The sequence below is a fragment of the Cyanobium sp. Alchichica 3B3-8F6 genome (genome assembly GCF_024346435.1).
In the GTDB taxonomy this organism is placed as follows: Bacteria; Cyanobacteriota; Cyanobacteriia; order PCC-6307; family Cyanobiaceae; genus Cyanobium_A.
The window spans coordinates 1-54,809 of sequence record NZ_JAGQCZ010000014.1 but is presented as its reverse complement, the minus strand read 5'-3'; the positions used below and the strand labels follow the sequence as shown (position 1 = coordinate 54,809).

Annotated in this window: 58 protein-coding genes and 1 pseudogene (1 of these 59 running past the window's edge); 29 read left to right on the top strand and 30 right to left on the bottom strand. The window is 65.3% G+C overall.

The window, feature by feature from the left end:
• The 3 genes from KBY65_RS11475 to KBY65_RS11465 all read left to right on the top strand — a co-directional run.
• A protein-coding gene (locus KBY65_RS11475) for a ferredoxin:protochlorophyllide reductase (ATP-dependent) subunit B (protein WP_255001650.1) crosses the window boundary here: on the top strand, window positions 1-157 show its final stretch. 1,478 nt of this gene lie to the left of the window's left edge; 157 of the gene's 1,635 nt are visible here — the last part of the coding sequence; its start codon lies off the left edge, out of view; its stop codon occupies window positions 155-157.
• A 227-nt stretch (window positions 158-384) separates the two neighbouring features.
• Window positions 385-1,284 carry a ferredoxin:protochlorophyllide reductase (ATP-dependent) iron-sulfur ATP-binding protein gene (gene bchL / locus KBY65_RS11470; protein WP_254987629.1) on the top strand — a complete coding sequence of 300 codons (900 nt, stop codon included), beginning with the start codon at window positions 385-387 and terminating at the stop codon, window positions 1,282-1,284.
• Window positions 1,285-1,294: 10 nt separating this feature from the next.
• Window positions 1,295-2,059 carry an ion channel gene (locus KBY65_RS11465; protein WP_158217074.1) on the top strand — a complete coding sequence of 255 codons (765 nt, stop codon included), beginning with the start codon at window positions 1,295-1,297 and terminating at the stop codon, window positions 2,057-2,059.
• Here KBY65_RS11465 and KBY65_RS11460 read toward each other — a convergent pair.
• From KBY65_RS11460 to pyrC, 5 genes are all read right to left on the bottom strand, one after another.
• Entirely contained in the window at window positions 2,025-5,141 is a 3,117-nt protein-coding gene (locus KBY65_RS11460; RefSeq protein WP_255001649.1) for an efflux RND transporter permease subunit, read from the bottom strand. The genes KBY65_RS11465 and KBY65_RS11460 overlap by 35 nt on opposite strands.
• 40 nt (window positions 5,142-5,181) lie before the next feature.
• Complete coding sequence (locus KBY65_RS11455) at window positions 5,182-5,397, bottom strand: DUF3136 domain-containing protein (protein ID WP_094561403.1); 216 nt, start codon at window positions 5,395-5,397, stop codon at window positions 5,182-5,184.
• A gap of 42 nt (window positions 5,398-5,439) precedes the next feature.
• On the bottom strand, window positions 5,440-6,957 hold the full coding sequence (locus KBY65_RS11450; protein ID WP_094561404.1) for a bifunctional orotidine-5'-phosphate decarboxylase/orotate phosphoribosyltransferase: 1,518 nt from the start codon (window positions 6,955-6,957) through the stop codon (window positions 5,440-5,442).
• 89 nt (window positions 6,958-7,046) lie between these two features.
• Window positions 7,047-8,099 carry an acetate/propionate family kinase gene (locus KBY65_RS11445; protein WP_255001648.1) on the bottom strand — a complete coding sequence of 351 codons (1,053 nt, stop codon included), beginning with the start codon at window positions 8,097-8,099 and terminating at the stop codon, window positions 7,047-7,049.
• A 35-nt stretch (window positions 8,100-8,134) separates the two neighbouring features.
• Window positions 8,135-9,202 (bottom strand): dihydroorotase, encoded by a 1,068-nt coding sequence (pyrC, locus tag KBY65_RS11440; RefSeq protein WP_255001647.1) that lies wholly within the window; start codon window positions 9,200-9,202, stop codon window positions 8,135-8,137.
• Between the two features lie 120 nt (window positions 9,203-9,322).
• Here pyrC and KBY65_RS11435 point away from each other — a divergent pair, with 120 nt between their 5' ends.
• Complete coding sequence (locus KBY65_RS11435; RefSeq protein WP_254988805.1) at window positions 9,323-9,481, top strand: hypothetical protein; 159 nt, start codon at window positions 9,323-9,325, stop codon at window positions 9,479-9,481.
• Here KBY65_RS11435 and KBY65_RS11430 read toward each other — a convergent pair.
• Complete coding sequence (locus tag KBY65_RS11430; RefSeq protein ID WP_255001644.1) at window positions 9,478-10,506, bottom strand: helix-turn-helix domain-containing protein; 1,029 nt, start codon at window positions 10,504-10,506, stop codon at window positions 9,478-9,480. The two genes, KBY65_RS11435 and KBY65_RS11430, sit on opposite strands and share 4 nt — an antisense overlap.
• Window positions 10,507-10,622: 116 nt before the next feature.
• Window positions 10,623-10,841 (bottom strand): hypothetical protein, encoded by a 219-nt coding sequence (locus tag KBY65_RS11425; protein WP_094561407.1) that lies wholly within the window; start codon window positions 10,839-10,841, stop codon window positions 10,623-10,625.
• Window positions 10,842-11,044: 203 nt separating this feature from the next.
• Between KBY65_RS11425 and KBY65_RS11420 the strand changes: the two genes are divergently transcribed.
• The 7 genes from KBY65_RS11420 (at window position 11,045) to pstS (ending at window position 17,511) form a co-directional block, all read left to right on the top strand.
• Window positions 11,045-11,191, top strand: a complete 147-nt coding sequence (locus KBY65_RS11420) for a hypothetical protein (RefSeq protein ID WP_158217075.1) — start codon at window positions 11,045-11,047, stop codon at window positions 11,189-11,191.
• Window positions 11,164-12,264, top strand: a complete 1,101-nt coding sequence (corA, locus tag KBY65_RS11415) for a magnesium/cobalt transporter CorA (protein WP_255001643.1) — start codon at window positions 11,164-11,166, stop codon at window positions 12,262-12,264. The genes KBY65_RS11420 and corA overlap by 28 nt, the downstream gene beginning before the upstream one ends.
• An 83-nt stretch (window positions 12,265-12,347) precedes the next feature.
• Complete coding sequence (locus KBY65_RS11410) at window positions 12,348-13,367, top strand: PstS family phosphate ABC transporter substrate-binding protein (protein WP_255001642.1); 1,020 nt, start codon at window positions 12,348-12,350, stop codon at window positions 13,365-13,367.
• Between the two features lie 7 nt (window positions 13,368-13,374).
• Window positions 13,375-14,343, top strand: coding sequence for a CHAD domain-containing protein (locus KBY65_RS11405; RefSeq protein ID WP_255001641.1), 969 nt, complete (start codon window positions 13,375-13,377; stop codon window positions 14,341-14,343).
• A 60-nt stretch (window positions 14,344-14,403) separates the two neighbouring features.
• Window positions 14,404-14,559, top strand: a complete 156-nt coding sequence (locus KBY65_RS11400; protein ID WP_255001639.1) for a hypothetical protein — start codon at window positions 14,404-14,406, stop codon at window positions 14,557-14,559.
• A 149-nt stretch (window positions 14,560-14,708) separates the two neighbouring features.
• Window positions 14,709-16,274, top strand: a complete 1,566-nt coding sequence (locus tag KBY65_RS11395) for an iron uptake porin (protein WP_255001638.1) — start codon at window positions 14,709-14,711, stop codon at window positions 16,272-16,274.
• 229 nt (window positions 16,275-16,503) lie between these two features.
• Complete coding sequence (pstS, locus tag KBY65_RS11390) at window positions 16,504-17,511, top strand: phosphate ABC transporter substrate-binding protein PstS (RefSeq protein WP_094561412.1); 1,008 nt, start codon at window positions 16,504-16,506, stop codon at window positions 17,509-17,511.
• Window positions 17,512-17,585: 74 nt separating this feature from the next.
• Here the strand turns inward: pstS and KBY65_RS11385 are convergent, their stop codons facing one another.
• From KBY65_RS11385 to KBY65_RS11370, 4 genes are all read right to left on the bottom strand, one after another.
• Window positions 17,586-18,824: a cation:proton antiporter gene (locus KBY65_RS11385; protein ID WP_255001637.1), complete on the bottom strand. Its 1,239-nt coding sequence runs from the start codon at window positions 18,822-18,824 to the stop codon at window positions 17,586-17,588.
• Window positions 18,825-18,864: 40 nt separating this feature from the next.
• On the bottom strand, window positions 18,865-20,121 hold the full coding sequence (arsJ, locus tag KBY65_RS11380; RefSeq protein WP_094559962.1) for an organoarsenical effux MFS transporter ArsJ: 1,257 nt from the start codon (window positions 20,119-20,121) through the stop codon (window positions 18,865-18,867).
• A 9-nt stretch (window positions 20,122-20,130) separates the two neighbouring features.
• Window positions 20,131-21,192, bottom strand: coding sequence for an ArsJ-associated glyceraldehyde-3-phosphate dehydrogenase (locus KBY65_RS11375; protein WP_255001636.1), 1,062 nt, complete (start codon window positions 21,190-21,192; stop codon window positions 20,131-20,133).
• Window positions 21,193-21,286: 94 nt separating this feature from the next.
• Window positions 21,287-22,453 carry a Fic family protein gene (locus KBY65_RS11370; RefSeq protein ID WP_255001635.1) on the bottom strand — a complete coding sequence of 389 codons (1,167 nt, stop codon included), beginning with the start codon at window positions 22,451-22,453 and terminating at the stop codon, window positions 21,287-21,289.
• A gap of 172 nt (window positions 22,454-22,625) precedes the next feature.
• Between KBY65_RS11370 and KBY65_RS11365 the strand changes: the two genes are divergently transcribed.
• The 7 genes from KBY65_RS11365 to KBY65_RS11335 all read left to right on the top strand — a co-directional run bounded on the left by KBY65_RS11365 (window position 22,626) and on the right by KBY65_RS11335 (window position 27,599).
• A complete protein-coding gene (locus KBY65_RS11365) occupies window positions 22,626-22,946 on the top strand; it encodes an ArsR/SmtB family transcription factor (protein WP_255001634.1) in 321 nt (106 codons plus the stop codon).
• A gap of 6 nt (window positions 22,947-22,952) precedes the next feature.
• Window positions 22,953-24,062, top strand: a complete 1,110-nt coding sequence (gene arsB / locus KBY65_RS11360; RefSeq protein WP_315860074.1) for an ACR3 family arsenite efflux transporter — start codon at window positions 22,953-22,955, stop codon at window positions 24,060-24,062.
• A 77-nt stretch (window positions 24,063-24,139) separates the two neighbouring features.
• Complete coding sequence (locus KBY65_RS11355; protein ID WP_094559957.1) at window positions 24,140-24,787, top strand: Crp/Fnr family transcriptional regulator; 648 nt, start codon at window positions 24,140-24,142, stop codon at window positions 24,785-24,787.
• Window positions 24,788-24,813: 26 nt separating this feature from the next.
• Window positions 24,814-25,479 (top strand): winged helix-turn-helix domain-containing protein, encoded by a 666-nt coding sequence (locus KBY65_RS13960; RefSeq protein WP_255001633.1) that lies wholly within the window; start codon window positions 24,814-24,816, stop codon window positions 25,477-25,479.
• Between the two features lie 58 nt (window positions 25,480-25,537).
• Entirely contained in the window at window positions 25,538-26,230 is a 693-nt protein-coding gene (locus tag KBY65_RS11345; protein WP_094559987.1) for a response regulator transcription factor, read from the top strand.
• 16 nt (window positions 26,231-26,246) lie between these two features.
• Window positions 26,247-27,317 carry a sensor histidine kinase gene (locus KBY65_RS11340; RefSeq protein WP_094559955.1) on the top strand — a complete coding sequence of 357 codons (1,071 nt, stop codon included), beginning with the start codon at window positions 26,247-26,249 and terminating at the stop codon, window positions 27,315-27,317.
• Window positions 27,318-27,380: 63 nt separating this feature from the next.
• A complete protein-coding gene (locus KBY65_RS11335; protein ID WP_143592856.1) occupies window positions 27,381-27,599 on the top strand; it encodes a hypothetical protein in 219 nt (72 codons plus the stop codon).
• Here KBY65_RS11335 and KBY65_RS11330 read toward each other — a convergent pair whose 3' ends face one another.
• Window positions 27,600-29,231, bottom strand: a complete 1,632-nt coding sequence (locus KBY65_RS11330; protein ID WP_255001631.1) for a SulP family inorganic anion transporter — start codon at window positions 29,229-29,231, stop codon at window positions 27,600-27,602.
• On the bottom strand, window positions 29,228-30,748 hold the full coding sequence (locus KBY65_RS11325; RefSeq protein ID WP_255001630.1) for a SulP family inorganic anion transporter: 1,521 nt from the start codon (window positions 30,746-30,748) through the stop codon (window positions 29,228-29,230). The genes KBY65_RS11330 and KBY65_RS11325 overlap by 4 nt, the downstream gene beginning before the upstream one ends.
• A 267-nt stretch (window positions 30,749-31,015) precedes the next feature.
• On the opposite strand from KBY65_RS11325, the gene KBY65_RS11320 reads away from it, so the two are divergent.
• Entirely contained in the window at window positions 31,016-31,693 is a 678-nt protein-coding gene (locus KBY65_RS11320; RefSeq protein WP_255001629.1) for a Coq4 family protein, read from the top strand.
• Here KBY65_RS11320 and KBY65_RS11315 read toward each other — a convergent pair.
• Complete coding sequence (locus KBY65_RS11315) at window positions 31,690-33,381, bottom strand: SulP family inorganic anion transporter (protein ID WP_254988789.1); 1,692 nt, start codon at window positions 33,379-33,381, stop codon at window positions 31,690-31,692. The two genes, KBY65_RS11320 and KBY65_RS11315, sit on opposite strands and share 4 nt — an antisense overlap.
• Window positions 33,382-33,544: 163 nt before the next feature.
• On the opposite strand from KBY65_RS11315, the gene cysK reads away from it, so the two are divergent.
• Window positions 33,545-34,525: a cysteine synthase A gene (gene cysK, locus KBY65_RS11310; protein WP_094559950.1), complete on the top strand. Its 981-nt coding sequence runs from the start codon at window positions 33,545-33,547 to the stop codon at window positions 34,523-34,525.
• A 41-nt stretch (window positions 34,526-34,566) separates the two neighbouring features.
• Complete coding sequence (locus tag KBY65_RS11305) at window positions 34,567-35,061, top strand: CAAD domain-containing protein (RefSeq protein ID WP_254988788.1); 495 nt, start codon at window positions 34,567-34,569, stop codon at window positions 35,059-35,061.
• 128 nt (window positions 35,062-35,189) lie between these two features.
• Here KBY65_RS11305 and gorA read toward each other — a convergent pair whose 3' ends face one another.
• The 6 genes from gorA to KBY65_RS11275 all read right to left on the bottom strand — a co-directional run bounded on the left by gorA (window position 35,190) and on the right by KBY65_RS11275 (window position 42,011).
• Entirely contained in the window at window positions 35,190-36,554 is a 1,365-nt protein-coding gene (gorA, locus tag KBY65_RS11300; RefSeq protein WP_255001628.1) for a glutathione-disulfide reductase, read from the bottom strand.
• Between the two features lie 48 nt (window positions 36,555-36,602).
• Entirely contained in the window at window positions 36,603-37,421 is an 819-nt protein-coding gene (locus KBY65_RS11295) for a sulfite exporter TauE/SafE family protein (protein WP_094559947.1), read from the bottom strand.
• Window positions 37,421-37,936: a rhodanese-like domain-containing protein gene (locus KBY65_RS11290; RefSeq protein ID WP_255001627.1), complete on the bottom strand. Its 516-nt coding sequence runs from the start codon at window positions 37,934-37,936 to the stop codon at window positions 37,421-37,423. Before KBY65_RS11290 ends, KBY65_RS11295 begins: the two co-directional genes overlap by 1 nt.
• 42 nt (window positions 37,937-37,978) lie before the next feature.
• The gene (locus KBY65_RS11285) at window positions 37,979-39,097 is read right to left on the bottom strand and encodes a rhodanese-like domain-containing protein (RefSeq protein ID WP_255001626.1); all 1,119 of its coding nucleotides are present in this window, start codon (window positions 39,095-39,097) and stop codon (window positions 37,979-37,981) included.
• 42 nt (window positions 39,098-39,139) lie between these two features.
• Window positions 39,140-41,395, bottom strand: a complete 2,256-nt coding sequence (gene katG, locus KBY65_RS11280) for a catalase/peroxidase HPI (RefSeq protein WP_255001625.1) — start codon at window positions 41,393-41,395, stop codon at window positions 39,140-39,142.
• A gap of 88 nt (window positions 41,396-41,483) precedes the next feature.
• Window positions 41,484-42,011: a ferritin gene (locus tag KBY65_RS11275; RefSeq protein ID WP_255001653.1), complete on the bottom strand. Its 528-nt coding sequence runs from the start codon at window positions 42,009-42,011 to the stop codon at window positions 41,484-41,486.
• 185 nt (window positions 42,012-42,196) lie between these two features.
• On the opposite strand from KBY65_RS11275, the gene KBY65_RS11270 reads away from it, so the two are divergent.
• On the top strand, window positions 42,197-42,364 hold the full coding sequence (locus KBY65_RS11270; protein WP_255001624.1) for a hypothetical protein: 168 nt from the start codon (window positions 42,197-42,199) through the stop codon (window positions 42,362-42,364).
• On the opposite strand, the pseudogene KBY65_RS11265 reads toward KBY65_RS11270, so the two are convergent.
• The 5 genes and pseudogenes from KBY65_RS11265 to KBY65_RS11245 all read right to left on the bottom strand — a co-directional run.
• Window positions 42,364-42,747: pseudogene (locus KBY65_RS11265) on the bottom strand (pyridoxine 5'-phosphate oxidase C-terminal domain-containing protein); the annotation flags it as partial. The gene KBY65_RS11270 and the pseudogene KBY65_RS11265 sit on opposite strands and share 1 nt — an antisense overlap.
• Before the next feature lie 25 nt (window positions 42,748-42,772).
• Window positions 42,773-42,940 (bottom strand): hypothetical protein, encoded by a 168-nt coding sequence (locus KBY65_RS11260; protein WP_233128533.1) that lies wholly within the window; start codon window positions 42,938-42,940, stop codon window positions 42,773-42,775.
• A gap of 17 nt (window positions 42,941-42,957) precedes the next feature.
• Window positions 42,958-43,158, bottom strand: a complete 201-nt coding sequence (locus tag KBY65_RS11255; protein ID WP_233128532.1) for a hypothetical protein — start codon at window positions 43,156-43,158, stop codon at window positions 42,958-42,960.
• Window positions 43,155-43,871, bottom strand: coding sequence for a DUF389 domain-containing protein (locus tag KBY65_RS11250; RefSeq protein WP_233128531.1), 717 nt, complete (start codon window positions 43,869-43,871; stop codon window positions 43,155-43,157). The genes KBY65_RS11255 and KBY65_RS11250 overlap by 4 nt, the downstream gene beginning before the upstream one ends.
• Window positions 43,872-43,962: 91 nt before the next feature.
• Window positions 43,963-45,396, bottom strand: coding sequence for an ammonium transporter (locus KBY65_RS11245; RefSeq protein ID WP_094559943.1), 1,434 nt, complete (start codon window positions 45,394-45,396; stop codon window positions 43,963-43,965).
• Between the two features lie 307 nt (window positions 45,397-45,703).
• On the opposite strand from KBY65_RS11245, the gene KBY65_RS11240 reads away from it, so the two are divergent.
• Window positions 45,704-46,045, top strand: a complete 342-nt coding sequence (locus KBY65_RS11240) for a P-II family nitrogen regulator (protein ID WP_094559942.1) — start codon at window positions 45,704-45,706, stop codon at window positions 46,043-46,045.
• An 89-nt stretch (window positions 46,046-46,134) separates the two neighbouring features.
• Here the strand turns inward: KBY65_RS11240 and KBY65_RS11235 are convergent, their stop codons facing one another.
• Window positions 46,135-46,653: a phycocyanin subunit beta gene (locus KBY65_RS11235; RefSeq protein WP_255001622.1), complete on the bottom strand. Its 519-nt coding sequence runs from the start codon at window positions 46,651-46,653 to the stop codon at window positions 46,135-46,137.
• Between the two features lie 90 nt (window positions 46,654-46,743).
• On the opposite strand from KBY65_RS11235, the gene KBY65_RS11230 reads away from it, so the two are divergent.
• The 4 genes from KBY65_RS11230 to KBY65_RS11215 are packed head-to-tail and all read left to right on the top strand — an operon-like array spanning window position 46,744 to window position 49,591.
• The gene (locus KBY65_RS11230; protein WP_409996642.1) at window positions 46,744-48,021 is read left to right on the top strand and encodes a glutathione S-transferase family protein; all 1,278 of its coding nucleotides are present in this window, start codon (window positions 46,744-46,746) and stop codon (window positions 48,019-48,021) included.
• 7 nt (window positions 48,022-48,028) lie between these two features.
• A complete protein-coding gene (locus tag KBY65_RS11225) occupies window positions 48,029-48,610 on the top strand; it encodes a DUF2808 domain-containing protein (protein WP_233128530.1) in 582 nt (193 codons plus the stop codon).
• Between the two features lie 17 nt (window positions 48,611-48,627).
• Window positions 48,628-49,296, top strand: a complete 669-nt coding sequence (locus KBY65_RS11220) for a M23 family metallopeptidase (RefSeq protein ID WP_094559940.1) — start codon at window positions 48,628-48,630, stop codon at window positions 49,294-49,296.
• 16 nt (window positions 49,297-49,312) lie between these two features.
• Entirely contained in the window at window positions 49,313-49,591 is a 279-nt protein-coding gene (locus KBY65_RS11215) for a DUF427 domain-containing protein (RefSeq protein ID WP_254988887.1), read from the top strand.
• Between the two features lie 29 nt (window positions 49,592-49,620).
• Here KBY65_RS11215 and KBY65_RS11210 read toward each other — a convergent pair whose 3' ends face one another.
• From KBY65_RS11210 to KBY65_RS11195, 4 genes are all read right to left on the bottom strand, one after another.
• Window positions 49,621-50,088, bottom strand: coding sequence for an SgcJ/EcaC family oxidoreductase (locus KBY65_RS11210; RefSeq protein ID WP_255001619.1), 468 nt, complete (start codon window positions 50,086-50,088; stop codon window positions 49,621-49,623).
• A 35-nt stretch (window positions 50,089-50,123) separates the two neighbouring features.
• Window positions 50,124-50,375, bottom strand: coding sequence for a hypothetical protein (locus KBY65_RS11205; RefSeq protein WP_094559937.1), 252 nt, complete (start codon window positions 50,373-50,375; stop codon window positions 50,124-50,126).
• A gap of 104 nt (window positions 50,376-50,479) precedes the next feature.
• Window positions 50,480-52,663, bottom strand: a complete 2,184-nt coding sequence (locus KBY65_RS11200; RefSeq protein ID WP_255001618.1) for a glutamine synthetase III — start codon at window positions 52,661-52,663, stop codon at window positions 50,480-50,482.
• 102 nt (window positions 52,664-52,765) lie between these two features.
• The gene (locus KBY65_RS11195) at window positions 52,766-53,161 is read right to left on the bottom strand and encodes a Hepatitis C virus core protein (protein WP_198953849.1); all 396 of its coding nucleotides are present in this window, start codon (window positions 53,159-53,161) and stop codon (window positions 52,766-52,768) included.
• 67 nt (window positions 53,162-53,228) lie between these two features.
• Between KBY65_RS11195 and arsS the strand changes: the two genes are divergently transcribed.
• Both arsS and KBY65_RS11185 read left to right on the top strand, forming a co-directional pair.
• Window positions 53,229-54,188 (top strand): arsenosugar biosynthesis radical SAM (seleno)protein ArsS, encoded by a 960-nt coding sequence (gene arsS, locus KBY65_RS11190; protein ID WP_094559935.1) that lies wholly within the window; start codon window positions 53,229-53,231, stop codon window positions 54,186-54,188.
• Window positions 54,189-54,470: 282 nt separating this feature from the next.
• A complete protein-coding gene (locus tag KBY65_RS11185; protein ID WP_255001617.1) occupies window positions 54,471-54,695 on the top strand; it encodes a hypothetical protein in 225 nt (74 codons plus the stop codon).
• The last annotated feature ends 114 nt before the right edge of the window (window positions 54,696-54,809 follow it).

Genomic DNA, 54,809 nt, shown 5'->3' with positions numbered 1-54,809 from the left:
GGTGTGGAGCCCAGACGGTGAGGCGGAGCTGGCCAAGATCCCCTTCTTTGTGCGGGGCAAGGTGCGCAAGAACACCGAGGCCTATGCCCGCGACCGGGGGCTGGAGGTGATCGACAGCGAAGCTCTTTATGAAGCGAAGGCCCACTTCAGCTCCTGAATCATTTCGAATCGAGGCAATCTCCGGCTCAATCTCTGCCGTGAACTCAGCCTGGGGGCGGCTTGCCCGGATTTAGGTACTTTCACCCATGCGCATGTGTGTGGATCCGCATGAATCTGGCTGGGATGTTTCGCTTTGCGCGCCTGGCCCTCGGTGGGCATCCCGCCAGCGTTTGGATGGCTGAAGCCTGTTCCTTGCGTTGGGGTTGACCTGGCGCTTTCCCCTATATGACAACCACCCTGACGCCTCCCCAGCTCTCACGCCCCGATGGTGAGGGCAGTGTTCAGGTGCATCAAGACGCCTCGATGGCGATCGAAGAGGGAGCCCTGGTCCTTGCCGTGTATGGCAAGGGCGGCATCGGCAAATCCACCACGTCGTCCAACCTGTCGGCGGCCTTCTCGAAGCTGGGCAAGCGGGTGCTGCAGATCGGTTGCGATCCCAAGCACGACAGCACCTTCACGCTCACCAAGAAGATGGTGCCCACCGTGATCGATATTCTTGAAACCGTTGATTTTCATACTGAAGAATTGCGGCCCGAAGACTTCGTGTTTGAGGGCTACAACGGTGTGATGTGTGTGGAGTCTGGCGGCCCACCAGCAGGCACGGGCTGTGGCGGTTACGTCACCGGCCAGACGGTGAAACTGCTCAAAGAGCATCACCTGCTCGAAGACACCGACGTGGTGATCTTTGATGTGTTGGGAGATGTGGTGTGCGGCGGCTTTGCTGCGCCGCTGCAGCATGCCCACTACTGCCTGATCGTGACGGCCAACGATTTCGACTCCATCTTCGCGATGAACCGGATCATGCAGGCCATCAATGCCAAGGCCAAGAATTACAAGGTGCGCCTTGGCGGTGTGATCGCTAACCGCTCCGAGGAGACCGACGAAATCGACAAGTTCAATGCCCGCACAGGCCTGCGCACCATGGCCCACTTCAAGACTGTGGATGCGATTCGCAAATCCCGTCTGAAGAAGTGCACCATCTTCGAGATGGAAAGCACACCGGAAGTGGAAGCGGTCCAGCAGGAGTATCTCAACCTCGCTCAGCGGATGCTCGACGATGTCGAACCCCTGGAGGCCGAATCGCTGAAGGATCGCGAGATCTTCGACCTGCTCGGTTTCGATTGAACCCAGGTCCGTGCCCATCTCGGAGCCCAATTCTCCCGAGCGCTGGCTGGCCCACTGGCGGGAGCCCTATCTGCTGCTGATTGAGGCCAGCTGGCCTCAGTTTCTGCTGCTGGTCACCGCGGCCTATGTGCTGATCCATCTGCTGTTTGCGGCCCTTTACCTGCTTGACCCGACGGGGATCGGGGGCCTGTCCGGCGGCATGGCTCTGCCGCTTCAGGCTTTTTTCTTCTCCGTGGAGACCATGGCCACGATCGGCTACGGGGTGATCTACCCCCTCAGCCACTGGGTGCATGTGGTGATGACCCTGGAAGCGCTGGCCGGGCTGATCCTGGTGGCCCTGATCACCGGCCTCTCCTTTGCCCGTTTCTCGCGGATGCCCCACTGCATCCGCTTCGCTGAGACGGTGCAGGTTGTCTCGGTGGAGGGCACTCCGGCCCTGCTGATCGGCCTGAACAGCAAGCGCCGCAACACGATCCTGGATGTCAGGGTTCAGGCTGTCTGGAAGCACGCCGGTGCCGGGGGGCTCACCGAGTACGAGCCGTTGCCGCTGCAGCTCCCCGATGGCCTGCCCCTGCAGGAGCAGCTCACCCTCGTCCACCGGTTGGATCCGCAGCGGCCGTTGCAGGGGCTAGAGGGCGCCTTGCTGATCAGCTTCAGCGGCGTGGACGCCACCCTGGAGCGCCCGTTCCATGCGGCCCATCTGTATGACGCCAGCCAGATTCTCTGGCGTGAGCTGCCCCCTACTCCCCTTGCCAGCCCTGCTCCCAGCCCTTGATCATCCGGTAGATCACTGGCACCACGAACAGGCTCAGCACGGTGGCCACCAGCAGTCCGAAGAACACCACTGTGCCGATGCTCACCCGGCTGCCGGAGCCGAAGCCGCTGGCCAGCAGCAGGGGCAGGAAGCCCGCCAGCGAGGAGACGGCTGTGAGCAGGATCGGCCGCAGGCGGGCGGTGGCCGCACCCCGGATCGCCGTGTCCAAATCGAGGCCTTCCGCCATGCGCTGGTTGGCGAATTCCACAATCAGGATGCCGTTCTTGGCGGCCAGGCTCACCAGGACCAGCAGGCCCATCTGGCCATACACGTCGAGCGGCAGGCCGCGCAGCATCAGGCCGCCGATGGCCCCCAGCATCGCCAGGGGCACCGTCACCAAGATGATGAAGGGATCGGCAACGTTGCCGTAGAGGGCCGCCAGCACCAGCACCATCACCACGATCGCCAGGGCGAACACGCGCATGTTGCCGCCGCCCGCCTTCGCTTCTTCCCGGGCCAGGCCCGCCCACTCCAGATCGGTGCCGCTGCCGCGTTGCCGCTGCACCTGCTCCAGGGTGGCCATGGCCTGGCCGCTGCTCACCCCCGGCCGGGGCAGGGCCCGGATGCTGATCGAGCGCACCAGCCGGGTGTGGTTGATCGAGGTGGGGCCGCTGCCCGGCTCGATGCGCACCAGCTGGGCCAGGGGAATCAGCAGCCCCTCGCGGTTTTTCACCTGCAGAGCCAACACATCCTCGGCGCTGCGCCGCGCCTGGCCATCCAGTTGCACGATCACCTTGCGCACCTGATCGCTCTCGAAGCTGTCGTTGACGTAGTCGCTGCCGAAGCTGGCGCCGAGGGTGTCGACCACGGTGCTCAGATCCACGCCGAGGGAGGCCATCTGCAGGCGGTCGGGCACCAGTTGCACCAGGGGGGCTCCGGCGCTGAAGCGGGTGGACACCCGCTCAAAGCGGTTGGTGGCTCGGACGTCGCGGATGAAGGTCTGGGCCTGCTGCTCAAAATCCGAGAGGCTGAGTTGGCCGTTGCTGCTGTCGAGCAGTTCGAGCTCCAGCCCCCCTTCGGCGCTGAAGCCCCGCACAGATGGGGCCTCGCTGAGTTGCACCACGGCACTGCTGATGCGGCGACGCAACTCGCCATCGAGCCGGCGTGCTACAGCCCGTGTAGAGGCCTCAGGACCCCGGCGTTGCTCGATTGGCGCCAGGCGCACGAAGAAGCTGCCTTTGTTGGGGCTGCTGTCGCCGAAGGAGCGCCCTGCATAGAAATTGGCGCGGGTGATCAGGGGCTCAGCGGCCACCACCTGGCGCACCTGGTCGAGCACCCGCTGGGTCTGCTGCAGCCCCAGGCCGTCGGCCAGGATCACGACCCCCCGCAGCTGACCGTTGTCTTCCTGGGGGATGAAGGCCTTGGGCACGGTCTGCAGGGCGCCGCCGGTGAGCAACAGACCCGCCAGCAGCAGGGCTACCACCAGGCGCCGGCGTGCCATTGCCCAGTTCAGCCAGCGGCCATAGGGGGTTTCCAGGCTTTCGAGCCAGCGGCGGGGTGGATCGATCCAGCGCAGCAACCAGGCCGGTTCCCGTTGCTGCGGGCCCAGCAGCCGACTGCCGGCCACCGGGGTGAAGCTGAGGGCGTTGAGGGTGGAGAAGGCGATGGCGCCGCTGATCGTGATCGCGATCGGGGCATAGAGCCGGCCGAGGCTGCCGCCAAGCCCCAGCACCGGGATGAACACCACCACCAGCACCAGTGAGGTGGCCACCACGGCGCCGCCCAGTTCGGCCATGGCTTCTCGGGCGGCCTGCAACGGCGGCTTGCCGGCCTCCAGCCGTCGGCCGATGTCCTCACTCACCACGATGGCGTCGTCGACTACCAGGCCTGTGGCCAGCACGAGACCAAACAAGGTGAGGGTGTTGAGCGATTGGCCCGCCAGTTTCAGCACGCTCAGCGAGCCGATCAGGGCCACGGGCACCGCTGCGGCGGTGATCAGGGCGAGCCGGCTGTTGCCCAATCCGAGCAGCAGCACCACAAACACCAGCACCACTGCATCGCGCAGGCTGTTGAGGGTGCCCTGGATGCTGCCGCGCACGAAGTCGGCCTCATCCACGATCAGCTGCTGATCAACCCCCGGCGGAAACTGGGGCGCCAGCTCCTCGAGGCCGGCATTCACCGCCTCGCTCACGGCAATCGCATTGCTGCCATCGCGCTGGTAGATCACCACGGCCACCGTGGGCCTGCCCTGGAGGTTGGTGGCGATGGTGTCGTAGGTCTCGCTGCCCAGGCTCACCCGGCCCACATCGCGCAGCAGGGTGACCCCCCCGTTGGCGCTGCGGGCCACCACCAGCTGTTCAAACTCCGCCGTGCTGCGCAGGCGTCCCTCCATCCGTAGGGGCAGGGTGATCTCCTGGCCGGTCGGGGCTGGTGCCTCTCCGGTCTGGCCCAGGGCCGCCAGCACGTTCTGCTGCTGGAGGGCCGTGCGCACCTCGGCAATCGTCAGGCCCCGCTCCTCCAGTCGCGCCGGGTCGAGCCAGAGGCGGAAGGCCAGGCTGTTGCCGCCGGAGAGGGTGACGTTCCCCACCCCAGGCACCCGCTGCAGCCGCTCCTTAACCACCTGGTCAAGCCAGCCGCTCAGGAAGGTGTCGCTGTAGAGGGTCGGATCGGCACTGAAGCTCAGCACCATCAGCAGGTCGTCGGAGCTGCGCCGCACCTGCACCCCGAAGCGGGCCACCTGCGCCGGCAGTTGGCGGGTCACCACTGCCGCTTCGTTCTGGGTGTTGATCTGGTTGAGTTCGGGGTCGCCGCCCTCAAAGCCCAGGGTGATGGAGCTGCCGTTGGCGGAGCTGGTGGAGCGGATGCTGTCGAGCCGCTCCAGTCCGTTGAATTGCTTCTCGAGCAGGGCGGTCACGCCCTGTTCCACCACCTCCGGCCTGGCGCCTGGATAGTTGGCCCGCACCGTCACCCGCCCGGGCGCAATCGGCGGCAGGTTTTCCACCTGCAGGGCGGGCAGGCTCACCAAGCCACCCAGCAGCACCAGCAGGCTCACCACCAGGGTGAGCACGGGCCGGCGCAGAAAGGGATCGGAGATCGATTTCATCGGCGCCGCAGCGAGCGTGCTGGCGAATCAGGCGAATGAATTAGCCCAGATCGCGTTTCAGCACCACACAGAGGTAATCGGGTGCTTTGTAGCGGCTCGGTAGGCAGATGTGCAGTTGCTCGAGGCGGCTCCAGCACACCGTGCGTTGAATGGCGGCCACGGTTTTGCCCTCCTTGAGCAGCAGCCGCAGCGCCTTGCAGTAGAGCGAATAATTGGCTTCGAGTTCCCCGATGGTGAGTCCCTGGCTACTGCTCATCTCACGGGTTGCGTCCAGGAGTGGCAAAGACGCTTTCTCACCTTACGGCGCGCTGGAACGGCCGTTGTCGCCGTGGCCCGAGCCCAGGACGGCCGCCTGGGCATCGCTCAGCCGGCCGGCACGATGCAGCACCCCGGTGATCTGCTCGATGGCCAGCACGGCATGGCAGCGATAACCGGCCGCCGCCAGGCGCTCCCGGGCTTGGCGATCGTGGTCGCCGCCGTGGTCGCCGCCGTGGTCGCCGCCGTGGTCGATGAACACCACCACGTCTTCCACCACCAGGCCCGAGCTCTCGAGCTTGGCGATGCCCTCCAGCACGCTGCCGCCGGTGATCAGGATGTCGTCGACCACCACCACCCGGTCGCCCTCTTCGAAATCCCCTTCGATCAGGCGGCGGGCCCCATGGGCTTTCACCTCCTTGCGGGGGTAGATCAGGGGCTTGTGCAGTTGCAGCGACAGGCCGGTGGCGGTGGGCAGGGAGCCATAGGGGATGCCGGCGATGCGGTCGAAGTCGAGCTCTTGCAACAGCCCGGCGTAGGCGTGCAACACCCGGTGAAACAGGTTGGGGTCGGAGATGATCTGGCGCAGGTCGACGTAGTAATTGAAAACGGCTCCTGAGGCCTGCACGTAGTCGCCAAACAACAGGCAGCCGATGTCGAACAGGTCGACGATCAGGCTTTCGAGCGGATCGCTGCTGTTGGGCAACCACAGTGCGCAGGTGCTGGACTCGCTTTGCGCGCGGCTCTCCAGCCAACGCTCCCGCCGGGCCGTGATCTGGTGTTTGAGGGCCTCGGCACGGGGGGCAATGTCGTCTTCGACCAGCAGGTTTTGGGGCAGGGGCAGCAGCAGCCCGTCACTGGCCGCGGTGAAGCCCGCTTCGAGCATGGCCTCGAGCTTTTCCTCCTCCCCCCAGAGGCTGCGCAGGATCAGGAAGCGCTCCGGGGCTTCGGCGCGCACCCGCGCCAGAATCTCCGGATCGCTGGTGCCCACTTCCAGCAGCAGCTGGTCGGGGGTGGCCCAGAGCTGGGTTTCGCGCACGATCCGCACATAAAGCGGCTCGGTTTCATTGGGGTGGTGCTGGATCACCCGAGCTGCCTGGTTGGAGCTGTGGCAGGTCATCACCACGGCCTTGCCCGGGTAGAGCAGGAAGGGGGCGGCGATGTCCTGTCCGGCCAGGGGCGACAGGGTGACCGCATCGGCCCCGAGCTCCTTGAACAAATAATGGGCCAGGGCGGAGGAGGAGTTGAGATCGCCGTGCTTGGCATCGACGATCAGGGGGAGATCGCGGGGCACCAGGTCGCGCACCTCAAGCAGCAGCTCCAGGCCTACCGGCCCGAGGGCCTGGTAGAAGCCGAGGCTGGGTTTGTAGGCGCACACGTGGGGTGCGGTGGCCTCGATCACCGCCTTGATCCAGTGGCGAGCCTGGCTGAGGAAGGAGCGTCCGGCCAGTCCGCGGCGGGCGGCCCAGCTCTGCAGCATCTCCGGGTTGGGGTCCAGCCCTGTCACCAGTAGCGACTGGCGATCGGCGATGGCGTCGGTGAGTTGAACGAAGAAGCCCATCGCCCGCAGGCTGCCTGGGCCTGTTGCTAAGCCAGCCGACAGCCCTGGCGCGGGCTGGTGACACAGCTCGTTGTAAACCCGGAGCCGGGTTAGGTGGCGGCAGCCACGCACAGGCGCGCCATCAGCCCTTCCTCATCGGCGGGCACCCGCAGCCAGCGCACGTCCCCCAACCAGCCCAGGGCCTCCTCCAGTTCGGTGGCTAGAGCTTGATCGTGCTCGCCGATGCCGCCGGTGAGGGCGATCGCATCCACGCCCCCGAGGCTGGCTGCCATGGCTCCGATCCCCTGCAGCAGGCGGTGGCGAAACACCGCGATCGCCAGCTGGGCTCCAGCGTGTTGCTCCGCGGCCCGCAGACGCAGTTCCCTCATGTCGCCGCTCAGCTCGGAGAGCCCCAGCAGGCCGCTGTGGTGGTTCAAAGTGTCATCGAGCTCGCTGGCGCTCACCCCCTGGCGCAATAGGTGCAGCAGCAGGCCGGGATCGACGCTGCCGCTGCGGCTGGCCATCACCAAGCCCTCCAGCGGCGTGAAGCCCATGGTGGTGTCGACACTGCGCGGCGGGCCATCGGGGGGGATGCGGATGGCACAGAGCGAGCAGCCGGCGCCGAGGTGGCAGCTGATCAGGCGGTGCACGGCAGGTTCGCGGGCCACCACCGTTTCGGCCACGTGCTGGTGGTTGAGGCCGTGAAAGCCGTAACGGCGCAGGCCCTGCTGGCGCCAGTGCGCCGGAATGGCATAGGTGGACGCGGCCTCGCCCAGGCTGGCGTGAAAGGCGGTGTCGAAGCAGGCCCATTGCTGGATGTCCTGGGGCGCCAGCCGGCCCTGCAGCCACTGGATGGCCTCCAGGGCCGGGCCGTTGTGGAGCGGGGCCAGGGGCACCAGGGTGGCCAGCTCCGTCAGCACCTCCGCTGTGAGCGGTGTGGGGGCGATGAAGCGGGAGCCACCGTGCACGAGCCGGTGCACCACCAGCTCCGGGGGCGGGCTGGCTTCGGCCAGCCATGGGGCTAGCCACGTCTCCAGCAGGGCGGGGAGATCCTGGCTCCAGCTGCTTTGCTGCTGCCAGAGCCGCCGCCCGCTGGCATCACAAAGCGCCAGCTTGACGCTGGAGCTGCCCGTGTTCACCACCAGGATGGAATGGGGTGTCATGGCGGAAGGGACGAGGTCTTCACAGCAAGCGCCGGTTAGGTGCCGGTGCGCAGCCGCCAGGCCAGGGTTTCGCCCGCGTGGAAGGGCACCAGATTCACCGCGCTGCCGGCGGCGTCGTTGCAGTGCAGCCGGCTGGGCACCTCATGCGGCTGCCGCTCCAGGGTGATCATGCCTGCGTTGAGCGGCAGCCCATAAAACCGAGGCCCGAATTCGGAGGTGAAGGCTTCGAGTTTGTCCAGGGCCTTCTCCTGCTCAAACACAGCTGCATAGCTCTCCAGTGCAAACGGGGCGTTGAAGATGCCGGCGCAGCCGCAGGCCGATTCCTTGGCCTCGCGGCTGTGGGGGGCTGAATCGGTGCCGAGGAAAAATTTGGGATTGCCGGAGGTGGCTGCCCCCCGCAGGGCGATGCGATGCAGTTCGCGCTTGGCCACCGGCAGGCAATAGAAGTCGGGTCGCAGGCCACCGGCAAACATCGCGTTCCGATTGATGTGCAGGTGGTGGGGCGTGATCGTGGCCGCCAGGTTGGCTGGGCCGCTGCGCACAAAGTCGACCGAATCCATGGTGGTGATGTGCTCGAGCACCACCTTCAGGCCCAGGTGGCGCTGCAGCAGCGGTTCCAGCACCCGCTCGATGAACACCGCCTCGCGATCAAAGATGTCGATCTCAGCGTCGGTGACTTCGCCGTGGATCAGCAGCGGCATGCCGATGCGCTCCATCACTGCCAGCACCGGCTCAATGCGGGCGAACGCTGTGACGCCGGAATCGGAGTTTGTGGTGGCGCCGGCCGGATAGAGCTTGGCGGCCGCCCACACGCCCTCGGCAAAACCGCGCTCGATCTCCTGTGGATCAATGGTGTCGGTGAGGTAGGCCGTCATCAACGGCGTGAAGCCGCTGCGATCGGGCAGGGCGGCCCGGATGCGCTCCCGGTAGGCACTGGCCGCCGCCACCGTGGTGACCGGCGGCCGAAGGTTGGGCATCACGATCGCCCGGGAGAATTGGGCGGCCGTGGCCGGCGCCACCGCCTGCAGCATCGCCCCGTCGCGCAGGTGCACATGCCAGTCGTCGGGCTGGCGGATGGTGAGCTGCTGCAGGGGCTGCGGCACGGCGAGCGCACAGGGATTACCACCACCCTGGCAGGCCTGAAAGATTCACTGCAATCGGCTGGCGGTAGGCCTCCCGGCCATCTCGATCTGAACCACGTGCCGTCGACGCCCGCTACGGCCATGTGCTCACGGCTGTGGCGGGCCGACCAGAAAGAAGCGGTGTTCCAGGTCAGCGAGGGTGAGGCCAGCCGCGAGGAGGTGATCCCCTACGACCTGCTGCACGTGACCCCGCCGATGGGGCCGCCCCTGTGGTGGTGGCCAACCTGCTGGCCCACCTAGCCGTGCAGGCGCCGCCCCTCACGCAGCACTTCAGAGGGGCGGATGCCGAAAACGCCGTGGAAGTCGCGACTGAACGCCGAGAGGTTGCGGAAACCGAGTTTGGACGAGATGCCGGCGACGGTGTCGCTGGCCGCGGGGTTGAGCAGGTGTTGGCGAGCCAGCTCCAGACGCTGGCGGCGGACCCACTGGATCGGCCCGCAGCCGAAGCGCTGGCTAAAGGCCAGCTGCAGGTTGCGCCGTGAGTAGCCGCTGCGCTGCTCCAGCTCGGTGAGGCTGATGGGGCTGTGCAGATTGGCCTGAATCCACTCCAGCAGCTCCTTGAAGATCAGCTGGCGCGACAGCCCTTCGCGCTGGTGGCGGGTTTGTTGGTCGGCGTCGGCGAGCTTGGAGCAGAGGGCCAGGGCCAGGATGCGATAGATGAGGTCGTCAATCTGAAGCGTCGCCAGGTCTCCTCGGTTCTCCAGTTCGGGTGCGTCCACCAGGGCAAAGGCCCGCCGCAGGGTGAGGAGCAGCTCGGCTTGCCGCTTCTCGGTCATGGCGAGCACTTGGGGCCGCTGCAGATCCGGGGCGAAGCGGCGGCCGGAGAGGCCGACACCTCCAATGGTGGCGGCTGTGTTCTGCAGCCTTTGTAGGTCTACATGCAGCACCAATCCGTTGTAGTGGTCGGTGGCGTAGCGGTATTCGAGGCCTGGATTGAAGTAAAGGGGCGCTTCGCCATGGATGCTGTAGCTGCGGCCGTCCACCTCGTAGTTCGCGGCCCCGGAATAGCAGATGTTGATGGCACCGATCCCGGGGTTTTCGCCGATCGCTCCGATGATCGGACAGGTGTACCCAGAGGTGAGGGTGAGCTCGCCAACGGTGGCCGTGCTGGCCCGATGCAGGAACGGACTGGACTCAGGGAGGCGGGGGGCAAACTCGAGCACGGGGAAGTGCTGGTTGAGTTTGTTGGCCAAACCCTGGGGGTCCCGATCCACAACCGCTTGGTGGTTGTGGAAGACCAGGGGTAGGTGGGCAACAGGATCCAAGCCAGCCTTTCAGCGGTGGTCAGATTTTAAGAGTGATCGACAGGACGGCCATTCGCCGAGGTCACTCGTCATACGCCGAGGTCCGGCATTGATACGCAATGCCGGGAGCTCTGGCCCTACTCCCCTTTCTGGGACTTCAGCAACGCGTCCTTGCTGTCCTTGAGTTCCTTCCAGATGTTGCGGATCTGGGCGTAGGCCTGCTCCTGGCTCACCTTGCCATTGCTCTGCAGCCCCACCACCAGTCCCACCCGCTCGGCGAAAGACTCAAGGTTTTGGTGAAACATCAAACGCTGGGGTGTCCAGTCCGGTCCGCGGTACGGCGAATGGGGCTCCATGGGTGAGCGCACACCGGTGGGCTCGGCATCCGACTCGGGAGGTGTGGGACGCGATCCCGCAGTGGCCACAGGGGTCCAGCGAACTTTTTCATCTTAGAAGCCAGGGTTTAAGAGGTGGTGAAGGCTTGGCCTTGTGTTGCCGGGAGCACTGGCGCGTTTCTGGTGGTGGCTGCACCATTTCACTCCCGAGGCAACGCCATGCCATGGATCATTCTTCCCAGGGTTGGTGGCCCCAGGTGTTGCTCTGCCTGCTGATCCAGGCCAGCATCGTGGGTGGCGGCCAGGTGCTGAACCGCTGGCTGGCCCCTGTTCCCACTCCGCCGTGCTGCGCCCCACCCCTGGTGCACTGAACTCCCATCTGCTGGAGGAGCGCCCCGCCAATCTGCCGGCCCATCTCTACGTTTCTGGGGGGCGCCACCGAAGCTGCTTCAGTGCCGTGCTGTTTGAGCCCGAAGGGCCACGGTTGCTGCAGCTCCAGTCGCCCCAAGAGCTCGAGCCGTTGCAGCGGCTCGGCTATCCCCTCTGGCTGCGGGTGATGGGCTTGGGCGATCCCCGGCTGGTTGAGGAAATGCTCGACACCCTGCAGGTGCCTCCCATGCTGCTGCCGCCGTTGCTCGAGGTTCCGCAGCGCTCGCGGGTGGATGGGCTCGGCGAAGCGGTGATCGTGGTGCTGCACCGGCTCAGTTTTGCCCGCGATCCCCTGCATCTGCTGAGTGCCCAGGTGGGGTTGCTGCTGATGCCCAACCTGCTGGTCACCTTTGAGGAGGCACCGGCGGGTGAGTCATTTCCGGAGCTCACCGCCTGGTTGGAATCGCAGGCGGGGGCTGTGGAACACCGCGACCTCGACGACATCCTCCATTTCCTGGTGGATGAATTGCTCGATGCTCTGTTTCCGATGCTGGAGCAGATCGCCAACCGCCTTGATGATCTGGAGGAGGCAGCTCTGCGGGACCCCAAACCGAAGCTGCTGGCCAGAGCTTTCGTGCATCGCAGCAACCTGCGCACGATTCGCAACCAGGTGTGGCCCCTGCGCCATCAAATCCGGGTGCTGCTGCGCCAGGGGCAACAGCTGCTGGGCCCTGATGCGCTGGGGGGCTTTCAGGAAATGGCTGATCTGGTGGAGCTGTTGTTTGAAAACTGTGAGTTGTTGCGCCATCAGTGCGATGCCATTACCCAGGCCTATGCCGCCAGCGTGGGCAATCGCATGAACCAGGTGATGAAAACCCTCACCATTCTCACCAGTATTTTTGCGCCGCTCACCTTCATCGGTGGGATCTATGGCATGAATTTCGCCAACATGCCTGAGCTCAATTGGCGCTATGGCTATCTCTACGCTCTGCTGTTGATGGCGATTGTGGCTTTGATTCAGTCCTATTGGTTGTGGCGCCGTGGCTGGTTTCAGGATTGGACGGCGCCGCGCTGACGCATCGGGTCCGGAAGCACAACCTGGCCTTAACCGCCTAGGAGCTCGAGATCGCCCAGAGTTCTGTCGCGGATGTGACCGTCATGCACCCCCTCCTGCGCCTCGCCTGGCTTGCCCCGATGCTGCCCCTCCTGCCAGAGGCGGCTCTGGCGGCGCCTGATCCGGTTCGCATTGGCGGCTCGAGCACAGTGTTTCCGGTGCTGCAGGCGGCGATTGCGGCTTACCAGAAGGGGGGAGCCAACCGCCAGGTTCGCTTCGAGCTCAAGGAAACGGGCACCTCGGCGGGATTCCGGCAGTTCTGCAGCGGCCAGTTGCCCTTGGCCAATGCCTCCCGTCCGATCAATGCCAAGGAGCTCAAGGCCTGTGCGGCCAAGGGCGTGACCTTTCTGGAGCTGCCGATCGGCTTTGATGCGATCACGGTGGTGGTGAACCCTGCGAACACCTGGGCGTCCAGCATCACCATTCGGGAGCTGGCGCGGCTCTGGAATCAACGGGCAACGGGATCGGTGAAAACCTGGAGCCAGGTCAATCTGGATTGGCCCAACCGCCCGATTCGACTCTGCGGACCTGGTAAGGATTCTGGCACTTATGATTATTTTAACAAGGCCATCAATGGAGATGAGCGCAATTCCAGATCAGACTATTTTGCCAGCGAAGACGATAATGAGCTTGTTGCTTGTGTCGCCAACAACCCCAATGCACTGGGCTATTTTGGTTTTGCCTACTACCAGTCCAATGCCAAGCGTCTGAAGCCCCTGAGCGTCGTGGGCAAAAAGGGTGCTGCGATGCCATCGTTGGCGTCGGTTCAGAAGGAAACCTATCTGCCCCTGTCGAGGCCATTGTTTGTTTACGTCAACGACAAAGCCCTGCGGCAGCGCCCTGAACTCCAGAAATTTGTGACGTATACCGTGAAGAATGGGCTCAAGCTGGTGAAGCAGGCTGGCTACATCCCGATGCCCACCCGAACCTACTTGCTGGTTGAAAGCAAGCTGTATCGGCATGTGACCGGCACGGCTTTTGGCGGCAAGCTGCCCGTGGGCCTGACCACGGGTCAGGCGTTGCAGCGGAGTTTGGAGAGCATCAAGAAACCGGAATTCCGCTGAGCTCTGCATGGCATTCCCAACCCGCTCCCAGCCCCTGAGCAATGGCAGCTTCGCCAGGGAGCTGTTGCACAAACACGTGGCCAAACTGGTGCAGCTGCAGGCACCGGTGTCTGAGGGCAAGGGCACCGAACCGTTGCATCAGATGCGGGTGACCATGCGTCGCCTACGCACCACGTTGCTCCAGTTTGAGCCGGCCCTGCAGTTGCCCCCGGCCATCAACGACCAGCGCCTGGCCAAATGGGTGCGGCACCTGGGCATGGCACGGGATCTCGATGTATTGCGTGAGCGCCTGGAAGATGGTTTCTTGCCCCAACTGCCGCAGGCCGAGGTGAAGGCCCTGCGGCCGGTGATCAAGCAACTACGGCGCGAGCGCCAGCTGGCCTACGGCCATGTGGTGGAAGTGCTGCAGAGCCGCTCCTATCTGGAGGGCCTGGCCCAGTTGCAGGGCTGGTTAAAGCAGCCAGAATTTTCGCGGTTGGGGGAGCAGCCGATTCGGGAGTGGCTGCTCGAATGGCAGGGCCCCAGCCTGGCCAGTTTGTTTCTGCATCCGGGCTGGCAGGTTTCCAGCGCGGCCGGAGAGGTGGAGGTGCTGCACGAGCTGCGGCGGCAGATCAAGCAGGCGCGCTACCGCCTCGAGAATCTCTCCGAGCTTGCGGGTGGCCACACCGTGCCCTGGATCGGCCGCTTCAAGCAGGGCCAGGAGCTGCTGGGTGAATTCAACGATCTGCAGGTGCTGCAGCGCGCCATCAGCGATCAAGTGCCGGGGCGGTTGGAGCAGGCGCTGCCCCAGCTGGAGTGGCTCCTGGTGCAGCATCAACGCCATTGCTGGGAGCAGTGGCGCGAGCTGGTGATCGAGGTGCTGCCCACTCGGCAACGGCGCCGCCTTTGGCAGGCGTTGTCGTCCAGGTCAATGACATGCAGCCCTTGGAATTGGGTGAAGGTGGGATTAAGGCGGGCAGCTGCCCGGTTCGGCTAAGGGTGGGTTGTTCACAGTTGCTTTGCCCACGCCATGCTCAGTCCCAACTGTTTTTGGATGATGGGTGATGAGCGCCTGGCCGACCTGGGGGCCTTGCTGGTGTTTCGGCATTGGTTGCGTCAGCAACTCGAAGAACTCGCTGCTGAGAGCGACGCCACGATTCCTGAGCAGGAGCCAGGCGCTTCTACGGAATCCTATGGCCGGTTGTTTTTTTAAGCTGCGGCACAACAGCATCTCATCTGCTGGTTCGCATGTGTTCTGCAACACAACCCTGATGTAGTGCACGTGCTCGTTTCATGCATTGGCCCTCGATAGGTTGCGGCCGACTTCCTTTGTGAAGTCATCACTATCGGTGTGAGGACCCGATGAATCTTTCCAAAAAGCTGCTGCTGGCTCTGGCTGGCACCAGCCTTGCGGCCCCGATGGCTGCTTCCGCCCAAGAGCTGGCTTCGTTGAGCGGCGCTGCCGCCATCAACGAGTACATGCAACAGCAAGATGTGGATCGCTTCCGCGCCTGGGAATCCAAAAACCAGGTCACCAGCGTCAACCAGTTTTCTGATGTTCAGCCCACCGACTGGGCCTATCAGGCCCTGAGCAACCTGGTGGAGAAGTACGGCTGCGTCGCCGGCTACCCCAACGGCACCTACAAGGGCGGCAACGCCATGACCCGCTTCGAAGCGGCTGCCCTGCTGAATGCCTGCCTGGATCGCGTCACTGAGGTGACCGACGAGCTGCAGCGCCTGATGGATGAGTTCAAGACTGAGCTCGCAGCGCTTACCGGCCGCGTGGATGGCCTCGAGAAGAAAGTGGGCAAGCTGGAAGCTCAGCAGTTCTCCACCACCACCAAGCTGCGTGGTGAAGCCAGCTTCATTATCGGTGGTCTGCCCAACAACAATGCAACAACAACGGATGGAGCAAGACGTAATAAAACGACATTCAACTACGATTACCGCCTGACCTTCGACACCAGCTATACCGGTAAGGATTTGCTTCGGGGTCGCCTCCGCAGCGGCAACTTCACCGCTCCCTTTGGCTCTAGCAGCAACATTTTCAACCTTGACAAGGCCACTAATACTAATAAAGATGTAGTGATTGATCGTCTTTACTACACCTTCCCGGTGGGTAATGAGGTCAAGCTGACAGCAGGTGCTCTGGTTCGCAACACCGAACTACTGTCCTTCCGCCCATCGGTTTACAATTCTGGTCTGCTCGACTTCTTTGGCTTGTCGGGTGCTACTGGTACCTACAACAAGGCTACTGGCGCTGGCTTTGGCTTCCAGTGGAAGCAGAAAGTGAAGAAGGGAGATCCCTACGCCACCTTTGACGCCAGCTACATCGCTGCCAATGGGTCTAACGACTCATCAATTGGCGCCTTCACTGAGGATTCCGGAATCAGCGTGCTGACACAGCTGGGTTTCCGCGGACAGAACTGGGGCACCGCCATCGCCTACCGCTATGGCGGTGCAGGCTCTCAAGTGGGGCGCGACGGCAACATGGCTTCGGCCTTGAGCACGCTGTCAACCACCACTGGTCAAACCTCTAGCAGCGTTTCCATTGGTGCATTCTGGCAGCCCACTGATGCCAGCTGGATGCCCTCCATCTCCGCCGGCTATGGCTTCTCTGATGTGAGTGGAACAGTCAGCAGCTCCATTCCCAATCAAGGCAACATCCAGTCCTGGATGGTTGGCTTCCAGTGGAAGGATGTCTTCCAGAAGGGTAACAATGCAGGTTTTGCCTTTGGCCAAGCCCCCTTTGCTAGCAACGCAACTGCGGAGCGCTCTTCCGAAAGCTTCCTGTGGGAGTTCTTCTACAAGTATCAAGTTACTGACAAGATCTCGATTACCCCTGGCATCTTCTACGCTCCCAGCTATCAAGCTGCTGGTGGCGACAGCACTTGGGGTGGCGTGATTCAGACCACCTTCCGCTTCTGATCTCCAGAACGGCATATTCACTCCTCACGTAGTCCTCACCTGCTTTCTCACACACGCCTCTAGCCCCCCAGCAATGGGGGGCTTTTTATTAGAGGCATAGGCGGATGTTGGGTTCGGTCGGGGAAATATAAGCCCCTTAATTGCCAACCTTGACCGCCCCTTAACCATGGCATAACGACACTAGGATCAGCCCCTTGCTAGTAAGGGTCTGACCCTAAAAGTCTTTTCCATGACCTTCGCCAAGAAGGCCTTTATCTTTGGCACCACGGCCGCGATTGCTGCCGGTGCCACAAGCTTCGCCATCCCCGCGTTAGCCCAGGCCACCATCAGTGGAGCTGGTGCCAGCTTCCCGAATGCCATCTACCAGCGCTGGGCTGTGGAGTATGCCCGTGAGAAAAATGCCAAAGTGAACTATCAGTCGGTGGGTTCGGGCGCCGGTGTGCGTCAGTACCTGGCTGGTACCGTTGACTTTGGTGGTACTGACGAAGAACTGAAAGCTGCTGATTTCACCAAGGGATCAGCTGGTTCCCGCGGCGTTGTGCAGATCCCCATGGTGGGTGGCACGGTGACCCCGGCCTACAACAACCCCAGCTGCCAGAATCTCAAGCTCACCCAGCAGCAGGTGGCCGATATCTTCCTCGGTAAGATCACCACCTGGGAGCAGCTGAAGTGCGGCAAGGGCAAGATCACTACGGCTCACCGCTCCGACGGTTCGGGCACCACCTACGTGTTCACCAACTCCCTGTCTTGCTTCTCCAATGAATGGAAGAGCAAGGTGGGTAAGGGCAAGGCGGTGAAGTGGCCCGTGGGAGTGGGCGGCAAGGGCAACGAGGGCGTGGCCGGCGTGATCGGCAACACCCCAGGCTCGATCGGTTACCTCAACCAGGCCTATGTGAAGGGCAGGATCAAGGCGGCTGCCGTTCAGAACAAGGCCGGCAGGTTTGTGATGGCCAACGATGCCACCGGAGCCGTGGCTCTGAACGGCATCAGGCTTAATGCCAACCTCGGCGGTGAAGAGTGCAACCCCGCTGGTGCTAACGCCTTCCCGATTGCCTCCTTCACCTGGATCCTGGCTTACCAGAAGGGCAACGGCGCCAAGGCTAGTGCTATCCGCAACTACCTGCTCTGGGCCCTCTCGCCCAAAGCCCAGAAGATGGCAGCCGAGCTCGATTACGTTCCCCTCAAGGGTGATGTGCTCAAGCGCGCCAAGGCCGCTGTGGCCAAGATCGGCCAGTGAGTTGCGTGATTGAACGCAGCATCTTCAGGGGCCTTCGGGCCCCTTTTTTGTTGCGCGTCTGCGCCGACTGAACTTCAGCGGGCTTCCAGCTGTGGATCGTCCGGCCGCAACACCCGATCGGCCACCAGGCTGCTGAGCCACGCCCCCAAGGGTGCTGTGGTGAGGATGCTGAGCACGGCTACCGCCAAGATGATCTCCCCGGGGCCGCTGGGCAGACCTGCGGCCTGCATCGCCAGCAGCGGCATCGCTCCGATCGCCGCCTGCACCGTGGCCTTCGGGATGTAGGCCACCGTCACAAAGAGCCGTTCGCCTGCGCTGAACCCACTGCCCGCCAGACAGGCCAGCACGGCCGCGCAGCGTGTCACCAGTCCGATGGCCAGCACCGCCAGACCCGCCAGGCCGCTGTGCCAGGCCACATTCAGATCCACCTGGACCCCCACCAGGGTGAACAGCACCAGCTCGGCAAACACCCAGATCGAAGCCAACTTGGTGGCGATCGGCTGCGCCAACTGGGGCCGCAGCTCCAGCAGCAGCACCCCTAGAGCGAGCGCGGCCACCAGGCCGGTGAAGGGCACCAGCCCCTGGATGCTGTCCTGCAGCCGCAGCAGCAGTAGCGCGAGGGCCAGGATCACCAGCACCTGACGGTTCACCTGGGGCCCAAAGCGCTCGATCCAACGCAGCAGCATCAGGCCCAGCCCCGCGCCTGCGGCGGCTCCGAGCAGCAGCCCCAGGGGTAGCCCGGCCAACTGGCTCCACGGCAGCTGCAGCCCAGGGCTGCTGGCCTGTTGCACCAGCAGGCCCAGCAGCATTCCATTCACCACGATTACGGCGATGTCATCGAGGGAGGCTGCCGCCATCACCAGTTGGGGGATGGCCTTGGCGGTGCCCCGTTTCTCCTCGATCAACCGCAGCATCAGCGGCACCACCACGGCGGGCGAAACCGCCGCAATCACCGAGCCCAGCAGGGCCGCCTCCAACGAGCCCAGCCCCAGGAGGGGCTGGGCCACCAGGGTGATCGTGAACCCCTCCACCGCTGCCGGAATCCAGGCCAGCAGCAGCACCCGCCGGCCCACCTGCTGAAGTGTGCGCAGGTTGAGGCCCAAGCCCACCCGCAGCAGGATCACCACCAGCGCCATCTGGCGCAGCTCGCCGCTGAGGGCCAGCAGCTTGGGATCGAGCAGCCCCAGCCCAGACTGCCCCAGGGCGATCCCCACCAGCAACATGCCGATCAGCCCCGGCAACCCAAGCCGCCGAAACAGGCCATCGGTCAGCAGCGCCAGGATCAGCAGCTCAGCCAGTCCAAACCAACCCATGGCCTGCCTCCCGCCCGTTGGCGGTAGATCGGGCTGAGTCTTACCCGGCTTGGGACAACTGCCGTGGCGGCGATGGCAGCCGGGTGCTCACCACGGCTGCCAGGGCCACCAGCAGGGCCGAGCTCCACAGGCAGGCCTGCAATCCCCCCACCAAAAACAGGGCACCGGAGAGCACGGTGCCCAGCAGGCGGCCCGCCGCATTGGCCATGTAATAGAAGCCCACGTTGAGGCTCACCGATTCGGCATCGGTGTAGGCCAGCACCATGTAGCTGTGAATCGAGGAATTCATGGCAAACACCACCCCGAAGGCCGCCAGCCCCACCACCACGGCTACACCGGGCTGAGCCACCTCACGCCAGAGGGCGATGGCGATCAGGGCCGGGATCGCGGTAAGCAGGGCACTCCAAAACTCCACCGCACTCACGCCAGGCGGTGCACTCTGGCCCCAACTGCGCCGCAGGGCCGGGGCGGCACCCTGCACGATCCCGTAGCCGATCACCCACAGGCCCATGAAGCCGCCCACCTCCCAGAAGCGCCAGCCCAGGGCGGCCTGCAGAAACACCGGCAGCGCCACCACAAACCACACATCGCGGGCGCCAAATAGAAAGAAGCGGGCCAGCGACAGCACATTGATGCCGCGCGATTTGGAGAACAGGGCCGTGAATTTCGGCTTGTCCTTCATGCGGCCGATGTCACCGGGGAGCACCAGGGTGAGCAGGAAGGCGGCAAACAGGCCGGCGGCCATCGCTCCCACGGCGGCATTGAAGCCAATCGTGGTGAGCAGCAGGCCCCCCAGAAAAAAGCCCACGCCCTTGAGGGCGTTCTTGGAGCCGGTGAGAATCGCCACCCATTTGAACAGCTGGCTTTCGCCCTGGCTGTGATCCTCCGGGGTTTCTGCCACCACGGTTTTGATGGCGCTCTTGGCGCTCATCTTGTTGAGATCCTTGGCGATGCCGCTGATCGCCTGGGCCACCATCACGTAGGCCACGCTCCACCACTTGGGCCAGCTGTCGGCGACGGGAATCAGCATCAGCAGCGCCGCCACTTGCATCAAGGTGCCGCTCCAGAGGGTGAGCCGCAGCCCGAAGCGGGCCCCGAGCCAGCCGCCATAGAGGTTGGTGACGATGCCGAAGAATTCGTAGAAAAGAAACAGGAAAGCGATCTCGAGCGTGCTGTAGCCCAGCTCGTGGAAGTGAAACACCACGAGCATGCGCAGGGCGCCGTCGGTGAGGGTGAAGGCCCAGTAGTTGGCCGTCACGACCGCGTATTGCTGCAGGGCGGATAGGGCGCGTGCCATGGCGTTGGCTCAGCGCTCGATTTGCTGTTCGGAATGCTCAGCCAGAGCCACATGGCTCACCAGATCCGCCATGCGCGAGCTGTAGCCCCACTCGTTGTCGTACCAGGCGTACACCTTGAGTTGGGTGCCGTTCACCACCATCGTCGAGAGGCCATCGACGATGGCGCTGCGATCGTCGTTGACGTAGTCGACCGACACCAGCGGCCGGGTTTCGTAGCCGAGGATGCCGCGCAGGGCGCCGTTGGCGGCCGCCTCGAAGGCGCCGTTCACCTCCTCCACCGTGACGCTGCGCTTGAGCTCAAACACCGCATCGGTGAGCGATGCATTCAGCAGCGGCACCCGCACGGCATGACCGTTGAGCTTGCCCTGCAGCTCCGGGAAAATCATCCCAATCGCCTTGGCTGAGCCCGTGGTGGTGGGGATCAGGCTCTGGCTGCAGGAGCGCGCCCGGCGCAGATCGCTCTTGAAGCCGTCCACCACCCGTTGGGTGTTGGTTACATCGTGCAGGGTGGTGATTGAACCGTGCTCGATGCCGAAGCTCTCGTGCACCACCTTCACCACGGGCGCGAGGCAGTTGGTGGTGCAGGAGGCGGCGGTGATCAGGCGGTGTTGTTTGGGGTTGTAGAGGTGATGGTTGATGCCGAACACCACGTTGAGCGCTTCAGCTCCGGCGATCTCGCCCTTCACCGGGCAGGCCACGACCACCCGCTTGAGCCCCACCGCATCGAAATAGGGCTGCAGCGTTTCGGGCGTCTTGAATTTGCCGCTGCACTCGAGCACCATCTCCACGCCGGCTTCCCGCCAGGGCACGGCAGTGGGATCGCTCTCCTGGCTGTAGCTCACCGGCTGGCTGCCGACGACGAAGCCGGGGCTGTTGCCTGGCATCGCTGGGTTGGCCTGCACCGCCTGCTGCCAGCGGCCATGCACGGAATCAAAGGCCAGCAGGTGGGCGGCGGTGGCGGCATCGCCGCCGTTGTCGTTGACATGCACCAGCTCGATGCCGGGGCGCCCCCAGAGGGCTCGGAACACCAGGCGGCCGATGCGGCCGAAGCCGTTGATGCCGATTTTCATGGGGCAGCGCTTGAAGCTCGACCCACTCTCCCATCAAGCAGAGTTGATGGGTTTTATGGCCTGGTTAAGGCGGGTGGGGAAGGGCGGGCCAGGGCTACTCCGGTGGTGTTTCGCCAAATAGCTCCACATAGGGCTCATAGCAGAAGCGCCTGTTCCGCTTCTGGCCAGTGATCTCGCGAAGGATGTCGAGCGCCTCCAGCCGCGCCACCAGGCCATTGGCCGCCGGGTAGGTGGTGTGGATCAGGGCTTCGATCGCGTTGACGCTCACGATCGGTCGGTCAAACAGGCTCTCCAGCACCCGGTGGCCGTTGGCGGCAGCACGCCCGAGGTGATCGGTGATCAAGGCCCGATGCTGTTCCCGCAGCGCCAGGATCCGCCGGGCTGTGCCGCTGGCCTCCTGGCTCACCTCGGCCACGCCTCGCAGAAAGAACGCCAGCCAGTTCTCCCAGTTGCCGTCTTCGCGCACGGCCTGCAGGTGGTCGTAATAGCCCTGGCGGTGCTGCTTGAAGTAATGCGAGAGATAGAGCACAGGCTTCTGCAGGATTCCTTTCTCGGTGAGCAGGAAGGTGATCAGCAGTCTCCCCACACGGCCGTTGCCATCGAGAAACGGATGGATCGTTTCGAACTGGGCGTGGGCCAGTCCGATGCGGATCAGAGCCGGTAGATCGTCTTGGGCGTGGAGAAACTGTTCCAAGGCCCCCAGGGCTTCGTGTAGCTCCTCCGGGGGTGGCGGCACAAAGCTGGCAGTGGCCAGGGTGCAGCCACCAGGGCCGATCCAGTTTTGGCTGCGTCGCAGCTCGCCTGGGGTGAGCCGGCTGCCGCGAACTCCCTGCAGCAGCACGGCATGGATCTCGCCGATCAACCGCATCGACACGGGCAAGGTGGCGAGGCGTTGCAGGCCATGGTTCATCGCCCGCACGTAGTTCACCACCTCATCCACATCGCGGGGGAGGCCGCCGGCTCCGAATACCTTGGCCTCCGCTGCCAGCAAATCCTGCAAGGAGCTCTGGGTGCCTTCGATTTGACTGGAGAGCACTGCCTCCTTGCGCACGTACATGAAGACAAACAGGTCAGGGTTCGGCAGCGTTTCCACCGATCCATCCAGTCGCCCCAGGGCCCGATCAGCCTGGGAGAGCAGCGCCTGCAATTCACCGCTCAGCCGCACGGGCGGATCCGGCGGCAGGGGAGCCGGATGGAAGGCGCGATAGCCCGATGGCTGGTTGCGGTAGGCGCCGGCGCGGTTGGAGCGTGCTTCGAGCATGGGTCGCGCAGCCTTTCGCATGGGCCGAGAATGGCCTCATGTTATTTGCAGCCTTTAGTATGGGGCGACGACGTGGATTTGTGTAAGCAGGTGTTGTCTATGGCTGGGTCCTCTGCCCAGGTGCTGGCTGTTCGCACCAATTAGCTTTGATGGGTTCAGCAGGCTCTCGTCCGTGCCCGTTGCCCCCCCTCCTCTGGCGGCCGATCAAGCCCGCCAGCGGCTCAAAGCCCTCGCCGATCCGCTGCGGCTGCAGGTGATCGAGGCCCTGGCCGGCGGTGAGCGCTGCGTCTGCGAGCTCACCAGCGAGCTGGGGTTGGCCCAGTCGAAGCTGTCGTTTCACCTCAAGGTGCTCAAGGAGGCGGGGCTGCTCGTGGATCGCCAGGAGGGCCGTTGGGTGTACTACCAACTGCAGCCCGAAGCCCTCGAGGGCCTGCGGGGCTGGTTGGCCGATCTGGCGGCTGGTTGCACCGCCCCCGCCAGCCTCTGCTGCTGAGGCGCCATGGGGATCTTTGAGCGCTTTTTGAGCCTGTGGGTAGCCCTGGCCATCGCGGCTGGTGTCACCCTCGGCGCCGTCTTCCCGCAGGCAGCGGAGGCTGTGGCAGGTCTGGAATTTGCCCGCATCAACCTGCCGATTGGCCTGCTGATCTGGGGAATGATCTATCCCATGATGCTGGCGGTTGATTTCCATGCGCTCGTCGATTTGCGCCGTCAGCCCAAGGGGCTGGTGGTCACCGTGGTGGTGAACTGGCTGATCAAACCCCTCGCGATGACGGCCATCGCTTGGCTGTTCATCCGTGGCTTGTTTGCGGCCTGGATCCCTGCCGCCCTGGGCGATCAATACATCGCCGGCATGATTCTGCTGGGGGTGGCCCCCTGCACGGCCATGGTGTTTGTTTGGAGCCGACTCTGCGGTGGCGATCCCAATTACACCCTGGCTCAGGTGGCCATCAATGACCTGATCATGGTGTTTGCCTTTGCACCCATTGCAGCCCTGCTGCTGGGGGTAAGCCAGGTGATCGTGCCTTGGGACACCCTGGTGACCGCTGTGGGCCTGTTTGTGGTGGTGCCCTTGGTGGCGGGTTGGTTGACCCGCTTGGTGTTGCGCTCCCCAGGGCGGATTGAGCGCTTGGAGCACCGCCTCAAGCCCCTGGCAATCCTGAGCCTGATCCTCACCGTTTTGGTGCTGTTCATGGTGCAGGCCCGGGCCATTCTGGCCAATCCGCTGGCGATCGTCCTGATTGCTATCCCCCTGATCCTGCAGACCTACCTGATCTTCTGGATCAGCGCCCAGTGGATGCGGCGCTGGCGTCAGCCCCAGTCGATCGCTGCCCCTGGAGCCATGATCGGCGCTTCCAACTTTTTTGAGCTGGCGGTGGCGGTGGCCATCAGCCTGTTTGGCCTTAAATCCGGAGCCGCCCTGGCCACCGTGGTGGGGGTGCTGGTGGAGGTGCCGGTGATGCTCTCCCTGGTGGCGATTGCAAACCACAACCGGCGCTTGTTTCCGTTCCGCGCCCCCTGTCAAGCAAGCGCGATACCGGCGCCAGGGCCCCAGCCTCTGGATCCTGCGCGGCTCCCTGGAAAGCAGCCAAGGGCCCTAACCGACCCTTAAACCCCGCACTACCCGGTCTTTGCCTCTCGGCGCTGAGCCCTCCATAACGTTCTGCCAAACCAACGGCCTGCTCCGCGATGGTGTTCACACCCTCCCTTCAACCGGGTCGCAGCGACAGTTTTCGCGAGCTGCTGGAGACCAGCTACGCGAAGCGCAGCCTGGTGCATCTGGCGCCTGGCAGCCAGGTGCCCCTGCTGAAGCGCAACGTGTGGGTGGTGGTGCGGGGCATGGTGAAGCTCTCCGCCATCTCGATCCACGGCGATGAGCTGCTGCTGGGCTTGGCCGGCCCGAACGAACCCTTCGGCGATCCGCTCACCAACGTGGAGGCCTATGCGGCCACCACCCTGGTGGACAGCGACCTGCTCTGCCTCAGCTGCGAGGAGATCCAGCGCTCTCCCCACCTGGCGATGGGTTTGCTTCAGGGCATGGCGGCCCGCTACCGCCAGAGTGAAGCCCTGCTGGAGCTGCTGGGCCTGCGGCGCATCGAAGAGCGGGTGCGGGGCTTGCTTGAGTTGCTGGCCAACGACTACGGCCAGCCCTGTGAACAGGGCCTGTGCCTGCAGATCAAGCTCACCCACCAGGATCTGGCCAGCGCGTTGAGCACCACCCGGGTCACCGTGACCCGCATCCTGGGGGCGCTGCGCGACGAGGGTTGGCTGCAGATCGATAGCCAACGGCGTCTCGTGGTGAGCCATCTCCCCCAGCAGCGCCATTCGCATCGATGAGTCAGCCGTCGATTCGGCTGCTGTTGGTGCATTCTGATCCTGCGGCAGCCCACCGGCTCCGCCACGACCTTGCCGAGGCGGGGTGCGAGGTGTGCCTTTGCAGAGATGTAGACGACGCTGCCGAGCAGCTTGCCACCCCCTCGGATTGGGAGCTGCTGGTGCTCGATGGCAGCCTCGGCGCGCAGGCCGCAGCATTGTGCGCCCGGGTGCGGGCGGCCGAGATGTCGATCCCGGTGCTGATGCTCTGCCCGGGCAGCAGCGAAGCCGATCGGATCTGGGGCTTGGAGGTGGGCGCCGACGACGTTCTGCCAGAACCTTTTGGCATGGCGGAATGCTTGGCCCGCTGCCGGGCGCTGGTGCGCCGTCACCAGCTCGGGCTGGAGGCCACCCCTGAGCTGCGTTGTGGCGCGGTGACCATGCGGGTGGAGGCGCACCGGGTCAGCCGGGATGGCCAGGACGTGACCCTTTCGCCCCGGGAATTTCGCCTGCTGCAGTTTTTTCTGGAACATCCGCGCCGGATCTGGAGCCGCGATGAACTCCTGACCCGTGTGTGGGGTGAGCTCGAGGCCGTGGAGCTCGATCCCAAAACGGTGGATGTGCACATTCGCTGGCTGCGCCTCAAGTTGGAGGCCGATCCAGCCCAACCAGCCCTGATCACCACCGTGCGCGGGCAGGGGTATCGCTGTGGTTGAAACCTCTTCTGTTGAAACAACCTTCTGGGGTTTCAAGCTCGCCGGTGAGAATGGCGCCATGCAGCCGTCCTTGTTGGTCGTCGAAGACGACGAAACGATCCGCGAAACGATCCGCGAAGCCCTCGAATTGGAGGGGTTTGCGGTGCAGGCCTGCGGCAACGGTCGCGATGCCCTGCAGTTGCTGCAGCGGGCACCGGAGGGGCAGGGGTTTGCCCTGGTGGTGCTCGACCTGATGCTGCCTGGCCTGGGTGGTTTGGATGTGTGCCGCCAGCTGCGCCAGCAGAGCAACCAGACCCCGATCCTGGTGGTGAGCGCCCGCGACACCGAAACTGATCGAGTGCTGGGCCTCGAGGTGGGTGCCGACGACTACTTGGTCAAGCCGTTTGGCATGCGGGAGTTGGTGGCCCGCTGCCGAGCCCTGCTGCGCCGCTCCTCCAGCCAAACCTCCCGGGCCCGGGTGCTGGAGCACGCCAATCTCAGCCTCTATCCGGAAGAATGCCGGGTGACCCGGGATGGTCTGGAGGTGAACCTCTCGCCGAAGGAATACCGCCTGCTGGAGCTGTTCATGCAGAACCCCCGGCGGGTGTGGAGCCGCGATCAGCTGCTGGAGCAGCTCTGGGGCATCGACTACTTCGGCGACAGCAAAACCGTGGATGTGCACATCCGCTGGTTGCGCGAAAAGCTGGAAGAGAATCCGTCAGCCCCGGTGCATCTGATCACCGTGCGGGGGTTTGGTTATCGCTTTGGTTAGCGCCTTCAACCGCTTGATGGGTTTCTGGCGTCGGCGTGGAGGCTGGCGTCGCCCCCTGCCCCCGGCCCGGCAGCTGCTCAGCTGGATGGATTCGTCGACCATCGGCTGGATCCTGCTCGAACGCAACGGCACCGTGGGCCACATCAACCCCCGGGCGGAGCGGATACTCCAGCTTGATTCGGGCCGGCTGCTGGTCGGTCAGCCCTTTGCCGAGATCTGTGCCGATCCCGGCCTGGCCAGCAGCATCCGGATCGCCCGCCGTCAGGATCGCCCCCAGCGCTTGGAGTGGCACTCCGACGGCCAAGACCTCGATGTGATGGTGGTGCCAGGCCGCGACGGCTGGCTGGGCGTGCAACTGCAGAGTCGCCGCTCCCTCGATGCCCAGCTGGAGCAGCAGGAGCGCTGGGTAAGCGATGTAGCCCACGAACTGAAAACGCCCCTCACGGCCTTGCTGCTGGTGGGCGACAGCCTCGCCGCCCAGGTCAACAGCCAGAACGCCCGGCTGGTGGAGCGCTTGCAGCGGGAATTGCTGCGGTTGCAGGAGTTGGTGGGGGATCTGCTCGAGCTCTCCCGCCTCGAGAACACGCTGCCGGGCACCGGTCAGCGGCTGAGCGTGGTGGATCTGCCCCAGCTGGTGGAGCAGGTGTGGTCCAACCTGCGTCCCCTTGCCGATCCGCGTCAGATCCACCTGGCCTTGGATGCACCTCCTGCCCTGCAGCTACGCGGCGACAGCTCCCGCCTGCACCGGGCCCTGCTCAACCTGCTCGACAACGCTCTGCGCTACAGCCCGGATGGCGGCGAGTTGCGGGTGAGCCTCGGCAGCCGTGGCGACTGGTGCCAGTTGAGTGTGGCCGACCAGGGCCCGGGCCTCAGTGAGGACGACCTGGCCCATCTGTTTGAGCGCTTTTACCGGGGGGATCCCGCCCGGGCCCGCACCCAACGCATCGGCAGTGGCCTGGGGCTCTCGATCGTGCAGCAGATTGCCGTCACCCACGGCGGTCGCATCCAGGCCAGCAATCGACCCGAGGGTGGTGCCCTGCTGGAACTGATCCTGCCGGGGGTCGTGCGGCCTGGTGGGGCTGGCTAGCCTTGAAATGGCTGATTGGTGGTGATGCACTTCTGGGCTCCTGAGATTGATCCCTCCCACCCGATGGATTGCACCCAGGCCGAGCGCTACGCCCTGAGGCGGCTCAACGATGGCTCCTTTGTGGCCATTGCCGGAGAGGATCAGCGTCTGGTGGATGTGGGCAGCACCAGCGAAGCGTTTCTCTTCCATACCCATGAGGCAGCCCTGAGGGCGGCCACCGAGCTCAACCACAGTGGGCGCGGACCGCTGGATGTGGTGAAAGTCGAGTGGGAGTCCGCCTGATCAGGCCACCTTTGGGCTGATTGCGGCAGCCAGGGCCTCCAGCCGACTCTTGGTGAGTGTCACACCAGAGATTGCTGGAACCTTGAGCCGATGCAGGCGTTCCCGCGGTTGATCTGTTGCGGTCACGATGAACACCTGCCGCTGCTGGTCGCGGCAGTCGAAGCAGATGGTTTCAATCGCCAAGGCGGCGGTCACCCCTAGGAGCGGCACTTCGCTGAGATCGAGCACCAGGGTGTGAAAGCTGGCGCTGGAGCTGAGCAGTTGGGTGAGGTATTTGCTGGCCCCAAAGCTCAACGGGCCGCTGAGTTGCAGCAGCAGCAGCAGGTCGCCGGCCTGCCGTAGCAGCTCCTGCTCCTCGAGATTGAGGTCGTGATGGTCGCCGTCACCGCCGCTGCGCGCCCGCATGGCCTGTTGCTGCAGTTCGCTCTGGCGTTTGATCGTGAGGATGTTGGCCAGAAACACCCCCACCACCACGGCGGTGATCAGGTCCCAGAACACGGTGAGCAGCAGCACCAGCCACATCAGCCCGGTGGTCCGCAGCGACAGCAGCGGCGCCCGCACGATGAATGACCAGTCGATAATTTCCAGCCCCACCTTCAGCAGGATGCCGGCCAGCACCGCATGGGGAATCGGGCTGGCCCACGAACCCGCCCCGAGGGTGATCAGCAGCAGCACCAGGGCATGCACCATGCCCGACAACCGCGTGCGCCCGCCTGCCTGCACGTTGGTGACGGTGCGCATCGTGGCACCGGCACCCGGCAGGCCACCCAGCAAGGCGCTGGCCATATTGCCGATGCCCTGGCCGATCAATTCCTGGTCGGAATCGTGATGGCTGCGGGTGATGTTGTCGGCTACCAGGGAGGTGAGCAGCGAGTCGATCGAGCCCAGCACCGCCAGGGTGAGAGCGAAGCCCGCCAGGGTGCGCAGATCCCCCCAGCCCACCTGGGGCCATTGGAGCTGGGGCAGGCCGGTGGGCATGGCCCCCAGCCTCGGCAGGGCGCCGCTTGGCAGCCACAGCACCGAGACCCCGCTCACCACTGCCAGCGCCACCAGGGGGGCCGGCAGCAGGAAGTTCCAGCGCTTGGGGTAGAGCACCACCAACGCAAAACTGGCCAAGCCCACCGCCAGCGCCGTGGGATTGAGATGGGCCACCGCCCAGGGCAACCTGGCCAGGATCGTGGGGATCGGCCCAGCCAGGCTCACCCCCAGAAGGGGCGGCAGCTGCAGCACCACAATGATGGCTCCGATCCCCGACATGAAGCCCGAGATCACGGTGTAGGGCATCATCGTGATGTACTGGCCCAGCTTCATCAGGCCGAACACCACCTGGAACCCGCCCGCCATCAGGGCCACGGTGAAGGCCATTGCCAGGCCGCTGGACTGGCCGTAGCGCCCCACCAGCAGGGTGATCACGGCGGTCATGATCACGGTCATCGGACCGGTGGGACCAGACACCTGGGTGGGGGTGCCGCCAAACAGGGCTGCCAGGAGGCCGAGCACGATGGCGCCGGTGAGCCCGGCCATCGGTCCGGCTCCGGAGGCCACGCCGAAGGCGAGGGCCAAGGGCAGGGCCACCACCGCGGCGGTGAGGCCACCGCTGAGATCCCCGCGCCAGTGGTTCAGGGCCCTCATCGGGCCAGCTCGCAGCGGGCTCCCTCTATCAGGTCTGGGGCATCGCTGATGCGCCCAAACAGGTCCAGGCTCTCGGCATTGAGGTTCAACACCTCCACCTTGGAGCCGCCCTGGCGCAAATTGCGGATCACCTGGTCAAGGGCGCGCACCCCGGTTTGATCCCAGATGTGGGCATTGCCCATGTCAATCGTGATCCGCTGGGGATGGCTCCTCAGATCAAATCCGTCCAGAAAGTAGACCGTGCTGACGAAAAAGAGTTGGCCACGCACGTTGTAGAGGCGGTGCTCAGGCTCGAGCCAGCTGGAGTGCACGGTGACCACCTTGGCCACCTTGCGGCTGAACAGGATTCCCGCCAGGGAAACGCCCACCAGGACCGCGATTGCCAGGTTGCTGGTGATCAGGGCGATCACCATGGTCACCACCATCACAGCGGTGTCGCTCTTGGGGACCCTGCGGATGGTCCGAAACGACTCCCAATTGAACGTGCTGATCGACACCATGATCATCACGGCCACCAGGGCTGCCATCGGCATGCGGGCCAGCTGCTCCCGCAGCCCCAGCACCAGAATCAGCAAGCCGGCACCGGCGGTGAAGGTGGAGAGGCGGTAGCGCCCGCCGGCTTCCACGTTGATCACCGATTGGCCGATCATGCCAGCTCCGGCCATGCCGCCGATCAGCCCCGACGCGATGTTCGCCAACCCCTGGCCGCGGGCCTCAACATTTTTGTCGCTGTCCGAATCGGTGAGGTCGTCGATCACGGTGGCGGTGAGAAAGGCCTGCAACAGCCCCACAAAGGAGATCGCCAGGCTCACCGGCAGGATGATCGCCAGGGTGTCGAGGTTGAAGGGCACCGCCGGTAGCCCGAAGCCGGGAAACGTGCTGGGCAGCTCGCCCAGATCTCCCACTCGTGGCACCGGCAGGTTCAATCCCTCGGCCAGCAGCGTGATCACCACGATCGCCACCAGGGTCGAGGGCACGGCCATGGTGAGCCGCGGCAGGCCGTAGATGATTGCCAATCCGAGGCCTACCAGCAGCCACACGCTGGGCCAGGCCACCGCCGCTCCCCCCAGGCTCGCCACCGTCTCGCCGCCATCGGCCCCCAGTCCCATCTGGGGCAGCTGGGCTCGGAAGATCAGCAGGCCGATGGCGTTGACAAAGCCCAGGGTCACGGCCCGGGGCACAAACCGCATCTGGTAGCCGAGGCGCATGTAGCCCCAGAGGATCTGGAACAGGCCCGCCAGCAGGGTGGCCGCCAGCAGATAGGCCACCCCGTGGGCCGCCACCAGGGGACCCATCAGCAGGGCCACGCCGGCCGTGGCGGCTGAGATCATGGCGGGGCGTCCGCCGGCGAAGGCCACCACGCAGCAGATCGCCACCGAGGCGAACAGGCCCATCTTTGGGTCCACCCCCGCCACCAGGGAGAAGGCGATCGCCTCGGGCACCACGCCAAGGGCCACTACAACGCCGGCCAGCATTTCCTTCGGCAGGGACGTCAGGGGCGGGAAGAATCCCTTCATAAAATGATCGTTTGTCACTGGTGATCGTTTGTCACTGGTCTCTGTCGGTATTGGTGTATGCACCGCAGCTGTGGACGCACTACTGAATACACCGATCCCGGCCCAGTCAAAGTGACGGAGTGATGTGTCAGGCCTGACGCCTCAGCTGGGCCGGCGGCAGAGTTTCCGCGGCGAGGTGATGCTCGGCGTCTATGGCGGACTGCTCATGGCCAAAAGCTATCAGGCCCTTAGGGGCACGTCATCCTGGATGGAGTTGGGTCTGGCTGGATGTCACGGTTTGGGGAGCTGCTGCGGGCGGCCAACAATCTCAAATTGCTGGGGGCGATCGGTCGCAGCGGCGGTGATCTGAGCTCGGTGGCGGATCTGGTCGACAACATGATCGACAGTCCCCAGATGCTGGATTCGGTTCGCCGCTTCCGGGCCGTGCCAGGGGGCGCAGCGATGCTCGATCAGCGCTACCCCCCGCTCCAGCCGGACATCGACAGGTTGATCCAGCTGCCCGAGGGCAGCCTGGGCCGCAGCTATGCCGAGTTGATCCGCCAGCTCAACTACGACCCGGAATTCTTCCGGCCCCGGCCCACCACCACCGAGGCCCAGTGGCTCACCCAGCGGGTCGCCACCACCCACGACATCCATCACGTGGTGAGTGGCTTTGGCACCATGCCCGCTGGCGAGAGCGGTGTGCTGGCGATCACCGCCGCCCAGATCGGCTTTCCCGCCTACGTGTTGCTTACCACCGCCGGGCAGCTGGCCAGCTTCCGCTTCCAGATGGGGCGCTTTGAAGAACTGAGCCAGGCGGTGGCCCATGGCATGGCGATCGGGCATCAGGCCCAGTGCCTAGTGGCCGCCCGCTGGGAGGAGGGCTGGGATCGCCCCGTCAGCGCGTGGCGTGAGCAGCTCGGCATCCGCGAACCCGCCGATACCGAGCCCTACGGCCTGGGTTAGTTCAGAGCGGAAACGGCGCGCTCCAGGGCTTCGCGGCGGCTGATCTCCGTGTGGTCGGCGGGCAGCAGTTCAAACATCTTGAGCTTCTCGAGGCGGCGGCGGGTCACGTCGCAGGCCCCCACGACGTAGACCGAACGGCCTTTCTCCACCGCTTCTTCCACCGCATTTTCCAGGGCCAGGGCGGCGGTCACCCCCAGGTGTGACACCTCACCCAGATCGAAGATCACCGTTTGGCAGCTGGTGATGGCGTTGTGCTCCCGCGCGATGGCCTTGGCTACGCCGAAGAGCATGGCGCCGTTGAGCTGGAACAACAGCACCTGACCCTTGCCTTGATCCAGCAGGGCCTTTTCATCGTCGGAGATATCGAGTTCGCCGTCGCCGGTGCTGATCGACTTAACGCTCTTGCTCTGCAGGGCGTTCATCTTGTCGATGGTGAGGATGTTGGCGATGAACACGCCGATGCCAACGGCGGCGATCAGATCCACCAGCACGGTGAGGGCGATCACCAAATACATGATCAACGCCCCCTTCATCGAGATCCGGTGGGCGCGCTTGAGGAAGCCCCAGTCGACGATGTCGACACCCACCTTGAGGGCGATGCCGGCGAGCACCGCCTGGGGGATCTGGGCGGCAACGCCCGTGAAAGCAAGGATCACCACCATCAGAATCAAGGCCCGGCTGATGCCCGAGAGGGCGCTGCGGCCGCCGGCCTGGATGTTCACCACGGTGCCCATGGTGGCGCCGGCACCGGGAAGGCCACCAAACAGTCCGGAGGCGAGGTTGCCGAGGCCCTGGCCGATGAGTTCTTTGTTGGAGTTGTGCTCGGTGCGGGTGACGCTGTCGGCGATCACGGCGGTGAGCAGGGCGTCGATGCAGCCGAGCATGCCCAGCACGGCGGCATCAATCAGCATCTTGCTGGCCAGGCCCAGCTCCATGTAGGGCATGCGCAGCTGGGGGAAACCCGAGGCGATTGCGCCGATTCGGCGAACACCTTCACCGCCGGAGGCGATGTCGCCCTGCAGCAGGGTGAGCGAAAGCAGCGTGCCGGCCACCAGTGCAATCAGCTGGGGCGGGGCGATTTTCTTGAGCGCCGCTGGGGTGAACCAGAGGATGGCCAGGGTGATCAGCGCCAGCACCACTTCAGGCAAACGGGCGGTCTGAATGAGCTGCGGCAGGGCATTGAGGGTGCCGATCACACCGCCTTTGGGGATGGCATGACCGAGGAAGGGGCCCAGCTGCAGGATGATCAGGATGATGCCGATGCCGCTCATGAAGCCCGAGATCACCGTGTAAGGCATCTGGGTGATGTAGCGGCCCAGCTTCAGCAGGCCGAAGGCGATCTGGAATACACCCGCCAGCATCACCACGGTGAAAGCGATGGCCAGACCGTTCTCGGGATCGCGGGCGGTGAAGCTGGCGATCACGGCGGTCATCACCACGGTCATCGGCCCGGTGGGCTCGGAGATCAGTGATGGCGTGCCGCCAAACAAAGCAGCAAACAGGCCCACCAACACAGCGCCCCACAGGCCTGAGGCGGCACCGGCACCGGAGGCCACCCCGAAGGCGAGGGCCATGGGCAGGGCGATCACCGCGGCGGTGACGCCTCCGAAGAGATCTCCCTTGATGTTGTTGGTGCTGATGTGATTCAGCAGGGCCGTGCGCCGAGGGGGCGCCGACGTGGTTGCCATCGCCGAACCATGCAAGAGGTGGCGGGAACCTTAGGAATCACAGCCGGCGGGTTGGTGCCTTTGGGGCCGTGTTGCCGCTGGCTCTTCACAATCCACTTGGGTTGGGGGTGTCTGGGACGCCGGCATTCCTAGGCTGCGGGCAAAGAACGGCCGCCCTGATCGGATGACCAGCATCTACGCCGACAACAGCCTCACCATCGGCAAAACCCCCTTGGTGCAGCTCAATCGGGTGACTGAGGGTTGTCAGGCCCGGGTGCTGGCCAAGATCGAGGGCCGCAACCCCGCCTTCTCGGTGAAGTGCCGCATTGGTGCCGCCATGATCTGGCGGGCGGAACAGGAGGGACTGCTGGGCCCTGGCAAGGAGTTGGTGGAGCCCACCAGCGGCAACACGGGCATTGCCCTGGCCTTCGTGGCGGCGGCTAAGGGCATTCCTCTCACCCTCACCATGCCGGAAACCATGAGCCTGGAGCGCCGCAAGCTGCTCACCGCCTACGGCGCCCACTTGGTGCTCACCGAGGGACGCATGGGCATGCCCGGTGCCATCGGCACCGCCAAGGAGATGGCGGCATCCGATCCCGACCGCTACGTGCTGCTGCAGCAGTTTTCCAATCCGGCCAATCCCCAGATTCACCACGACACCACCGGCCCAGAGATCTGGACCGATACCGAAGGGAAGGTGGATGTGCTGGTGGCGGGCGTCGGCACCGGCGGCACGATCACCGGCGTGAGTCGCTACATCAAGGGCACCCTGGGCAAGCCGTTGGTGTCGGTGGCGGTGGAGCCCACCAACAGTCCGGTGATTTCCCAGGCGAAGGCAGGCCAGGAGCTCAAGCCCGGTCCCCACAAGATTCAGGGCATCGGTGCCGGGTTTGTGCCCGCCAACCTCGAGCTCGATCTGGTGGACCGGGTGGAGACGGTGACCGACGAGGAGGCGGTGGCCATGGCCCGCCGGTTGATGAAGGAGGAGGGCATCCTGGCCGGCATCTCCTGCGGCGCGGCTACCACCGCTGCCCTGCGTCTGGCCCGGGAGGATGCCTACGCCGGCAAGACGATCGTTGTGGTGCTGCCCGATTCCGGCGAGCGCTATCTCAGTTCGGTGCTGTTTGAAGGCGTCTTCGACGAGAAGGGGCTGGCCGCCGGCTGAAGCCCGCTTTATAACAACTCTGGCCTGTGCTGGTTGGTGCCTTGGCAGACGCAGAGGTTCAGGCGATCAACCCAGAGGCTCTGCCGATCAACCCAGAGATCAGCCTCGAGCCTGAACCGGCCACGGAGCCCCCGACGCTGGACATTCCAGTGGCCACGGCGGCGCCGCTGGCCACAACTGAGCCTGTCCCATCCGACCCCACCAACGCCGAGTCGGGAGCCAGCGCGGTGCTGGGTCTGCCGTTGCAGTTTCTCAACCAGTTGCTGCAGAAGCTTGGTGCCACCCCGCTTCAGTCGCTGGCCGATCTGGTGCCGGCTCTGCAGATCCTTGCTCTGGCGGTGCTGGCTGGCATTGCCCTGAAGCTCACCGGCGCCACCCTTGGGGCCATCAACGAGATCCCCCTGGTGGGCGGGCTGCTGGAGCTGGTGGGGCTGGTGACTCTGCTGAACAGCCTGGCCCACAACGCCTTCAAGCAACAACGGCGAGCGGAGCTGCTGGATCGGATCCGCAAACTCCGCAAGGATTTGCTGGGGTGAGGGTTGCAGACGAGCTGTGCAAGCGCCGGTTGGCTGCTTGATCGGCATCTGGTTTGGCAACTAGTTGGGCAGGCTGTTCAATTCGGCAGGCTGTTCAATTCGGCAGGCTGTTCAATTCGGCAGGCTGTTCAATTCGGCATCGTCACGAACTCCTCGGCCACCGAGGGGTGCAGGGCCATGGTGCGGTCGAAGTCGGCTTTGGTGGCGCCCATGCCGATGGCGATCGCCGCCATCTGGATGATCTCGGCGGCGTGCTCACCCACCATGTGGCAGCCGAGCACCTTGTTGGTGGCGGTGTCCACGATCAGCTTGAGCAGCACCTTGGGATCCCGGGCCGGCAGGGCCTGGCTCATCGGCCTGAAGCGGGCCCGGTGCAGCTTGATCCCATCGGCTCCGCAGCGGGCGATCGCCTGCTCCTCGGTGAGCCCCACGCTGGCGAGCTCCGGCTGGGAAAACACCGCGCAGGCCACCAGGCTGTGGTCCACCTGGCGGGGCTTGTGGCCAAACTCCGTGTCGGCGAAGGCGCGGCCCTCATCGACGGCCACCGGGGTCAGGTTGATGCGGTCGGTCACATCGCCCACTGCATAGATGCTCGGCACGTTGGTGCGTTGATCGGCATTCACCGGGATGCGGCTGCCCTCCACGGCCACCCCGGCGGCCTCGAGGTTGAGGCCCTTGAGGAAGGGCTTGCGGCCGGTGGCCAGCAGCACGCCGCCGCAGGCGATCGATTCGCCGCTCTGGGTAGTAACGCTGAGCTCGCCGGGGGCGCACTGGCCGGTGATCGCCGCCGGCGAATGGGCGAAGCGGATTTCGATGCCGTCTGCTTCCATGCCGGCGCGCACCGCCTCGCTGGCCTCGCGATCGAAGCCGCGCAACAGGTGATCGCCGCGCACCAGCTGGGTCACCTGCACGCCCAGGCCATTGAGGATGCCGGCGAATTCGCAGGCAATGAAGCCAGCACCCACCACCACCACCCGCTCGGGCAGGCTCTCCAGCTCAAACATGTCGTCGCTGAGCCAGCCCAGCTCTGCGCCGGGGATCTCGGGGCGCTGGGGCCGGCCGCCCACGGCGATCAGGATCCGCTGGCCCTGGAGCTCGCGCTCATTCCCGTCGGCGCCCGTCACCACCACGCTGGTGGCGCTGCTGAAGCGACCCCAGCCCCGCACCAGCTCCACCCCGGCTTTCTCCAGAAAACCGATGTGCAGGGTGTTGAGCCGATCCACCTCGGTGCGCACGTTGGCGAGCAAACGGGACGCGTCGAGGCGCACGTCGCCCACCTCCCAGCCGTAGCTGGTGGCATCGGCCAGCAGGTGCCGGTAGGACGAGCCGTACACCAGCAGCTTCTTGGGCACGCAGCCGCGGATCACGCAGGTGCCGCCCACCCGATCGCCCTCCACGATCGCTACCCGGGCGCCGTAGCTGGCGGCCCGCTTGGCGGCGGCCAGGCCACCGGAGCCGGCGCCAAGCACGATCAGATCGAAGTGGTCGCTCATGGCTGGAGGGCGTGGGGAATTCAGGAAAACAGAATGGCGAATGGGGTGCTACGGCTGATGGGGGGAGGAGGGCCAGGTGATGGCGGCTTCGGTGGGCAGGTGATGGCGCCGCCAGGCCTCGGCGCCGGTGAGGGCAGCCGTGCCGAGCAGCATCAGCGCGAAGCCCTGGCGCAGGAGGCGGTCGCTGAGCTGGGGAGCTAGCCGCTGGCCCACCACGGCCCCAACGGCGCCGCCCACCAACAGGGGAGCCATCAGCGGCAGGCTGGCGGTGGGCCAGTGGCCCAGGGCCGCCAACGCCACCAGGGCATTCACGGCGATCAGCAGCAGGCTGGTGCCGCTGGCCAGGGCCATCGGCAGGCCCGCCAGCAACACCAGGGCCGGCACGATGGCAAAGCCACCGCCCACGCCGGCGATGCCGGTGAGCAGCCCCACCAGCACCCCTTGAATGGCCAGGGCCACTGGCTGGGTGCGCCGGATGCCATCGGCGTTGGCCACAAGGGTGCGGCGGCTGAGCAGCCAGGCGGCCACCAGGGCGGCGAGGGCGAAAATGGCCAGCTGCACTGGCTCGGGAATGAGGCCCGCTTTCACCCAGCTGCCGCCGACCCAGCTGCCCGCCAGGGCCGGCAGGCCGAGGATCAGGGCTGGACGGGGGGCGAACTGGCCGCGGCGCAAGTAAGGCCCCAGGTTGGCCAGGGCCAGCAGCATCACCACCAGCAGCGAGAGGGGAACGGCCTCCCGGGTGGGCAGGGCCGCGCCGCTCACCAGCAAGGGCAGCAGCAGGATCGAGCCACCGGCACCGAGCACCGAGAGCAGAAAGCCAATCAGAACACCACCGCTTGCCAACAGGGCGAGGCTGGAGGGATCCATTACAGGTCCACTTTGTTCCAGGGCATCACCGCCAGCAGGCGCGCCATGCCGCAGAAGCCACTCACGCCGGCAAACACCAGTCCCGCCCCGACAAACCAGCTGAGCAGGATCCAGGCGGGGGCCACGGTGTTGCTGAGGATCAGGCCCAGCAGCACGAGCGAGCCGGCGGCGATCTGCACCTGACGCATCAATGGCAGGGGGGCATTCTTGAGTGCGCGCACCGGCAGGCCTGCCTGCTGCCAACTGGGCAGGCCGCCCGCCAGGTCGTTGACGGGGTGGGAATAGCCCTGCTGCAGGAGGTTTTGCACACCTTTGCTGCTGCGCTGGCCGCTCTGGCACACCAGCACCAGCGGGCCCTGGGGCAGGTTGGCCAGGTGCAGGCGTGCGAGGGGCACGTTGAGGCTGCCGGCGATGTGGCCGCTGGCGTATTCCATCGGCTCACGCACATCGATCACGGCAACGCGCTGGGAGTGGTGCTGTTCGGCCAGATCGTGGGCGCTGATGCTGGGGCTCATGGTTTGCAAGGCGGAGGAGGGAACGGAGCAGAGGGAGACGATTCAGTTGCTGGCCAGGCGTTCGATCGGATAGCCGTCGGCCTCCCAGCGGCTGATGCCACCGCGGAGGTTGGCCACCTGCTGGCGGCCGGCCTTGAGCAGCTGCTGGGTGGCGAGGGCTGAGCGGCTGCCGGAATGGCACACCAGCACCACGGGGCGATCCGCGGGCAGCTCGTGGTTGCGGTTGTCCAGGTCGGGCAGCGGCAACAGCACGCTGCCGGGAATGCGGCCATCGGGGCCGTTGAACTCCTCGCTTGAGCGCACGTCCACCACGGTCACGCCGCCGCTGTGATCGGCCAGCCAGTCTGGGCTGAGTTCCGGCAGACCGGCATAGCTGCGCTGCAGGGGTGCCCAGGTTTCGGGAGCGGCTTGGTCGCGCGGCTTGCCGGATCGCATGTTGCCGGGCAGGGCTTCGGCGATCTTGTGGGGGTGGGGCAGTTTCATGTTCTCCATGTGGCCCACGAAATCCCGCTCGGTGGCGGTGCCGCCGAGGCGGGCGTTGAACGCCTTTTCTTCCACGACGGAGGTGACGCTGCGGCCGGTGTAGTCGTGGGCGGGATAGAGCAGGCAGGCCTCCGGCAGCGACAGGATCTGCTCGGTGATGGAGCGCCACAGGGTGTGGGCGTTGCCCTGCTGGAAGTCGCAGCGGCCGCAGCCGCGCACCAGCAGGGCATCGCCGCTGAAGGCCATGGCGTGGTTGTCCAGCACGAAGCTGAGGCAGCCATCGGTGTGGCCGGGGGTGCTGCGCACCTCCAGGTGCCGTCCGCCGAAGCGGATGCGATCGCCATGGGCCAGCGGCAGCGTGACGTTTTCGGCACGGACGGCCGCGGCCAGGCCGATGGCGCAGCCTGTGGCCTGGTGCATCAGCCAGCTGCCGGTGACGTGGTCGGCATGGGCGTGGGTGTCGATCGACGCCACCAGGGTGATGCCCAGTTCACGGATCAGGGAGAGGTCGCGGTGCTGTTGCTCGAACACCGAATCGATCAGCACCGCCTCGCCGCTGGGCACGTCGACCAGCAGGTAGGTGAAGGTGCCGGTGTCGGCATCAAAGAGCTGGCGGAACAGCAGCGCGCTGCCCCCGGCGGCGGCGGCCAGGGAGATGGGCGCAGAGGCGACAGCCATTGGGATCCACGGCAATAGAATGACTATAGCCGCATAAAGGCGTTAAAGTAATTCTCGGTTTCGCGGATTGATGTCTGGCTTCTCCCTGCGCTCTGCTTGGGTTCGGCCCTGGAGGTCGAAGCGATCGGCCTCCATCACCTTCACCCAGGCGGCCACGAAGTCGCACACCAGGCGGCCGGCGCCATCGCTCTGGGCATACACCTCAGCGATGGTACGCAGTTGCGAGTTGGAGCCGAACACCAGATCCACCCGGGTGCCGCTCCAGCGCAGCGCCCCGCTCTGGCGGTCGCGCCCCTCAAACAGCTCACCGCTGTCGTCGGTGGGCGTCCAGGTGGTGGCCATGTCGAGCAGGTTTACGAAGAAGTCGTTGCTCAGCACCCCCGGCCGCTCGGTGAACACGCCATGGCGCACGCCACCGCTGTTGGCACCCAGCACCCGCAGGCCGCCCACCAGCACGGTCATCTCCGGGGCGCTCAGGCCCAGCAGTTGGGCCCGGTCCAGCAGCAGGTGCTCGGCGGTCACGCTCATCGGAGCCTTCTGCCAGTTGCGGAAGCCATCGGCCTGGGGCTCCATCACCGCAAACGAGGCCGCATCCGTTTGCTCCTGGCTGGCATCCATCCGGCCCGGCGTGAACGGCACCTCCACCGGCATGCCCGCGGCGGCGGCCGCCTGCTCCACGCCCACGCCACCCGCCAGCACGATCAGATCTGCCACCGACACGCGCACCCCACCTGAGCGGGAGGCGTTGAACGCCTGCTGGATGCCCTCGAGCACGGCCAGCACCCGTTGCAGCTGCTCGGGCTGGTTCACGGCCCAGCTGTTCTGCGGGGCCAGGCGCACCCGGGCGCCGTTGGCGCCGCCGCGCTTGTCGGAGCCGCGGAAGCTGGAGGCCGAAGCCCAGGCGGTGCTCACCAACTCAGCGGTGCTTAGCCCCGACGCCCGCACGCGCACCTTGAGATCGGCGATGGCGGCTTCATCCACCAAGGGGTGATCCACCGCCGGGATCGGGTCTTGCCAGATCAGGTCTTCCTCGGGCACCTCGGGGCCGAGGTAGAGGCACTTGGGCCCCATGTCGCGGTGGGTGAGCTTGAACCAGGCCCGGGCGAAGGCATCGGCGAAGGCCTCGGGGTGCTGGTGGAAGTGGCGCGAGATCGGCGCGTAGATCGGATCGAAGCGCAGCGACAGATCCGCCGTGGTCATCATCGGCGGGTGCTTGAGTCCGGGGATGTGGGCGTCGGGGATCAGGTGCTCCTCGCGGCAGTCTTTGGCCTGCCACTGCCAGGCGCCGGCCGGGCTCTTGATCAGCTCCCACTCGTAGCCGAACAGCATGTCGAAGTAGCCCATGTCCCAGCGGTTGGGGTTGGGTTTCCAGGCGCCCTCGATCCCGCTGGTGGTGGCGTCGGCCCCCACACCGCTGCCGTGGCGGCTGCGCCAGCCCAGGCCCATCTCCTCCAGCGGTGCCCCCTCGGGAGCAGGGCCCAGCAGCTCGGCGCTGCCGGCGCCGTGGGCCTTGCCGAAGGTGTGGCCGCCGGCGGTGAGGGCCACGGTCTCCGCGTCATTCATCGCCATGCGGAGGAAGGTCTCGCGCACGTCGCGGCCTGAGGCCACCGGGTCGGGCACGCCATTGGGGCCCTCGGGGTTCACGTAGATCAGGCCCATCTGCACCGCCGCAAGCGGGTTCTCCAGCTGGCGATCGCCGCTGTAGCGCGCATCGCCGAGCCAGGTGGTCTCGTTGCCCCAGTAGATGTCTTCTTCGGGTTGCCAGATGTCGGCGCGGCCGCCGCCAAAGCCGAAGGTCTGGAAACCCATCGATTCCAGGGCGACGTTGCCGGCCAGGATCATCAGGTCGGCCCAGGAGATCTGGTTGCCGTAGGTCTGCTTGATCGGCCAGAGCAGCCGGCGGGCCTTGTCGAGGTTGCCGTTGTCGGGCCAGCTGTTGATCGGCGCGAAGCGCTGGTTGCCGGTGCCGCCGCCGCCGCGGCCATCGGCGGTGCGGTAGGTACCGGCGCTGTGCCAGGCCATGCGGATGAACAGGCCGCCGTAGTGGCCCCAGTCGGCGGGCCACCAGTCCTGGGAGTCGGTCATCAGCGCGATCAGGTCGCGCTTGAGGCCGGCGTAGTCGAGCTGTTGGAAGGCTGCGGTGTAGTCGAACGCCTCCCCAAGCGGATTGGCGGCCGGGCTGTGCTGGTGCAGGATCCCGAGGTTGAGCTGCTGGGGCCACCAGTCGCGCGGCGTGGGGCCGCGGCCCGCCACCGCTGCTCCGCCGTGGTTGAAAGGGCACTTGCCGAGTTCGGTCATGGTGCTTGCCTGCCTCATCCCGCTGCTCGAAACGTAGGGAGCGCGCTCAGGGGCGTCTGACGAGGGTCACAGTCCTTAGCGGCTCTGCTCAGGCCCCATTGGCTCCGCTGAGGCCGCCCTTGACGTGGGCCAGGGCATTGCCTTCGAGAAACTGCTGGTCGAGCAGGAGCAGGGCAGCGCTGTTGTCGCCAGCCAGCCGCAACCGCTTGCACACAAAGCGAGCCTCCGCTTCCTCTTTGAGCTGCTCGGCCACAAACCAATCGAGCATGGCGGTGGCGCTGCGCTCGCCCAGCTTTTCGGCGAGCGAGTAGAGACAATTGATCGAGGCCGTCACCCCCTTCTCCATGTCGTACACCTGATCGAACAGCTGCTGCACCGAGGGCCAGCTGCGTTCGGGAGCGTCGATGGTGGGCAGTTCCACCTGCTCGTCGCTGTCCACCAGGTAGGCGATCATCCGGGCGGCATGGCCGCGCTCCTCATTGCTCTTTTCGAGCATGTAGGCCGAAAACCCAGCCAGGTCCTTCTCCCGCAGCCAGATCGACATGGCCAGGTAGCTGTGGCTGGCCTGAAATTCCGCCGCAAGGTGGTGGTTGATGGCGCTGGTCAGTTCTTTCATGGGCAACAGCTGCTCGCGTGGCTGGTGGGGTGTGGCCAGGGGCTGGTCACGGTGTAGCACCAGCGCTTGCCCCTGGCGGGTGGGAACGGGCTTTTGTGCCATTGGTTGCGCGAGGTGGTGGCGAGAGCAGCAGGGCGCTCGGGCTGGTGGAGTCAGCATCGAGGCTGCCTTTCGTTCGGGCTCCCATGCTTCGTTTTCGCGGCGATCGTTCAACCCTGCTGGCGGCGTTGCTGGCCCACTGGAGTGAGCAGCAGCTCGCCATCCCAGCGGCTGCGCTTCAGGGCGCCACGCGCTCGATGATCCATTCAGCTGCACCCTCGCCCTCTCCGGCGTCTGCGTTAGCCCGGCGCTAGCGGAAGCGATCGTGCAGGCGATGTTCCCGGCCCTGCCAAAATTCCGTCTCCTGTGGCTGCACGCGAAATCCTCCCCAGCCAACCGGGAGGGGCACCTCCGTGCCAGCAAAGCGGCGCGTCAGCTCCTCCCACTGCTGCTCCAGGATCGCCCGGGAGCGAATCGCCGAACTCTGCTGCGACACCGAGGCCCCCAGACGGCTGCAGTAGTTGGTGAAAAACACAAAGCCCCGCTGATCGAAGGCCTTCAGCACCAAGGTGCGGCTGCTGGGGCAGAGGCCATCGGTTGTGCCCAGCACCATGGCGTTGGGCTCGACCAGCTCCACCGGGTCGCTGCAGAGATCGCTGCGCCGCGGTGTTCGATTCCCAGCAGCGCCAGCAGGCAGGGGATCACGGCTGGTATGAGGCCGATCAGGGCTTGGTTGGGCTGGGTTGGACTGGGATCGGCTCGAGCTCAGGGCCAACGATGTCGATGGCGCTGCGCTGCACCACCAGTTTGTAGCGATTGGGTTGTTGCCTGTTGATGAAGTTCTGCACTGCCGCCACCTGGGCCGGGGTCGGCAGGTTGGGTTGGCTCACCCGCACGGATGCCCGGATCAGCGGTGGCGTTTTTTCCAGTCGATGCTGACGCCCACCAACTGGGAATCGCGGCCGATGGTGAGGGTCTCGGTCTGCAGGCTTTTGGCGATGGCCCGTTCAATCCGCTGCTGCTCGAGCTGCAGCTGGGATTGGCGCATTAGTTGCACAAAACTGCTGCTCAACGGGAGCACCAGCAGAGCCGTGAACAGCAAACTCACCCAGCCCATCCGACTGCGCCACAGACTCGTCGCAGCTGGGGTTGACCGATGGCCAGCATCATCAAGGCGCCGTTGAGGATGCCCAGCAGGTTGGTGGCGAAGAGCAGTCCAGCACCCCGTGCGCCTTCCCATTCGCCGGCTGAAACCAGCAGTCCCAGCACGCACACCGGTGGCACCAGGGCCACGGCGATGGCGGTGCCCACCAGCGAGGACACGGCTCGGCTGCGCACCTTGGCGTAGATCGCTGCAGCACCGGCCACCAGGGCAATGCCCAGATCGAGCAGGTTGGGGGAGGTGCGGGTCGTCACCTCGTCGCCCAACAGCGGCATGCCCACCCCAAAGCCCACCATGGCGGAGAGCAGGGCCGTGAGTCCGATGCCGATGCTGAGGGTCAGGAGAGCTTTGCCCGCCAAGGCCAGCCGCCCTTGCAACATCCAAAACGCCATGGCCCGCAGGGGCAGGATCCAGGGAGCAATCACCATCGCCCCGATCACCACGGCGGCACTGTTGGCCAGCAGGCCCAGGCTGGAGATCAGCGCCGCCGCGAGGGTCAGCACCAGGAAGTCGCCATCCAGCGGGGCATCAGCCTCGAATTCCCTGCTCAGCTCGTCGAGGGTGAGGCTGTCGACCATGGCGAGATGGTGGCGAGATTGGGGTGCACGACCGACTGGACCGTAGGCAGGGTTGGCCTCGGGCACCAGGTCGAGCCGCATGCCAACAAAAAAGCCCGCGGCGGACCGCGGGCAGGAGGATGAGCACTTGCGTGGGCTCAGAACGCAATGAGGGTCGTCAATGGAGCGACATTCACTTGGCCGTGGCAGCGAAGTCTGGATAGGCCTCCATGCCGTGCTCGCCGATGTCGAGACCTTCGATCTCTTCCTTGTCGGGAACACGAATGCCACCGAACAGGGCGCCGATGATGGACCAGACGATCCAGGACGTCACCACCGCGAAGATCCCGTAGGCCAGCACACCCACGATCTGGTAGCCCAGCTGGGTGAAGCCGTGGCCGTAGAACAGGCCTGCATCCATGTTGAAGATGCCTACTGCCAGGGTGCCCCAGATGCCGCAGGTGCCGTGCACAGAGAAGGCACCAACCGGATCGTCGATCTTGAGGGAATCGAGCAGGGCTACCGAGAACACCACCAGACCGCCACCGATGAAGCCAGCTATCCAGGAGCCGGCCATCGAGAAGCCGTCACAACCGGCCGTCACGCTCACCAAACCAGCCAGGATGCCGTTGATGGTCATGGTGAGGTCGGGCTTGCCGCCACGGATCTGGGAGATCACGGTGCCGGAGATGGCGCCACCAGCGGCACCGAGGGTGGTGGTGACAGCCACGTAGGGCACGGTTTCATCCATGGCCAGCACGGAGCCGGGGTTGAAGCCATACCAGCCGATCCAAAGGATCAGACAACCCAGAGTGGCAATGGCCATGTTGTGGCCAGGAAGTGCCTGGGTTTTGCCGTCAATGAACTTGCCGATGCGGGGGCCGAGCAACATGGCGCCCACAACTCCTGCCCAGGCACCGAAGGAGTGCACGATCGAGGAGCCAGCGAAGTCGATGAAGCCGAGCTCGCTCAACCAGCCACCGTTCCACTGCCAGGAGCCGGAGATGGGGTAGAGGAAGCCCACCAGCACCAGAGAGAAGATCACGAACTCGCCAAACTTGATGCGCTCGGCCACCAAGCCGGAAACGATGGTGGCGGCTGTGGCGGCGAAGGCCACCTGGAAGAAGAAATCAACCGTGGGAACGAGGGAGGCCTCGGTCACCATCTCAGCGGTAACGCTGGGGTCGAAGAACAGCCCTTTGAAGTAGAGCCATCCATCCACCAGCGAATCGCCATACATCAGGGAATAGCCGATCAGCCAGTAGGCCGAGGCGGCCAAGGCAAACACGATCAGGTTCTTCAGCAGGATGTTGACGGCGTTCTTCTGACGACACATGCCCGCCTCCACCATGGCGAAGCCGGCGTTCATGAAGATCACCAGGACCGCACAGATGAAAATAAACATGTTGTTGGCCAGGAAGGCCGGTGTGAGCTCAGGCAGCTCGGCGGCATGGGCCGAGAGATTGAACACACCCAGGCCAAACAGGGCCAGGGGCACACAGGCAAGCCAAACCAGGGAGCTGCCGGAGGCCAAACCGCGCAAGCTGCGCAGGAGCATCATCGGAGCTTCATACAGACTCGCCTCTTGCAGGCGCTTGCGCCTTGGAGGAATGGAAGAATTGGTCATGGGCAGATCAGAGGGACGGCTGCTCAGGTTGGGGATCGTCGAAATCCCTTCGCAATAAAGGATGCGCGCTCCCAGGGGGATGAGGTGTTTGTTTTGATACCAAATCGAGCTCCCGCTCCCAGCAGCGCCCCGCCAAGGCATTGCTCTCAGTGATTTGATCCCCCGGCTGCTGCTGCCGTGAGTGGCGCCACCGGGGGATTTGTTTTGGAGTGTTTCGCCACCGAGCCAGGGCCACCGCTCAGCTGCGGTTGCTACAGAACTGCGGTCGGGTCGTGGCTAGACAGGAGAAGATCAGCATTGGTATCGCGTGAAACAGATTCAAGCCATCATCCGCCCCGAAAAGCTTGACGCCGTCAAGGATGCGCTGGTGAGTCTCGGCATCAATGGCATGACCGTCACCTCCGTTCAGGGTTTCGGCAAGCAGATGGGGCACACCGAGGTCTATCGCGGCGTGAAGGTGGAGGCCAGATTGCTGCCCAAGGTCATGATCACCACGGTTGTCACCGACGCAGCCATGGCTGGGATGATTGAGGCGATCAAATCGACCGCCCAAACCGGCGAAGTGGGCGATGGCAAGATCATTGTCATGCCGGTTGAGGCCTCGATCCGCATCCGCACGGGCGAAACCGGCGACGTCACCCTGGATTGATTGAGCCTGGCCAGGCTGCCATCAAAAAACCAGCCAACCGGGCTCAAGTGAGCTCGGCTGGCTGGCTTCGATTAGCTGGCTGGAGCCAATCAGCCGACTGCAGCAGCAGCGCGGTCGAAGTAGGTGCCAACTTCGCTCATGAGGGCGGAGCAGTCGCCGGGGGTGATGCCTTTGCGATCGTTGGCGATCGAGATAGCGGCGTCCTTCATCTTGCGCACGCCTTCTGCCACGGAAGCACCGGGCACGCCGAGGGCGAGGTAGGTCTCACGCAGGCCGTTCAGGCAGCGGTCTTCCAGCACGGAAGCGTCGCCGGTGAAGATGGCGTAGGTGACGTAGCGAAGGATGATCTCCATGTCCCGCAGGCAAGCAGCCATGCGGCGATGGGTGTAGGCGTTGCCACCGGGTGCGATCAGGGCGGGCTGCTGATCGAAGAGATCGCGCGCCGCGTTGGTGACGATGGCGGAAGCGTTGGAGGTGATGCGGTTCACCGTGTCCATGCGCTTGTTGCTCTCGGCAACCATGGCGGCAAGGGCGTCGATCTGACCGGCATTGATGAATTCGCCACGGGCATCAGCCTGGGCAACAACCTTGGTGAAGGCGTCGAACATCGAATTGCATCGTCGAGAAGTCGATTTGCCCTAGGGAATGCCCCTCTGGTGCCGCGAGCCACTAGAAACGAGGCTGCTGCAGGGATGGGGATGGCGCCGATGGCGAACGCAGAGCTGAGCTGGCACGAGCTCGAACGTCTGGCGGCGCCCCCAGCCGATCCCGTCAACGGTCCCACCAGCGCCCAGGCCGGCCTGCGTCTGTTTGGCCAGCCGGAGCAGGCGGTGCGGGTCACCTTGTTCCGCGACCACCACGCCTGGTGCCCCTACTGCCAGAAGGTGTGGCTGTGGCTGGAGGAAAAGCGGATTCCCTACCGGATCCGCAAGGTCACCATGTTTTGCTACGGCGAGAAGGAGGCCTGGTTTCGACAGCTGGTGCCTTCCGGCATGTTGCCTGCTCTGGCGATCGATGGCCGACTGATCACCGAGAGCGACCGCATTCTTGAGGCCTTCGAAGCAGCCTTCGGCAGCCTGGGCCCGGGCATGGCCGACCCCGCAGTGCTGCCCCTGCGTCAGCTCGAACGCGTGTTGTTTCGCGCCTGGTGCCAGTGGCTGTGCAGTCCTGGCCTCCGTCCGCAGCAGGAGGCCTCGGCCCAGGCGGCCTTTCAGCGCATTGCTGCTGGATTTGAGCAGGCGCTCGACCAACACTCCGGCCCGTTTTTGCTGGGTGAGCTGAGCACAGCTGATCTGGTGTTCGTGCCCTACGTGGAGCGGATGGCGGCCAGCCTGGCCTACTACAAGGGCTTTCTGCTGCGGCAGGAGCATCCGGCCATTGATCGCTGGTTTGCAGCGCTGGAGCAGCGCTCCACCTACCTCGGCACCCAAAGCGATTTCCACACTCACGCCCACGACCTGCCGCCCCAGATGGGCGGCTGCTACGCCAGTGGCACGCCAGCTCAGCGCGATCTGGCCGCCCGCATTGACCAGGGCCCCTGGCCGATCGATGCACACGATCCTGAAACCAGCCATGGCGAACCTGCCGATGCGGCGGTGGTGGCCCTCGCTCGGGTGCTCAAACATCGGCAAGCGATCCTGGCGCGCAGCCCCCTGCTGGGAGCGGCCGGATTCGACCAGCCCCTGCGCACCGCCCTTACGGCCCTGATCCGGGGCGATACGCAAAGCTGTGGCGAGAGCCTGGTGCCGCCGGCGGGGAGTGCGGCCGCCCTGCGCTACTTGCGCGATCGCATCAGCGTGCCGCGGGATATGCCCCTGCATGCGGCCCGGCGCCTCCGTCAGGCCCTGGAGGCCACCGCCGGCCTCGATCCCGAGGACGGCACCGCCCAGGGCCCGCCCATTCCGGTGGCCCATCGCCGCGACCAGGACCCCCAGCCATTTCTGCAGGCCGCCTCTAGCGTTTTCCCAGCCGCCTAAAGCCCTGGTGCCTGTGCCCCGTCTTCGACGTGTCGCCGTTGCGCTCGGCTGGGCCCTGGCCAGCTGCGTTGCCGGGGCTCCGCTCCTGGGGCCGGGCGTGATCCCCGCCGCGCGGGCTCTGGAACTCCAGGGTGCCACCTACTTCACCAAGGCCCCCTGGAAGGTGGACCTGGTGAGCTACTACACCACCATCTGGCAGACCCGTGCGGAGTACTACTTCACGATCACGCTTGATCCGGAGGCGGGGGCAGCCCTCGGCGGCCTAACGATTCAGCAGACCCGCGGCGTCGACACCCGCTTTCCGTTCTTTGTGGATCGCACCTCCGCGTTCCTGGGCCGGCCGCGTCAGCAGGGCCCCCGCGTGCCGGTGCAGGCCCAGTTCGACAGCGCTGCGCGCCGCTTCACCCTCAGCTTCCCTGAGCCCGTTCCGCCCGGGGCCACGCTCACGGTGGTGCTCAAACCCTGGAACAACCCAGCCTTCTCGGACACCTACATGTTTCAGGTGACGGCCTACCCCGCTGGCCCCAACCCCTCGCCAGCGCCGGTGGGATTTGGCACCCTGCGGATCTACGACCCCGATTGGCGCTGAGCCCGATCCCCTGAGCCATGACCCACCGGAGCTGGCCCGTGCTGTTGCCGCTGCTTCTGGCCGCGGTGGCTGGCCAGTCATCGCTGCGGGCTCAGAGCGCGGAGCCTCAGGCGCTGCTGCTGCCGATGCCCCAGGAGCTGCCGCGCCACGCTTCAGTGCCGGATGTGCGGCTCCCTGGATCGGTCGGCTCGGTGGCCCTGGGTGCATTGCGGGCATCAGATCCGGATCCCGCGCCGCCGCCCCTGGCCTATCCCTTGGCCCAGCCGGCCGAAAGCCTGGACCCCTGGGGCTGGCGCTACTCGGAACGCCGCTCGGCGTGGCGGTTGCATACCGGCATTGATCTGGCGGCCCGGCAGGGCACGGCAGTGCTCGCCTCCCGGGCCGGACGGGTGCTGCTGGTGGAGTCGATCAGTGGCTACGGCACCACTGTGCTGCTCGACCATGGCGAGGGTTGGCAGACGCTGTATGCCCACCTGCATGAAGCCACGGTGCTCAGCGGCGCCTGGCTTGAGCAGGGGCATCCCCTGGGCACGGTGGGCATGACCGGCTCGGCCACGGGCCCCCACCTGCACTTCGAACTGCGCCGTCAGGGCGCGGAGTTGCTGGCCCTGGATCCCACGCCGCACCTGCCGCTCCTGCTGCCACCTCCAGCCCCGCCGCCGGCGCTTGCCACAATCAACCCTTGATTGCGCCCCAAGCCCCATGCAAGCCCAGTGGAACGGTCGGGTGATTGCCCGCAGCGACGACATCGTCAGCGTGGATGGCAACGCCTATTTCCCTGCCGACGCCCTCGACCCCAGCTGCATCCGCCCCTCCTCCCACACCTCGGTGTGTGGCTGGAAGGGCACGGCCCACTACTACGACCTGGTGGTGGATGGCCAGGTGAACGCCAATGCCGTTTGGTTTTATCCCGAGCCCAAGGAGGCCGCCGCCAACATCCGCGGCCGGGTGGCCTTCTGGAAGGGCGTGCAGGTGAACTGATCCATTCCGCTGGTCGGTTTTGCAGCAGATCAGCTGGGCACCAGGGAGGAGTGGTGGTGCAGGATCCGCCACTCCCCCTCTCGCCTCCCGTAGACGAAGGTGTAGCGGGCGTCGACCTGGGCCTCGGGGTCGTGCAGGGCGAAGCGGTAGGTGCCCTCATCCACGGCCAGGTTGCAGCCCAGCTCGATCTGACGGTGAGTCACCGTGCCGCTGGGATGGCGAGCCAGAAAGGTGGCGAAATAGGCGGTGATGGCTTCGGGCGTGTCGCGAAGCTGCGCCGACAGGGTGGGCAGTAGCAGGGCGTGGCGGTCGTAGAGCTGGGCGACCTGGGCCGGATCACCGCTGGCAAGGGCGTCGTTCCACAGGTCAAACCAGCCTTCCACCTGCCGCTCGTTGAGCGGGCTGCAGGCCTGAATGGGCGCCAGCTGGAGCGCCTGGGCTGCCGGAGCCTCCAGCGTCAGGGCGAGCACTGGCAGCATCAGCACCAGCACCAGCACCAGCAGGACCGACCGGAGCTGGCGCGCCAGTGAGCTCAGCAGCCTGGAAAGCGCAAGGTGCGCCAGTTGCCACTGGCCGTGCTCACCTCCACGCCGATCTCGCAGGGCTCCTGGTTGCCACCGCAGTGCTCCTGCCACCAGCCCATCGCCTCGCTCCAGGCCGCATCGAGCGATTCGTAGAGATCGTCCAGCACCGGATGGGGCGCCCCCTGGCGGTCGACGAGACGGTAGTGCCGCACGTGGCTGGCGAAGGGGGGTCGCACGGTCTGGGTTTGCGGTGATGCCATGTCTGTCTGCACTAATCCTTGCTTGCATCATGGTCTGTGTGACAGATCGGAACTGTCACCTTCACAACATCTTTCGGTGTCGGGCGCCATGCGCGGCGGGCCCCTCAGCGCACGAACAGCATTTCCCGGTAGCTGGGCAGCGGCCAGAGGTCGTCGTCGACCAGGCCTTCGAGGCCATCCACCGCCGAACGCAGGGCGCCGATCAGGGGCATCAGGGTGTCGGCGCAGTGGCGCATGTGGGCTTCGGTGTGGTCAGCCCCCTCGCCGTGACTGCCGCCGCTGAGCGCCTCTTCGAGCGCATCGCAGCCGTTGTTGAGCTGCTCGAGCAGCTCGCCCAGCTGGTTGCGAAGCTTGAGATTGGGATGCAGACCCATCGCCTGCTGCTCCTGCAGCGCCTGGCCCAGCTCGCCGAGGTAGCGCACAGCCGCTGGATATATCTGGGTGCGAGCGATCTGCAGGGCCAGCTTGGCCTCCACTTCGATGGCGAGCACATACTGCTCGCTGTACACCTCGAAGCGGCTCTCCAGTTCCACCGGGCTCAGCACCCCCTGGCGCTCGAACAGCTCCCGCACCTCCTGCCGTTGCAGCACGGGCAAGGCATCGGCGCAGGTGCGCAGGTTTTCCAGGCCACGCTCTTCAACAGCCAAGCGATGCCATTCGCTGGAGTAGCCATCGCCGCCAAACACCACGGCGCCGTGCTCGCGCATCACCTGCTGGAGCACGTTGAAGGCCGCTTCGCCTAGGGCGGTGCCGCTGTCGAGCTGGCTCTGCAGCCGATCGGCAATCCAGCCGATCGAATCGGCCAGCACCGTGTTCATCGTCACTAGGGGCCCGGCTACCGATTGGTTGGAGCCAACGGCGCGGAATTCAAAGCGGTTGCCTGTGAAAGCAAAGGGTGAGGTGCGGTTGCGATCGCCGGGGTCTTTGGTGAATTCCGGCAGGGTGTCCACCCCCAGGGTCATCACGCCGCCCTTGGCGGAACTCTGCAGGTTGCCCTCGCGGATCTGGTTGAACACATCCTCGAGCTGGCTGCCCAGGTACATCGAGATGATCGCCGGCGGTGCTTCGTTGGCACCAAGACGGTGGTCGTTGCCGGCGGTGGCGATCACGGCCCGCAGCAGCGGCCCGTAGCTGTGGACGCCGCGGATCACGGCGGCGCAGAACAGCAGGAACTGCAGGTTGTCGTGGGGCGTTTGGCCCGGGTCGAGCAGGTTGCCCTGGGTGGCGTTGCCGATCGACCAGTTGACGTGCTTACCCGAGCCGTTGATTCCCGCGAAGGGCTTTTCGTGCAGCAGGCAGGCGAAGCCGTGCTTTTTGGCCGTGGACTTGAGCACGGTCATGGTGAGCTGCTGGTGGTCGGTGGCGACGTTGGCGGCCTCGTGGAAAGGCGCGATTTCAAACTGTCCGGGTGCCACTTCGTTGTGGCGGGTCTTGGCGGGAACGCCGAGCCGGTAGAGCTGGCGCTCCACGTCTTGCATGAACACCTGCACCCGCTCGGGGATGGCGCCGAAGTAGTGGTCGTCAAACTGCTGCCCTTTGGCGGGAGGAGCGCCAAAGAGGGTGCGTCCGGCGAGGAGTAGGTCGGGGCGGAGGGAGATGAAGGCGCTGTCAACGAGGAAGTACTCCTGCTCGGCGCCGCAGCTTGAGTTGACGGGGGCCACATCGGTTTCACCGAGGAGGCGGAGCAGGCGCTGGGCCTGCCGATTCATGGCGGCGTTGGAGCGGAGAAGAGGGGTTTTCTTGTCGAGGGCCTCACCGGTCCAGGAGACGAAGACCGTGGGGATGCAGAGGGTGACCCCGTTGGGGGTCTGCATCAGGTAAGCGGGGCTGGTGATGTCCCAGGCGGTGTAACCGCGGGCCTCGAAGGTGGAGCGGATGCCGCCGTTGGGGAAGGAGGAGCCGTCGGGCTCGCCCTGCACCAGCAGCTTGCCCGTGAATTCGGTGATCACCCGCCCATCGCTCTTGGGCGAGATGAAACCGTCGTGCTTCTCGGCGGTCGAGTTGGTGAGCGGATAGAAAACGTGGGCGTAGTAGAGGGCGCCACGGCCGGTGGCCCAGGTCTTCATGGCGTCGGCCACGGCATTGGCCAGCGACAGGTCGAGCTTGCCGCCCTCGCGGATCGTGCGCTGGATCGATTTGAAGATGCGTCCGGGCAACGCCTCCTTCATCGTCTCGAGGGTGAACACATCGCTCGCCCACAGCTCCCCGAATGGGGCGGCTGGTGCCGTCGCCGCCGGACGCCGCCGCTGAATCTGCTGCAGGGCGGCGAAGCGCTGGGGGCTGGGCATGGGAGGCGCCGTTCGGATGGGCTTCATCACACTGCCGCGCCCCGGCCCTTCCGTGTAGCTGTTGCTACCAAAATTTCGATCACCCCGTTGCGGTGCTCGGCCTCAGATCAGGTAGCGCCGGATGCTGGGTCGGCACCAATACACCAGTGCGGCCGTGGTCGCGGCCCAGAGCAGGGCGGAGAGCAGCGCCGTCAGCGGCCGTCCCTCACTCAGCAGCACCAGGCGCACGATGCCGTAGGGCAAGCCCACAGCCAAGGCCATGGCCAGCGCCACGATCGCCAGAATCTGTCCCCAGGCGCGCCACTTGAGCAGGGCGATCGAGGCCACCAGCCCCACCACGGCGGTGGGCAGCACGGCGCTGGCACCCACCACAATGTTGGTCACCCGCCAGGTGGGATCCAGCAAAATCACCGCCAGGCCCAGGGGAATGGCCAGGGCGTTGGCCACCAGGCCCAGCCAGGCCAGGGTCACGTAGCCGCGTGGGGGCTGCTGCAACATCGCAAACTCGGGGCAAGCGACCCACCATGGTCGGTCATCGGAGGACGGCAGGATGGTCGCTTCAGGAATGCATCAGCCCCTGCTCTCCAGTCCGTTCCCGTCGCTCTGGCGCGGCCCCCTCTCCACCCTCCAGGTGAACCTGGGCTACCGCTGCAACCAGGCCTGCAGCCACTGCCATGTGAATGCGGGGCCGACCCGCACCGAAATGATGGATCCGGCCACGGTCGCCCTGATCCCGCCGGTGCTGGCCGCCCGGTGGCTGGCCTGCCTCGATCTCACCGGTGGGGCCCCCGAGCTCCATCCCCAGTTTCGGGAGTTGGTGGTGGCGGCCCGGCGGCTGGGGGTGGAGGTGATCGATCGCTGCAACCTCACGATCCTGTCGGAACCTGGCCAGCACGACCTGGCCCCCTTCCTGGCGAATCAGGGCGTCACGGTGGTGGCCTCTTTGCCCTGCTATTCCGCCGACAACGTTGATCGCCAGCGGGGCTCCGGTGTGTTTACCCGCAGCATCGCGGCGCTGCAGCAGCTCAACGGGCTTGGCTACGGCCAGCCCGGCAGTGGCCTGCAGCTGCACCTCGTTTACAACCCTCAGGGGCCGACGCTGCCGCCTCCCCAGGCCCAGTTGGAAGCGGAGTACAAACGCGTGCTCGCCGCCGACTTCGGGCTGGTGTTCAACAGCCTCTATGCCCTGGCCAACATGCCGATTCAGCGGTTTGCCAGCTGGCTCCAGGCCCAGGGAAAGCTGGAGTCCTACCGAGCCCTGCTGCAGGCCCAGCATCGTCCCGACCATCTCGCCCAGGTCATGTGCCGCTCCCTGATCAGCGTTGATTGGCAGGGTTGGCTGTTCGATTGCGATTTCAACCAGCAGCTCGGTTTGCCTGCGGCGGAGTTAGGGCAGCCCCGGCGGCATCTGCGGGAGCTGCTCGAGCGCGATCCCGAGGGCGATCCGATTGCGGTGGCCGACCATTGTTTTGGTTGCACCGCCGGTGGGGGCTCCAGCTGCGGCGGAGCCCTGCAGGGCCCTTAGGGCGTCGCCCTCAGCTTCTGTCAGACGGCATTTTTTGCGTTCCGCTGCAAATGCTGCGCGCCGTTCTGCAAATGTCCGGCCAGGGATGTCGCTGCGTCAATCGCTCCCTATGGTTGATTCCAATCCGGCTTGCTGGTTCGCGAAGTTCTGCCCGGTTATGCAGATATTTCATTCAGATCGTTCATGCAGGCTGCGGGTGCTGCTGTTGTGCTCCGGCACGGCGTTCGGCGGATTCGGTTGATCAGACGATCCATCCCCTTTGCGCTCCTGACGTTCCTGGGGGTGGCTTTCGCCGCTCCGGGGTATGCCCTGCAGCGCCCGGTTGATCCGGTGGCGGTCTGTGTCGTGTCCCCCCGGGTGGAAGCGGTGGAGGAAGGGGATGCCGCGGGTGTGGTGCCCACGCCGAGTCCCCAGCTGGTGGTGATTGAACCGCTGCTGGAGTTGCGCATTGAGCGCCGAGGCCGGCTCGTGTGGCGGCGACTGGCGGCGGCGGGCAGGGCCGCCTAAAAGTAATTTCATGTCGTGCTCATGACCACGCCTCCCAGTGCGAGCATTCCCCTGATGTCGTGGCTCAGTTCCTGCTGGCCCGCGTGAACTGAGCGGTAGCCGCCGTAGCGCAGC

Bases quoted from the DNA above. Each gene is read 5' to 3' on its own strand.
- bchL (WP_254987629.1), top strand. From the start codon at position 385: ATGACAACCACCCTGACGCCTCCCCAGCTCTCACGCCCCGATGGTGAG.
- KBY65_RS11330 (WP_255001631.1), bottom strand. From the start codon at position 29,231: ATGAGGGCCCTGAACCACTGGCGCGGGGATCTCAGCGGTGGCCTCACC.
- KBY65_RS11285 (WP_255001626.1), bottom strand. From the start codon at position 39,097: ATGGCTGTCGCCTCTGCGCCCATCTCCCTGGCCGCCGCCGCCGGGGGC.
- KBY65_RS11230 (WP_409996642.1), top strand. From the start codon at position 46,744: ATGGCGCCGATGGCGAACGCAGAGCTGAGCTGGCACGAGCTCGAACGT.
- KBY65_RS11435 (WP_254988805.1), top strand. From the start codon at position 9,323: ATGTGCTCACGGCTGTGGCGGGCCGACCAGAAAGAAGCGGTGTTCCAG.
- KBY65_RS11325 (WP_255001630.1), bottom strand. From the start codon at position 30,748: ATGAAGGGATTCTTCCCGCCCCTGACGTCCCTGCCGAAGGAAATGCTG.
- KBY65_RS11410 (WP_255001642.1), top strand. From the start codon at position 12,348: ATGCACCCCCTCCTGCGCCTCGCCTGGCTTGCCCCGATGCTGCCCCTC.
- KBY65_RS11220 (WP_094559940.1), top strand. From the start codon at position 48,628: ATGACCCACCGGAGCTGGCCCGTGCTGTTGCCGCTGCTTCTGGCCGCG.
- KBY65_RS11445 (WP_255001648.1), bottom strand. From the start codon at position 8,099: ATGACACCCCATTCCATCCTGGTGGTGAACACGGGCAGCTCCAGCGTC.
- KBY65_RS11405 (WP_255001641.1), top strand. From the start codon at position 13,375: ATGGCATTCCCAACCCGCTCCCAGCCCCTGAGCAATGGCAGCTTCGCC.
- KBY65_RS11200 (WP_255001618.1), bottom strand. From the start codon at position 52,663: ATGCCCAGCCCCCAGCGCTTCGCCGCCCTGCAGCAGATTCAGCGGCGG.
- KBY65_RS11295 (WP_094559947.1), bottom strand. From the start codon at position 37,421: ATGGATCCCTCCAGCCTCGCCCTGTTGGCAAGCGGTGGTGTTCTGATT.
- KBY65_RS11270 (WP_255001624.1), top strand. From the start codon at position 42,197: ATGCTTCGTTTTCGCGGCGATCGTTCAACCCTGCTGGCGGCGTTGCTG.
- KBY65_RS11400 (WP_255001639.1), top strand. From the start codon at position 14,404: ATGGGTGATGAGCGCCTGGCCGACCTGGGGGCCTTGCTGGTGTTTCGG.
- arsJ (WP_094559962.1), bottom strand. From the start codon at position 20,121: ATGGCACGCGCCCTATCCGCCCTGCAGCAATACGCGGTCGTGACGGCC.
- KBY65_RS11385 (WP_255001637.1), bottom strand. From the start codon at position 18,824: ATGGGTTGGTTTGGACTGGCTGAGCTGCTGATCCTGGCGCTGCTGACC.
- gorA (WP_255001628.1), bottom strand. From the start codon at position 36,554: ATGAGCGACCACTTCGATCTGATCGTGCTTGGCGCCGGCTCCGGTGGC.
- katG (WP_255001625.1), bottom strand. From the start codon at position 41,395: ATGACCGAACTCGGCAAGTGCCCTTTCAACCACGGCGGAGCAGCGGTG.
- KBY65_RS11460 (WP_255001649.1), bottom strand. From the start codon at position 5,141: ATGAAATCGATCTCCGATCCCTTTCTGCGCCGGCCCGTGCTCACCCTG.
- KBY65_RS11370 (WP_255001635.1), bottom strand. From the start codon at position 22,453: ATGCTCGAAGCACGCTCCAACCGCGCCGGCGCCTACCGCAACCAGCCA.
- KBY65_RS11345 (WP_094559987.1), top strand. From the start codon at position 25,538: ATGCAGCCGTCCTTGTTGGTCGTCGAAGACGACGAAACGATCCGCGAA.
- KBY65_RS11315 (WP_254988789.1), bottom strand. From the start codon at position 33,381: ATGGCAACCACGTCGGCGCCCCCTCGGCGCACGGCCCTGCTGAATCAC.
- KBY65_RS11320 (WP_255001629.1), top strand. From the start codon at position 31,016: ATGTCACGGTTTGGGGAGCTGCTGCGGGCGGCCAACAATCTCAAATTG.
- pstS (WP_094561412.1), top strand. From the start codon at position 16,504: ATGACCTTCGCCAAGAAGGCCTTTATCTTTGGCACCACGGCCGCGATT.
- KBY65_RS11335 (WP_143592856.1), top strand. From the start codon at position 27,381: ATGGATTGCACCCAGGCCGAGCGCTACGCCCTGAGGCGGCTCAACGAT.
- KBY65_RS11250 (WP_233128531.1), bottom strand. From the start codon at position 43,871: ATGCGGCTCGACCTGGTGCCCGAGGCCAACCCTGCCTACGGTCCAGTC.
- KBY65_RS11205 (WP_094559937.1), bottom strand. From the start codon at position 50,375: ATGGCATCACCGCAAACCCAGACCGTGCGACCCCCCTTCGCCAGCCAC.
- KBY65_RS11425 (WP_094561407.1), bottom strand. From the start codon at position 10,841: ATGGAGCCCCATTCGCCGTACCGCGGACCGGACTGGACACCCCAGCGT.
- KBY65_RS11195 (WP_198953849.1), bottom strand. From the start codon at position 53,161: ATGTTGCAGCAGCCCCCACGCGGCTACGTGACCCTGGCCTGGCTGGGC.
- KBY65_RS11395 (WP_255001638.1), top strand. From the start codon at position 14,709: ATGAATCTTTCCAAAAAGCTGCTGCTGGCTCTGGCTGGCACCAGCCTT.
- cysK (WP_094559950.1), top strand. From the start codon at position 33,545: ATGACCAGCATCTACGCCGACAACAGCCTCACCATCGGCAAAACCCCC.
- KBY65_RS11275 (WP_255001653.1), bottom strand. From the start codon at position 42,011: ATGAAAGAACTGACCAGCGCCATCAACCACCACCTTGCGGCGGAATTT.
- KBY65_RS11355 (WP_094559957.1), top strand. From the start codon at position 24,140: ATGGTGTTCACACCCTCCCTTCAACCGGGTCGCAGCGACAGTTTTCGC.
- arsB (WP_315860074.1), top strand. From the start codon at position 22,953: ATGGGGATCTTTGAGCGCTTTTTGAGCCTGTGGGTAGCCCTGGCCATC.
- KBY65_RS11245 (WP_094559943.1), bottom strand. From the start codon at position 45,396: ATGACCAATTCTTCCATTCCTCCAAGGCGCAAGCGCCTGCAAGAGGCG.
- KBY65_RS11215 (WP_254988887.1), top strand. From the start codon at position 49,313: ATGCAAGCCCAGTGGAACGGTCGGGTGATTGCCCGCAGCGACGACATC.
- KBY65_RS11420 (WP_158217075.1), top strand. From the start codon at position 11,045: ATGGATCATTCTTCCCAGGGTTGGTGGCCCCAGGTGTTGCTCTGCCTG.
- KBY65_RS11235 (WP_255001622.1), bottom strand. From the start codon at position 46,653: ATGTTCGACGCCTTCACCAAGGTTGTTGCCCAGGCTGATGCCCGTGGC.
- KBY65_RS11450 (WP_094561404.1), bottom strand. From the start codon at position 6,957: ATGGGCTTCTTCGTTCAACTCACCGACGCCATCGCCGATCGCCAGTCG.
- KBY65_RS11340 (WP_094559955.1), top strand. From the start codon at position 26,247: ATGGGTTTCTGGCGTCGGCGTGGAGGCTGGCGTCGCCCCCTGCCCCCG.
- arsS (WP_094559935.1), top strand. From the start codon at position 53,229: ATGCATCAGCCCCTGCTCTCCAGTCCGTTCCCGTCGCTCTGGCGCGGC.
- KBY65_RS11290 (WP_255001627.1), bottom strand. From the start codon at position 37,936: ATGAGCCCCAGCATCAGCGCCCACGATCTGGCCGAACAGCACCACTCC.
- KBY65_RS11375 (WP_255001636.1), bottom strand. From the start codon at position 21,192: ATGAAAATCGGCATCAACGGCTTCGGCCGCATCGGCCGCCTGGTGTTC.
- KBY65_RS11455 (WP_094561403.1), bottom strand. From the start codon at position 5,397: ATGAGCAGTAGCCAGGGACTCACCATCGGGGAACTCGAAGCCAATTAT.